The 57250-nt window shown below is 62.6% G+C and carries 51 protein-coding genes and 2 tRNA genes (1 of these 53 cut by a window edge); 19 read left to right on the forward strand and 34 right to left on the reverse strand.

Going from position 1 to position 57250, the window contains the following annotated elements; translation table 11 throughout:
* Window positions 1-421: 421 nt before the first annotated feature.
* Window positions 422-622 (reverse strand): hypothetical protein, encoded by a 201-nt coding sequence (locus ZBI01S_RS07345; RefSeq protein WP_159421450.1) that lies wholly within the window; start codon window positions 620-622, stop codon window positions 422-424.
* Window positions 623-636: 14 nt separating this feature from the next.
* Between ZBI01S_RS07345 and ZBI01S_RS07350 the strand changes: the two genes are divergently transcribed.
* Both ZBI01S_RS07350 and ZBI01S_RS07355 read left to right on the forward strand, forming a co-directional pair.
* Entirely contained in the window at window positions 637-846 is a 210-nt protein-coding gene (locus ZBI01S_RS07350; RefSeq protein WP_066058563.1) for a hypothetical protein, read from the forward strand.
* 150 nt (window positions 847-996) lie between these two features.
* Window positions 997-1794 carry a hypothetical protein gene (locus ZBI01S_RS07355; RefSeq protein WP_066058567.1) on the forward strand — a complete coding sequence of 266 codons (798 nt, stop codon included), beginning with the start codon at window positions 997-999 and terminating at the stop codon, window positions 1792-1794.
* A gap of 123 nt (window positions 1795-1917) precedes the next feature.
* On the opposite strand, the gene ZBI01S_RS07360 is transcribed toward ZBI01S_RS07355, so the two are convergent.
* From ZBI01S_RS07360 to ZBI01S_RS07390, 7 genes are all read right to left on the reverse strand, one after another.
* Complete coding sequence (locus ZBI01S_RS07360; protein ID WP_066058569.1) at window positions 1918-2586, reverse strand: vitamin K epoxide reductase family protein; 669 nt, start codon at window positions 2584-2586, stop codon at window positions 1918-1920.
* On the reverse strand, window positions 2586-3506 hold the full coding sequence (locus tag ZBI01S_RS07365) for a DsbA family protein (RefSeq protein ID WP_066058572.1): 921 nt from the start codon (window positions 3504-3506) through the stop codon (window positions 2586-2588). Before ZBI01S_RS07365 ends, ZBI01S_RS07360 begins: the two co-directional genes overlap by 1 nt.
* A 183-nt stretch (window positions 3507-3689) precedes the next feature.
* Window positions 3690-5000: an FAD-binding protein gene (locus tag ZBI01S_RS07370; protein ID WP_066058573.1), complete on the reverse strand. Its 1311-nt coding sequence runs from the start codon at window positions 4998-5000 to the stop codon at window positions 3690-3692.
* Window positions 5001-5271: 271 nt separating this feature from the next.
* Window positions 5272-5347, reverse strand: a tRNA-Lys gene (locus tag ZBI01S_RS07375).
* Between the two features lie 122 nt (window positions 5348-5469).
* Complete coding sequence (locus tag ZBI01S_RS07380) at window positions 5470-6240, reverse strand: amino acid ABC transporter ATP-binding protein (protein ID WP_066058575.1); 771 nt, start codon at window positions 6238-6240, stop codon at window positions 5470-5472.
* The gene (locus ZBI01S_RS07385) at window positions 6237-7247 is read right to left on the reverse strand and encodes an amino acid ABC transporter permease (RefSeq protein ID WP_083524614.1); all 1011 of its coding nucleotides are present in this window, start codon (window positions 7245-7247) and stop codon (window positions 6237-6239) included. Before ZBI01S_RS07385 ends, ZBI01S_RS07380 begins: the two co-directional genes overlap by 4 nt.
* Complete coding sequence (locus tag ZBI01S_RS07390; RefSeq protein WP_066058579.1) at window positions 7234-8157, reverse strand: ABC transporter substrate-binding protein; 924 nt, start codon at window positions 8155-8157, stop codon at window positions 7234-7236. The genes ZBI01S_RS07385 and ZBI01S_RS07390 overlap by 14 nt, the downstream gene beginning before the upstream one ends.
* Before the next feature lie 270 nt (window positions 8158-8427).
* On the opposite strand from ZBI01S_RS07390, the gene bcp reads away from it, so the two are divergent.
* Window positions 8428-8910, forward strand: coding sequence for a thioredoxin-dependent thiol peroxidase (gene bcp / locus ZBI01S_RS07395; protein ID WP_066058582.1), 483 nt, complete (start codon window positions 8428-8430; stop codon window positions 8908-8910).
* A 91-nt stretch (window positions 8911-9001) separates the two neighbouring features.
* Here the strand turns inward: bcp and ZBI01S_RS07400 are convergent, their stop codons facing one another.
* Window positions 9002-9343, reverse strand: a complete 342-nt coding sequence (locus ZBI01S_RS07400; protein ID WP_159421451.1) for a hypothetical protein — start codon at window positions 9341-9343, stop codon at window positions 9002-9004.
* 272 nt (window positions 9344-9615) lie between these two features.
* Here ZBI01S_RS07400 and ZBI01S_RS07405 point away from each other — a divergent pair, with 272 nt between their 5' ends.
* Complete coding sequence (locus ZBI01S_RS07405; protein WP_066058588.1) at window positions 9616-9864, forward strand: WhiB family transcriptional regulator; 249 nt, start codon at window positions 9616-9618, stop codon at window positions 9862-9864.
* Between the two features lie 217 nt (window positions 9865-10081).
* On the opposite strand, the gene ZBI01S_RS07410 is transcribed toward ZBI01S_RS07405, so the two are convergent.
* The 3 genes from ZBI01S_RS07410 to ZBI01S_RS07420 are packed head-to-tail and all read right to left on the reverse strand — an operon-like array spanning window position 10082 to window position 13755.
* Window positions 10082-11602 carry a sensor histidine kinase gene (locus ZBI01S_RS07410; RefSeq protein ID WP_066058591.1) on the reverse strand — a complete coding sequence of 507 codons (1521 nt, stop codon included), beginning with the start codon at window positions 11600-11602 and terminating at the stop codon, window positions 10082-10084.
* Window positions 11603-11611: 9 nt separating this feature from the next.
* A complete protein-coding gene (locus ZBI01S_RS07415) occupies window positions 11612-13156 on the reverse strand; it encodes a CpaE/TadZ family protein (RefSeq protein WP_066058595.1) in 1545 nt (514 codons plus the stop codon).
* Window positions 13153-13755, reverse strand: coding sequence for a hypothetical protein (locus ZBI01S_RS07420; RefSeq protein ID WP_159421452.1), 603 nt, complete (start codon window positions 13753-13755; stop codon window positions 13153-13155). Before ZBI01S_RS07420 ends, ZBI01S_RS07415 begins: the two co-directional genes overlap by 4 nt.
* 224 nt (window positions 13756-13979) lie before the next feature.
* Here ZBI01S_RS07420 and ZBI01S_RS07425 point away from each other — a divergent pair, with 224 nt between their 5' ends.
* Window positions 13980-14234: a helix-turn-helix domain-containing protein gene (locus ZBI01S_RS07425; RefSeq protein WP_066058600.1), complete on the forward strand. Its 255-nt coding sequence runs from the start codon at window positions 13980-13982 to the stop codon at window positions 14232-14234.
* An 86-nt stretch (window positions 14235-14320) separates the two neighbouring features.
* On the opposite strand, the gene ZBI01S_RS07430 is transcribed toward ZBI01S_RS07425, so the two are convergent.
* On the reverse strand, window positions 14321-14965 hold the full coding sequence (locus ZBI01S_RS07430) for a hypothetical protein (protein WP_066058603.1): 645 nt from the start codon (window positions 14963-14965) through the stop codon (window positions 14321-14323).
* Between the two features lie 196 nt (window positions 14966-15161).
* Between ZBI01S_RS07430 and ZBI01S_RS07435 the strand changes: the two genes are divergently transcribed.
* Window positions 15162-15641 carry an Rv3235 family protein gene (locus ZBI01S_RS07435; RefSeq protein WP_066058605.1) on the forward strand — a complete coding sequence of 160 codons (480 nt, stop codon included), beginning with the start codon at window positions 15162-15164 and terminating at the stop codon, window positions 15639-15641.
* Window positions 15642-15660: 19 nt separating this feature from the next.
* Here ZBI01S_RS07435 and ZBI01S_RS07440 read toward each other — a convergent pair whose 3' ends face one another.
* The 3 genes from ZBI01S_RS07440 to ZBI01S_RS07450 form a co-directional block, all read right to left on the reverse strand.
* Window positions 15661-16404, reverse strand: a complete 744-nt coding sequence (locus tag ZBI01S_RS07440; RefSeq protein WP_110477069.1) for a tyrosine-protein phosphatase — start codon at window positions 16402-16404, stop codon at window positions 15661-15663.
* 68 nt (window positions 16405-16472) lie between these two features.
* Complete coding sequence (secA, locus tag ZBI01S_RS07445) at window positions 16473-19463, reverse strand: preprotein translocase subunit SecA (protein ID WP_066058612.1); 2991 nt, start codon at window positions 19461-19463, stop codon at window positions 16473-16475.
* A gap of 182 nt (window positions 19464-19645) precedes the next feature.
* On the reverse strand, window positions 19646-20299 hold the full coding sequence (locus tag ZBI01S_RS07450; RefSeq protein WP_066058615.1) for a TetR/AcrR family transcriptional regulator: 654 nt from the start codon (window positions 20297-20299) through the stop codon (window positions 19646-19648).
* 123 nt (window positions 20300-20422) lie between these two features.
* Here ZBI01S_RS07450 and ZBI01S_RS07455 point away from each other — a divergent pair, with 123 nt between their 5' ends.
* Window positions 20423-21376, forward strand: coding sequence for an NAD-dependent epimerase/dehydratase family protein (locus ZBI01S_RS07455; RefSeq protein WP_066058617.1), 954 nt, complete (start codon window positions 20423-20425; stop codon window positions 21374-21376).
* Between the two features lie 98 nt (window positions 21377-21474).
* Here the strand turns inward: ZBI01S_RS07455 and hpf are convergent, their stop codons facing one another.
* The 5 genes from hpf to mtrA all read right to left on the reverse strand — a co-directional run bounded on the left by hpf (window position 21475) and on the right by mtrA (window position 27443).
* Window positions 21475-22128, reverse strand: coding sequence for a ribosome hibernation-promoting factor, HPF/YfiA family (gene hpf, locus ZBI01S_RS07460; RefSeq protein WP_066058621.1), 654 nt, complete (start codon window positions 22126-22128; stop codon window positions 21475-21477).
* Between the two features lie 136 nt (window positions 22129-22264).
* A complete protein-coding gene (locus ZBI01S_RS07465) occupies window positions 22265-23023 on the reverse strand; it encodes a ComF family protein (RefSeq protein WP_083524615.1) in 759 nt (252 codons plus the stop codon).
* 114 nt (window positions 23024-23137) lie between these two features.
* The gene (locus ZBI01S_RS07470; RefSeq protein ID WP_066058627.1) at window positions 23138-24835 is read right to left on the reverse strand and encodes an LpqB family beta-propeller domain-containing protein; all 1698 of its coding nucleotides are present in this window, start codon (window positions 24833-24835) and stop codon (window positions 23138-23140) included.
* Window positions 24832-26742: an MtrAB system histidine kinase MtrB gene (gene mtrB / locus ZBI01S_RS07475; protein ID WP_083524616.1), complete on the reverse strand. Its 1911-nt coding sequence runs from the start codon at window positions 26740-26742 to the stop codon at window positions 24832-24834. The genes ZBI01S_RS07470 and mtrB overlap by 4 nt, the downstream gene beginning before the upstream one ends.
* Before the next feature lie 23 nt (window positions 26743-26765).
* Window positions 26766-27443, reverse strand: coding sequence for an MtrAB system response regulator MtrA (gene mtrA, locus ZBI01S_RS07480; RefSeq protein WP_110477065.1), 678 nt, complete (start codon window positions 27441-27443; stop codon window positions 26766-26768).
* 158 nt (window positions 27444-27601) lie between these two features.
* On the opposite strand from mtrA, the gene ZBI01S_RS07485 reads away from it, so the two are divergent.
* The 6 genes from ZBI01S_RS07485 (at window position 27602) to ZBI01S_RS07515 (ending at window position 34052) form a co-directional block, all read left to right on the forward strand.
* Window positions 27602-29152 carry a DUF7847 domain-containing protein gene (locus ZBI01S_RS07485; RefSeq protein ID WP_066058629.1) on the forward strand — a complete coding sequence of 517 codons (1551 nt, stop codon included), beginning with the start codon at window positions 27602-27604 and terminating at the stop codon, window positions 29150-29152.
* A 99-nt stretch (window positions 29153-29251) separates the two neighbouring features.
* Window positions 29252-29956, forward strand: a complete 705-nt coding sequence (locus ZBI01S_RS07490) for a DUF4129 domain-containing protein (protein WP_066058633.1) — start codon at window positions 29252-29254, stop codon at window positions 29954-29956.
* On the forward strand, window positions 29953-31302 hold the full coding sequence (locus tag ZBI01S_RS07500) for a DUF4350 domain-containing protein (protein WP_110477066.1): 1350 nt from the start codon (window positions 29953-29955) through the stop codon (window positions 31300-31302). Before ZBI01S_RS07490 ends, ZBI01S_RS07500 begins: the two co-directional genes overlap by 4 nt.
* Before the next feature lie 77 nt (window positions 31303-31379).
* Window positions 31380-32333, forward strand: a complete 954-nt coding sequence (locus ZBI01S_RS07505; RefSeq protein WP_066058643.1) for an AAA family ATPase — start codon at window positions 31380-31382, stop codon at window positions 32331-32333.
* Window positions 32334-33641, forward strand: a complete 1308-nt coding sequence (locus ZBI01S_RS07510) for a DUF58 domain-containing protein (protein ID WP_066058647.1) — start codon at window positions 32334-32336, stop codon at window positions 33639-33641.
* 99 nt (window positions 33642-33740) lie between these two features.
* Entirely contained in the window at window positions 33741-34052 is a 312-nt protein-coding gene (locus tag ZBI01S_RS07515; RefSeq protein WP_159421453.1) for a hypothetical protein, read from the forward strand.
* Here the strand turns inward: ZBI01S_RS07515 and ZBI01S_RS07520 are convergent.
* The 4 genes from ZBI01S_RS07520 to ZBI01S_RS07535 all read right to left on the reverse strand — a co-directional run bounded on the left by ZBI01S_RS07520 (window position 34049) and on the right by ZBI01S_RS07535 (window position 37890).
* Window positions 34049-35320 carry a Dyp-type peroxidase gene (locus ZBI01S_RS07520; protein WP_245610576.1) on the reverse strand — a complete coding sequence of 424 codons (1272 nt, stop codon included), beginning with the start codon at window positions 35318-35320 and terminating at the stop codon, window positions 34049-34051. The genes ZBI01S_RS07515 and ZBI01S_RS07520 overlap by 4 nt on opposite strands.
* A gap of 20 nt (window positions 35321-35340) precedes the next feature.
* Window positions 35341-35919 carry a copper chaperone PCu(A)C gene (locus ZBI01S_RS07525; RefSeq protein ID WP_066058654.1) on the reverse strand — a complete coding sequence of 193 codons (579 nt, stop codon included), beginning with the start codon at window positions 35917-35919 and terminating at the stop codon, window positions 35341-35343.
* Between the two features lie 239 nt (window positions 35920-36158).
* The gene (locus ZBI01S_RS07530; protein WP_066058656.1) at window positions 36159-36803 is read right to left on the reverse strand and encodes a hypothetical protein; all 645 of its coding nucleotides are present in this window, start codon (window positions 36801-36803) and stop codon (window positions 36159-36161) included.
* A gap of 91 nt (window positions 36804-36894) precedes the next feature.
* A complete protein-coding gene (locus tag ZBI01S_RS07535) occupies window positions 36895-37890 on the reverse strand; it encodes a stage II sporulation protein M (RefSeq protein WP_066058658.1) in 996 nt (331 codons plus the stop codon).
* Window positions 37891-37906: 16 nt separating this feature from the next.
* On the opposite strand from ZBI01S_RS07535, the gene ZBI01S_RS07540 reads away from it, so the two are divergent.
* Together ZBI01S_RS07540 and ZBI01S_RS07545 are read left to right on the forward strand one after the other, a co-directional pair.
* Entirely contained in the window at window positions 37907-38773 is an 867-nt protein-coding gene (locus ZBI01S_RS07540) for an RDD family protein (protein ID WP_066058661.1), read from the forward strand.
* A 193-nt stretch (window positions 38774-38966) separates the two neighbouring features.
* A complete protein-coding gene (locus ZBI01S_RS07545) occupies window positions 38967-39851 on the forward strand; it encodes a hypothetical protein (protein WP_066058664.1) in 885 nt (294 codons plus the stop codon).
* A 169-nt stretch (window positions 39852-40020) separates the two neighbouring features.
* Here the strand turns inward: ZBI01S_RS07545 and ZBI01S_RS07550 are convergent, their stop codons facing one another.
* Window positions 40021-41493 carry an NAD-dependent succinate-semialdehyde dehydrogenase gene (locus ZBI01S_RS07550; protein WP_066058666.1) on the reverse strand — a complete coding sequence of 491 codons (1473 nt, stop codon included), beginning with the start codon at window positions 41491-41493 and terminating at the stop codon, window positions 40021-40023.
* Between the two features lie 331 nt (window positions 41494-41824).
* Here ZBI01S_RS07550 and ZBI01S_RS07555 point away from each other — a divergent pair, with 331 nt between their 5' ends.
* Together ZBI01S_RS07555 and ZBI01S_RS07560 are read left to right on the forward strand one after the other, a co-directional pair.
* A complete protein-coding gene (locus ZBI01S_RS07555) occupies window positions 41825-42421 on the forward strand; it encodes a septum formation family protein (protein WP_066058668.1) in 597 nt (198 codons plus the stop codon).
* A gap of 117 nt (window positions 42422-42538) precedes the next feature.
* Window positions 42539-43219 carry a Pr6Pr family membrane protein gene (locus tag ZBI01S_RS07560; RefSeq protein WP_066058670.1) on the forward strand — a complete coding sequence of 227 codons (681 nt, stop codon included), beginning with the start codon at window positions 42539-42541 and terminating at the stop codon, window positions 43217-43219.
* Here ZBI01S_RS07560 and ZBI01S_RS07565 read toward each other — a convergent pair.
* Window positions 43216-45051, reverse strand: coding sequence for an ABC transporter ATP-binding protein (locus ZBI01S_RS07565; RefSeq protein WP_066058672.1), 1836 nt, complete (start codon window positions 45049-45051; stop codon window positions 43216-43218). The two genes, ZBI01S_RS07560 and ZBI01S_RS07565, sit on opposite strands and share 4 nt — an antisense overlap.
* Complete coding sequence (locus ZBI01S_RS07570; protein ID WP_159421454.1) at window positions 45048-46952, reverse strand: ATP-binding cassette domain-containing protein; 1905 nt, start codon at window positions 46950-46952, stop codon at window positions 45048-45050. The genes ZBI01S_RS07565 and ZBI01S_RS07570 overlap by 4 nt, the downstream gene beginning before the upstream one ends.
* Window positions 46953-47182: 230 nt before the next feature.
* Here ZBI01S_RS07570 and ZBI01S_RS07575 point away from each other — a divergent pair, with 230 nt between their 5' ends.
* Window positions 47183-47998 (forward strand): aldolase/citrate lyase family protein, encoded by an 816-nt coding sequence (locus tag ZBI01S_RS07575; RefSeq protein WP_066058727.1) that lies wholly within the window; start codon window positions 47183-47185, stop codon window positions 47996-47998.
* An 80-nt stretch (window positions 47999-48078) separates the two neighbouring features.
* Here the strand turns inward: ZBI01S_RS07575 and ZBI01S_RS07580 are convergent, their stop codons facing one another.
* From ZBI01S_RS07580 to ZBI01S_RS07590, 3 genes are all read right to left on the reverse strand, one after another.
* The gene (locus tag ZBI01S_RS07580; protein ID WP_066058678.1) at window positions 48079-49581 is read right to left on the reverse strand and encodes a hypothetical protein; all 1503 of its coding nucleotides are present in this window, start codon (window positions 49579-49581) and stop codon (window positions 48079-48081) included.
* A gap of 195 nt (window positions 49582-49776) precedes the next feature.
* On the reverse strand, window positions 49777-51126 hold the full coding sequence (locus tag ZBI01S_RS09960; protein ID WP_066058680.1) for a hypothetical protein: 1350 nt from the start codon (window positions 51124-51126) through the stop codon (window positions 49777-49779).
* Between the two features lie 384 nt (window positions 51127-51510).
* A tRNA-Ser gene (locus ZBI01S_RS07590) sits at window positions 51511-51601 on the reverse strand.
* A gap of 175 nt (window positions 51602-51776) precedes the next feature.
* Between ZBI01S_RS07590 and radA the strand changes: the two genes are divergently transcribed.
* Window positions 51777-53102, forward strand: coding sequence for a DNA repair protein RadA (gene radA, locus ZBI01S_RS07595; protein WP_066058682.1), 1326 nt, complete (start codon window positions 51777-51779; stop codon window positions 53100-53102).
* Between the two features lie 91 nt (window positions 53103-53193).
* Here the strand turns inward: radA and ZBI01S_RS07600 are convergent, their stop codons facing one another.
* The 3 genes from ZBI01S_RS07600 to ZBI01S_RS07610 all read right to left on the reverse strand — a co-directional run.
* A complete protein-coding gene (locus tag ZBI01S_RS07600) occupies window positions 53194-53862 on the reverse strand; it encodes a hypothetical protein (protein WP_066058684.1) in 669 nt (222 codons plus the stop codon).
* A 291-nt stretch (window positions 53863-54153) separates the two neighbouring features.
* Window positions 54154-56766 (reverse strand): 5'-nucleotidase C-terminal domain-containing protein, encoded by a 2613-nt coding sequence (locus tag ZBI01S_RS07605; protein WP_159421455.1) that lies wholly within the window; start codon window positions 56764-56766, stop codon window positions 54154-54156.
* A gap of 259 nt (window positions 56767-57025) precedes the next feature.
* On the reverse strand, window positions 57026-57250 hold the final stretch of the coding sequence (locus ZBI01S_RS07610; protein ID WP_159421456.1) for an ExeM/NucH family extracellular endonuclease. Its footprint extends 3831 nt past the window's final position; the window shows 225 of its 4056 coding nt (coding positions 3832-4056); the start codon falls outside the window, past its right edge; it ends in the stop codon at window positions 57026-57028.

Raw genomic sequence — 57250 nt, forward strand, 5'->3', positions numbered from 1 at the left:
GCGCCCGACTTCTTCACGTTTCCGTGTCTCACTCGGAGCAACTTTTCTATCTTGCACCAAGTTCCTCGTGTTCGCAACCTGGCGTTTAGATTCGCGTTGAGCTGCGTTCACTTCGACTGCCTGAGCTCTTGGAGCATCTGGCCGGTCTTGGCGCTTGCTGCCCCGTCCGGAGCAACCTGATTAGATTACGACGATTCAGGAATCGATGTCAACTCGATCGCGGCAAACCGCTCGATTTTCGAGAATCCACACACGTGACTTCCCCGTAATTACGCGGGAGTTGGCAATTTTCGAGCAAGTTCCGAAAACCGTGCATCCCGGGCGTGCCGCGCGTGCAGATCTGCATGCAGCACCGCATCCGACGTGCAGAACTGCACGCACCCGCATCCCGAACCGCCGCATCCGGCACACAAATTCGACGCTAGGCACCGCCAGCGACGGTCATCATCCGGATGAGATTTGCCACATCTTTCGCATCGAACGGCACCAAGAACGGCATCGATGGGTGCCACTCCCCAAACCGCTTAACCACATTGGCGGCAGCAACATCAGTTTCGGCATCGGCCACCGATAGCCCATACGCAGGTGCGGCAACTACGCTCAAGAGGAACTGTTGCATCACAACAAGGAGACAACATGCGTAAGTACCTGCTGAACCCGGGCATCCTGACGTCGATCGCCGGCATCCTTCCCGTGATTCGCAACTCGACCACAAGCCATTCAAAGTTCCGCACCATCGCGGCCTGGGCCGCGTGGGCCGGCACGCTCACCGCAGCGATCGCATCCGTACGCGAAGCCAGCGAAGAACACGAAGCCGAGCTGCGACAGCAGCAATCGCGCCGCTAACGGATCCCACCCGGCACAATCTGCCGCTCACGAACGACACCCCGGCCATTAAGGGGTGTCGTTCGCCATTTATTGAGCCAACTTTCGTAGGCTTCGACTGCGCGTACCAGGTATTGGTGCACACGAAACGACGGTTATGGAGTGACAGGCATGTTTGGATGGTTCCGAAAGCGAAACAAACACGAGCAGCAGGCTGATATCGCTCCGCAGGTTTCCGAGATGACCACGGCAACGGCGGATGCGGGCCCCGCAAGCTCGGTACCTGCCGCGCAGGTGCCCGCGGCAGCTGCAGCACCCGCAGCTCAGACCGCAATGCCGGTATCGGGCTACGACTCCCCTACCGGTCCAGCCGTCGAAGCACCAACTGACCCGGTTCAGCTCATTGCACCCACCGCACCGGAGATGCCAGCGCTGCCAGCCGTCGCACCGCTTGCAACTGAACCCGCCGCATCCGAGTCGATGGATGAGGCCGAAACGAGCATCGAACTTGCCGACGCTACACCGGAGTTCACCGCCCCCAACGTTGCCGGTAAGTCGACCGACCATGCACTTATGCCGGCGCCATCGGCTCGCCCGGCCATGCCATTGAGCGCACACCCGAACTTCATCGGTTTTGATCTGGCACCGGTTGCCACCGATCCCCCGAAGATGCTGCAGCCCAAGGCCGCACTCACTGCCGAGGCACAGCACGAGCTCTACCGACTCTTCGACGACATGTTTGGTCCGACCGGTCGCTACCGACTGGAATGGCGCACGAACCGCGAAATGGGCGACGACGCCATGTTTGCCGAAATGATGACGCAGGACATGGTCCGCCGCGTTCAGAACGCCGTGGCTGATGTCTCCGAGCTTGAGCGCCCAGCGCCACTGCGAGCCATCACCTCGCGCGAGCACAACGAGCAGGTCAAGCGCGACAACGACCGCGAAACTTCCGCCGACGCCGCCTAAGCGTCGCCCGGCGACAATAACCCGTAACAACAACTGTGGGCCCGAGAAATCGGGCCCACAGTTGTTTTCGAAGTGTTTCGGTGGGTAGCGAATCTCGCCACCGGTACCTAGCGGCTGCGTGAGTTACAGCATCGACAACCGGATCGCATCCCACATGCCGGCGAGCACCAGACCAGTAACGGCGATGTACCAAACCGCAATGATGACCCAGGCCCACGACGCGATCGCGATGCCAGCGCGGGTAGCGGCGGCGCCAAAACGACCGCGCGCAAGGTTCGCGCAGGTAACCAACACCACCAGTGGGATCGTCGCCAGCCAGATGATGCTGCACCAGATGCACAGCGCCTGCAGCTGGAAACCAATAAACCATTGGAAGTACGTGATCATGCAGGCGGCAACAATGAGGCCAAACTGAAGTCCAAGATAAAACCAGCGTGGCAGCCGCACCTCGCCAACCTCGAGAGCACCCGCAACGAGCACGAGGGTGAAGCTGATCAGCCCGACGATGACGTTCGGGAAGCCGAAGAGCGACCCTGCCGATGAGTTCATCGCGGGGGTACAGGTCACGAGAACGCTAATGTCGCAAACGAGCGATGCGTTCGGATTCTCGAGGTAGTGGAACGACTCGAGCGTGAGCATGAAGCTCGCGAGCAGGCCGATCGCACCGCAGATGAGCATGACCCATCCGGTCGTGCGCGGACGCACCGCGGCGGGCAGCTCGCCGGATGCGGCCGATGTCTCGACCGCATCCCCGATGGCCTCGTTCGCCACCGGTTGACGTTCAGCGTCCACTAGTTCGTAGCCTTTTCCGACTTCGCTGGTGCGTCGCTCTTGGCGTCGTCGGTCTTCTTGTCGTCCGACTTGGCGTCGTCGTTCTTTGCGCCACCGGATGCGCCGGGCATCGACTGGTCTTCCTTGCTCGGGTCTGGCAGCTCCTCGCCGTTCAGCACCTTCTCGAGCGTCGCGGCGTCGTATGGCAGGTTGTCGTGACGCTTACCGTCAACAACAATCGACGGAGTTCCCGGGATACCCGCAGCACGAGCGCGCTCGGTCGCATCCGAAATGAACCAGGTGTATTCGCCCTTCTTGATGGACTCGAGCACGGCTTCATCGCTCACGCCGGCGCCCTTCATGACGTCGACATAGTTGTGCATCTGGTAACCCATCTGCGTCTCAGCGGGAACGGCGAAGAGCGCGTCAACGTAGGTGTAGAACTGCGTTGGGTCAGCTGACACCGCCGAGTACAGCGATGCGCCCGCGTACTGTCCGTACTGCGCGACGAAGCGGATGATGTGGTAGTTGACCTTGGCGTCACCCGAAGCGATCAGTTCTTTGTAGTGCGGATCCATGGCCTCGTGGTACTGCAGGCAGTGAGGGCACGAGAAGTCGAAGTAGTAATCGATCGTGTGCTTCGCATCCGCCTTACCGACGGTTACACCGCTCTCGCCGACCGAGATTGGCACCTGGGTGGTCTTACCGTCGGCAGTCTCCACGGCGACTTCGGCAGATGCTTCTGGCGTGACCTGGTTCCCGAACCAGCGCGGACCCATGATAACGAGCGTCGCGATGAGCCCAACGACAACCAGCGCTCCGACAACAATGCCGACCTGGGCAAACAGCCGCGAGCGTCGTTTGCGCGCTTCTTCTTGTTTGCGTAGCTGGTTCGCTTCTTCACGAAGACGACGGATGCGGTCGCGGTCTTTGCTTGCCATTAGTGGTGTAGATCCATTCTCTCAAGATTGCCCGGCTGCGCAGTGCGCTACCGGGTTGTCGCGAACTCATGCGGGCACAGTGCCCGCCACGTTAGTTCACCCGGATGCATGCCAGTCGAATTCGAGGCCGACCGGTTGTGCTTCGGGCATTGGAGGCGTGCGACGCAACAGTTTCCTAAGAAACTAGTGCAGCGAAAGCCGGGAAGCTACATCACTGTGCAACTTTCCGTGTGGGTCGAGGTCGTGCACGATGTGTGTGAAGTCACTGAATCGAGGCATGACGTCGGCCGCTTCGGCCCCGTTGAAGGTGTTCCAGGTGCCCCAGTTCGGCAGGCCGCCGTGGCGGATGAACAGACCCTCAGCTTCGCGGAATGCGGCTTCGCTACGTGCGCCGCTCGATTCCAGGGCCAGGGTGACGACCGGTGATCCGTAGGCGGCCGAGCACCAGGCATTGTCGCCGCCGACCATGCTCAGGCGCACGCGGCTACCGCCAAAGTTTCGGCTGACGCGGGCAAGCTCACCGAGGTCAGCGATGACATCGACGATGCGGGCCTGTGGGAACTGGTACTCGATGCAGGAGTCCACATCGGCGCGACCGGCCACATCGCGACCGTCGCGCAGTCCGGTGGTTTCGGTGCGGTCAAGGGCGCCCGAAACGCGGTCAACGATCGGCGTAACCTTTGGCAGGAGCCGATCGAATGCGCGCTTGATCTTCGCCACGATGCCGTTGCCCGAAGTCGAGCTGGGGGCACCGCTAATGCTGAACGCTCGCGCCGGGATCGAAGCCGGCGAGGCGTCTTCGAGCCAACCGACGTGCACCTTGGCGTGGCCAGACGTGGGCTTCCATTCGGCGCGGTAGAAGTCGACCTTGCTACGGGCTTCGTCGAGTTCGCGCACCATCGAGTCAAGATCGCGAGTCATGCGTTCGGTACGCAGACCCTGGTATTCGCGGATGCGGACGGTTACGTGCGAAATGATGCCCAGCGCACCGAGGCTCATCTGCACCGCTGGCCAGTACTGGGCGTTCTTGCGGGCCGAGATTGCCATGAAGTCACCGTCAACGGTGACGAGACCGATTTCGGCAACGCTGCCCGAGAAGTTGCTGTCCTTTGGGCTGTACCCACGCGCGCCTACCGCCACTGCCCCACCGAGAGTGGCGTGTGGATCTGCCGGTGCGCCAACCATCGAGTAGCCGTGCGCCTCCAGTTCGGCAGCGGCTTCGTCGACGGTGGTGCCAGCGAGGAAGGTGGCGGTCCCAGAGTCCGCGTCGATCAGTGCGATTCCGCGGAGCCCCGAGACGTCGATCGTCACGAAGCTACCCGCCGGAGTGTGTCGACGACCGGACCCGACCACGCGCAATTCTGCACCGCTATTTGCGTGTTTGCGGACCGCATCCTGCAACTGCGCCAGCGTGAGGGGGCGTTCTGTTCCGTGGTGCGCGACCTCCTTGCGCTGACGCACCTGCACCGCCGTGGTCGTTGTCGTGTTCGACATCTGCTTCTGCCTTCCCTACACCCAATGCAACTCGCATCCCAGTTGGATGATTCACCCGCGTGAATCCCGAGTCCAGTGGTGCGCCAGTAATGAGCACACCGCTGTGCCTATTGTTGCCGATTTGCACGGACTTCGCCTGAGCGGATCGTTATCGAAACGAATGAATGCCTATCGATACGACACCCGTTTGCGTTTCGAATTCCGATGCCGGTCCGATCGACGCAGCCGCACAAACGAAAACACCCGAGTCGGTGATCCGACTCGGGTGTGCTGGTGCGCCCCCCGGGACTTGAACCCGGAACCCACTGATTAAGAGTCAGTTGCTCTGCCGATTGAGCTAGAGGCGCTTGCCGCTTGGCGACCGACCAAGACTAACAAAGTCATTGGCCGGCCGCAAGCCGCAACGGAATTTTTGCTTCTCCGTCAGATTTTTCGCAGGTCACCCCGCAAAAAATATTTTCGGATGCGGTTACAGCACGCGCGCGAGGAATGAACGAGTTCGCTCATGCTGCGGATTGCTGATGATTTCCTTCGGGTCACCCTCTTCAACCACGACACCGCGGTCCATAAAGACGAGGTGGTCACCCACATCGCGAGCGAAGGCCATTTCGTGCGTCACCACGACCATAGTCATGCCATCGTCGGCGAGCTGCTTCATCACGTTCAACACTTCGTTCACGAGCTCTGGGTCAAGCGCCGAAGTTGGCTCATCGAACAGCATGAGCTTGGGCTTCATCGCGAGCGCACGAGCGATCGCTACACGCTGCTGCTGACCACCCGAGAGGTGCCCCGGGTACGACTTCGCCTTGTGGGCGAGGCCAACCTGGTCGAGCAGCTGCATGGCCGTTTCGACCGCAGCCTTCTTCTTGATCTTCTTGACGCGCATTGGTGCCTCGATGATGTTCTCGAGCACCGTCATGTGCGGGAAGAGGTTGAAGCGCTGGAACACCATGCCGATATCGGCACGCTGTGCGGCAACTTCATTCGGGTTGAGCTCGTAGAGCTTGTCACCCTTCTGTCGGTACCCGATGAGCTCATCTTCGACCCACAGTCGACCACCGTCGATGGTCTCGAGGTGGTTGATGCAGCGCAGCAGCGTTGACTTACCCGAACCCGATGGCCCGATCAGGCAGAGCACCTGACCGCGCTCTACGGTGAGCGAAATGTCCTTCAGAACGTTATTCGAGCCAAAGCTCTTCACGATGTGCTCAGCACGCACCATTGGCAGCGATTCGTTCATGCTCCGTCTCCCTTCGGTGCCGCGCTGTTCATTTCAGCCGAGTTGTTGGCATCCTGAACCGTGATCGCACCGGTCATCATTTCTTCAGCAGTGCGGTTGTCGTGCTTGCCCTTAGTCGACTTTTGCTCCTTCTCTGGAGCAACACCGCGACCGAAGTAGGACTCGATGTAGTGCTGACCAACCATGAGCAGGCTCGTGACCGCCAGGTACCAGATGCTCGCCACAATCAGCAGCGGAACCGGTTCGTACAGGGCAGTCGCGATTTCGCGCTGGCGCATGTAGAGGTCAAGCGTGTAACCGAGTGCCGTAACCAGCGAGGTGGTCTTGAGCATCGAGATCAGCTCGTTGCCGGTAGGCGGAATGATGACGCGCATCGACTGCGGCACGATGATGCGGAACATGGTGTCGTTCCAGCTCATACCGAGTGCCTTAGCGGCCTCATCCTGACCCTTATCGACCGACAAGATACCGCCACGCACGATCTCGGCCATGTAGGCGGCCTCGTTGCAGGCCAGACCCACTACTGCGAGCCAGAACAGGTCGATTCCCGAGAACAGGTCACCCTGATAGAAGGTGATATCCGTGAACGGGATGCCGATCGATACCGACTTGTAGATGGTCGAGAGCAGGCCCCAGAACACGAGCTGCACGTAGACCGGAGTGCCACGGAAGAGCCACAGGTACAGCCAGGCAACACCCTTGAGTACGGGGTTGTCGCTCAGGCGCATGACCGCGAAGATCAGCCCCATGATGACCGCGAGGATCATCGACAGGATCGTCATCGCGAGCGTGACACCTACCGCTTGACCGATGCGGCTGTCGAACAGATACTGCCCAACGATCGGCCAGTTGAATGCCTCGCGCGTTGCGGTGTCATACACAAACAGTGCAAAGAGGACAACCAGAACGCCGGCAAACACGTTACGCCACGGGTGGCGCAGCGGCACCGCAACGATTGGTTCCGTGCTCTGCTGCTCGGAAGCGTTCGTCGGGTTACTTGACGCCATTGATCTCCGCCTTCTCTACGGCACCGGCTTCAACGCCCCACTTTTCAAGGATCTGCTGGTAGGTACCGTCATCGATGAGCTCCTGCATCGCGACCTGAACGGCTTTAGTGAGTTCACCATCCTTCTTCATCGCGAGACCGTACGGTGCTGCGTCGAAGATGTCACCGGTGAGCTCAACCTTGCCCTCGGCCTGCTGGACCGAGTTCTGCGCGATCGGTGAGTCAGCGAGCATGTAGGGAACGTTGCCCATCACGACATCGTTCGTAGCCTCATCCTGACCGCCCTTCTTGAGGATCTGGATGGCTGGCTTGCCAGCTTCTTCACACTTCTTGCTCTCGGCAGTCAGGTAGTCGTCCGAGGTAGTCGTTGCCTGCGCACCGATCTTGAGACCGCAGAGGCTGTCTGGCAGCTCGGCTTCGTCGGCACCGCGGACGAACTGCAGACCTGCGCTGTAGAAGTCAACGAAGTCAACCGACTGCTGACGCTCAACCGTGTCCGAGAAGCTCGACGAACCCATGTCGAGCGTGCCACCGTCAACGCGAGGGATGATCTGGTCGAAGCCACTCTTCTGCCACTCAACCTTGAGGCCAAGCTTGGCAGCGACAGCTTCAACGAGTTCGACTTCCCAACCGATGGGCGTACCGTCGGGACCGGCGTACTGGTTCGGCGCGTACGTGGCATCAGTGCCAACGCGCAGTACACCCGAGCTCGCGATGTCCTCAGGAACGAGCTTTGCTGCCGCATCCGACTTCGACACCTCGATTGGGGCGCCGCTCGCGCTCGCGCCAGCAGGCCCGCTGCCTTCGGTGTTCGTGACACAGCCACTCAGCGCCAGCGATGCCGCCAGTGCGAGTGCGCCGAACCACATCGGGCGTGACTTCTTGATTGGGGTTACTACCGAGTGCGTCATTGCAGCTCTCTTTCGTCAGCTGAGCTACGTTGCTCAGAACTTTCTACGAAATTAACGGGTGTGAATACCCATCACGGGAGAGCATAACGTTCATTTAGCTTCAGGCAATACTCAGGCAAGAAATTTTTGAATCATTTTCACTTTCCAGCCCCTTGAAACATTTCAATCCGTAGCAATCCGCCCAAACGAATGCCCAGGGCAAATGACAGCAGCCGCAGACCACGCCGACGCAAAGCATCCGCAAAGCCGCGTTCGGGCACACTGGAAGGCATGACTGACGCAACGAATGCACGCCTGACCGCCGGCGACACGGCCCCCGAATTCTCGCTCCTGAACCAGGACGGCGAACGCGTTTCGCTCGCCGACCTGCGCGGGCAGAAAATCGTGCTCTACACCTACCCCAAGGCGTTCACCCCTGGATGCACCACAGAAGCGTGTGATTTTCGGGATGCGGATGCGCGTCTGGTTGCCGCCGGCTACACCGTGCTCGCGCTCTCGGCCGATGCACCAGAGAAGCTCGCATCGTTCAAGGCCGATTACGAGCTGCCCTTCACCTTGCTGAGCGACCCGGACCACGAAGTGCAGGCAGCATACGGTGCCTACGGCGAGAAGAAAAATTACGGACGCATTGTCGTCGGTTCGATCCGGTCAACGTTCCTGATCGACGAGCAGGGCAAGATCATCGAAGCGCTCTACAACGTCAAGGCCACCGGTCACGTCGATCGCGTTCTGCGCAAGCTCGAATCCGCATAGCGGTCGACATTGAGTCGTCGCCCGCGCCGGGCCTGCCAATGGCTGCCGGCCGGGTCGGCGACCGACCCGACAATCAAGTTGCCGCTAGTGATTAGCGGTCGCCGTGCTCGAGTTCTCGGTCGCGGCGAAGCGCCAACCCAACCGGTGCCGAGAACGACAGCAATAGGCCGATCAACGACAGCGCTGCCAACACCCAACCGATCCATGCTGCGATGTCACCCTGGAGGATGACAACGGATGCTGCCACCTGCAGCACCTGCCAGACCGTAACCGGCCCGCGGACCCACGACTGCATCCGCCAGACACCAACGGTCAGCGTGATCAACGCCACCGCAGCAAGCACTGCCATGACCAGCAGCGCGATTGACGAAGCCAGAGAAAGCGCTGGTTGGGTCAACAATTCGTAGATGAGCAGACCACTAACGGCGCACATTGTGAGCGCCTCGATTCCGACGACAGCCGCGAGCGCGGTCAAATACGGATGGCGCGGCCCACGTGACACTTCTGCACCATCACCGTGGTCGTCTTGCACATGCAACTTGATAAATCCCTTGATTGGCCTGAACCTGCGTGGCAAGATGTTACTTCAGATCGCGACGCAGACCGCTGAATTCACTTTCGTGCAACATCGCTCGCGTCCGATACCCCAGCTCACAACGAGCGACGTTTTCGCGCCGCAGTGCGCGTAGCAAGGAGCACCATTACATGGACTGGCGTGATAGCGCGGCCTGCCTCAACGCTGACCCGGAACTGTTCTTTCCCGTTGGTAACACTGGACCAGCCGTAGAACAGATCGATGCAGCAAAGTCGGTGTGTGCGCATTGCCCGGTAACCGAGCAGTGCCTGCAATACGCGCTCGACACGAACCAGGACTCGGGTGTTTGGGGCGGTCTGTCTGAAGACGAACGCCGCGCACTCAAGCGCCGCGCCGCCCGCGCTCGCCGCGCCGGCTGACTCTTGCCGCGCCTGCGGTTACGGCCCAAAATCACGCTGATTTTCAGGGCAAAACCGCCCTCGCTGTTACACCCAACTACGGCGCTCATTGGCGACTGTTAGCTGCTGTAACCGTTGCTCCCGTTCGGGCGGCGTTGTGCTACCTGCACTCGATCGATGACAGCCCGTTGTCGTGTATGTGATTACCGTGCAGCGGTGATTGCCTTGCAGGCTCGCGCTAGCCGTTAACACCCCAGCGTTTCGGGATGCTGATTTCGACCGTGGTACCGGTTCCCACAATAGAATTCCACGCGATCTGGCCGCCGAGCTCACCCTCGACCAGCGTGCGCACGATCTGCGTTCCGAGACCCGATGCATCCGGTGCCCCGGTGAAGCCGCAGCCATTGTCGCGCACGTGAATGTCGAGGAACTCTTCGTTCGGTTCGATTTCAACGCTGATTTCGCCGGGTTCTTCGGCGGATACGCCGTCGGCGAATCCATGTTCAACCGCGTTGGTGATGAGTTCGGTGAGCGCGAGCGCCAGCGGCGTGGCATATTCGCTCGGCACCGCACCGAAGGAACCGCGCAGCACGGGGCGCACTTGCCCGGCACCTTCGCCCGTTGCGACTTCGGTCGCCAGCCGCATGACGCGGGTAAAGACTTCGTCGAAGTTCACCGATTGCGAAAAGCCGCCAGAGAGCGTGTCGTGCACGACGGCAATTGACGACACACGCCGCATCGCGTGCAGCAGTGATTCGCGTGCTTCGTCGCTGCGGGCACGGCGAGCCTGGATGCGCAGCAACGCGGCCACAGTCTGCAGGTTGTTCTTGACGCGGTGGTGAATTTCGCGGATGGTGGCGTCTTTGGTGATGAGTTCTTGCTGCTGGTGCCGCACATCGGTGGTGTCGCGGCAGAGCACTACGGCGCCGATGCGCTCTCCCCCGCGATAGAGCGGCAGTGATCGCATGGTGACGGTCACGCCCTTGGCGTTGACGTCGCTGACGCAGGGTGCTTGGCCGGCAACCACGAGTGGCAGTGCTTCGTCGACCGAGACATTGCGCTTGTCGTCGAGCAGCATCGAGGCGACCTCGGCGAAGACTTCACCTTCGAGTTCGCCGCCGAAGCCGAGCTTGTTCATTGCCGACAGCGCGTTCGGGCTGGCAAACGTCACCACGCCGTCAACATTGAGTCGAATCATGCCGTCGGATGCCCGTGGGGCGCCTCGGCGCGAGAAATCTGGGGCGGCGATGTCGGGGAAGTCGCCGGCTTGGATCATGTCAAACATGTCGTCGGCACACTCGCGGAATGTCACTTCTTGACGGGTGAGCTGCCGGGTTCGCGCCACGTTGGTGTGGCGGCTGATGATCGCGATGGGGCTAGCCGACCGCACCAGGCGATCGCCTTCCGCTCGCTTCGAGAACACCGGTGTGGTCGTGAGCTGCGCCGGAATCTCATCGAACCAGTCTGGTGTCGAGGAGATGCGCGTGATGCCTTCTTCGTAGCAGGCACGAACATCGTGTTCCCACTGTTCGCGGACGCGCTGACCGATGAGGTCGCGGTAAAACAGCGTTGGTGCGCTGGCAGGACGGACTTGGCTTATCGCCACGAAGTTTCCCTCGTGGTCACGCACCCACATTACGAGGTCGGCGAGCGCCATATCGGCCAACAATTGCGAGTCGGCAAGCAGCAACATCAACCATTCGCGGTCCACATCGTCGAGTTCGCTGTGCTGGCGGATGAGTTGCGAGAGTCGAGACACCGTTAAAGGTTACGCGACCTCGGCTGCAGAACCCCGCAGTTCCTGCCGCATTCGGGCAGAGAGCGCCACATACTGTTTCGCGAGCGCCGATCTCGGTGATACTTCGGTGACCGCAGCACCCATCGTGATCGCTCGATCGCAGGCCTTCGCGTCATCGGGCAGTAGGGTTACGCGTTCGATGCCGCCAAAGCGACGCAGCACCTCCCGAACTTGCGTACCGGTGTCAGCCCCGTGCATCCCCCGCCGCACCCGGTTCATCACCACATCAATTCGGTCTGGTGATGCGGCCAAGTCGACCAGCGCCAAGCGCCCGCGCAGAAATCGTTGCAGTCCCACGGGTGTAGCTTCGCCTATGGCGAGGATGCGATCGGCACGCTCCAACACCGTCAGGGTTACCGCGTTTCGTCGCGGTGCAGCAACGTCGCTCAAGAGCTCTTCATCGTGTTCGAGGTTGAACCCGACATCAACGACGATGACGTCCACCCATTCGCGCAATTGGTCGAGCACCCCGCGGATGCGCTCGCGCGTGAGTTCTGGCCACCGGGCCGGGTTATTGATGCCAGTGAGCACGCGCAATCGGCTTGTACTGCAACGCACTTCGGCGCTGAGCCGATCGAGTTCGCTTGCGGTGAGTGACTGGGCACCGGCGAGCCGGCAGGCAGCGGCGATCCCCGGAGCTTCATCGGTGATGCCCAGAAGCTGGCCGATTGCGCCGCCATAAATATCGGCGTCGACGAGCACGGTTCGATAGCCGCACTTCGCGAGTTCGGTGGCGATCGCGATGGCACAGGTGGTGCGCCCGGGCGCACCATGTGGGCCCCAAACGGCAATGATCTGACCGAGTGGTGCGGGCGATGTGTTCGGCACTGGTCCACCAAGCTGATGTGTTCCGATAGGACCCGCGCTGTGTGGCGGCATAGGAGCGGCAGCGTTCAGTTGCGGCGATGGCTGCGGTTGCCCGTTCGGTCGAGGCCGTCGACGCTCACGGTGCTTGCGCATCTCGCGGCTGGCTGCGCGGCGGCGCGTGCCGCCACGGCCGCGGTGCTGCTGATCGTCGCCGTCCTGCCCTGGAGGTAGCGACGCCCCTGCCTGATACGGCTGACTGGGTTGGGACATCGGGATGAGCGATCCAGGTGTGCCTGGTGCGGCCCCCGGAAACATCGCCGCGGATTCCGACCCGGGCAGAGCCGGGGGCTGCGTACCGGAACGATACGCCCCTTGTTGTTGCAACAGTGCTTCAATCGGCGCCCAACCGTCACGCGCATCCACCCGATCCATGATCCCGAGCTCGATCGCCTGGCGCCGCTCCAACGAATCGGTATAAACCGCAATCGTTCGGGCTCCAGCGCGATCACAGGCGGAAAGGCTCTGCGCAGTGAGGGTCTCGGGCCCGGACTGTGCGACAACGATGTCTGGGGTGGACCGCAATACGTGTTCCGCGAGTGCCGCCGCGCCCGTAACTCGATCGAGAATCGTGTGCCCGTGGCGAATAATGTCTTCGAGCATATCGGCTTCGATCTCGAAGTCGACGGCGAGCAGGATGCGTTTGGTCATGGCGTCGTCGTCCCCGCGTTCGCCGGAACATCGGGTTGAGATGCGCCTACCTGTTCGGCAGGTGGAGCCGGTGGATTCGGCGTTTCACTCACCGGTGCGTGCACCGGCACCAATTGGATCTTGGAATCGTTCGCCATAGCAGCCAGCACCGTAGCTACTTCCGTATCGGGAACGAGCACTTCGATTTCGAGGTCGTTGCGAATGACGAAGTCCTCTTGTTCTACGGTTCGCACGACCGTAGCGTTGGCCACGATAATCTCGGGTGCCGCAAACGTGCCCGGCCGCTCCCCCGGGGTCGCCGCCCAGACTTGCACCTCACTGCCGGTAGTGATCGTGGCTGAGACACTGCCGTCGATTCGCAGCACAACCGCAGCCATCGAATCGTCTTGTTCACCCAACGCCGACAGCGGCACGAGTTCTCCGGCACCAATCGGTCGGGTCGCGATGAGGTCGCTACGGTCACGGTGTGCGTCCGGACGAAGGTATTGCGTTTGCCCACCCGAAAGGTTCATTTCCACTTCACGCAATTGCGTCGGTGCAATGCGCTCCCCCGGTGCCACTGCGCCATCGGTGACGTAGACCCGGACCGTTGTGGTCACGGACTGCACCACCGCCATGACTCCAATGACGGAGGCCGCAACCAATAGCATCCCAATAAGGAGCCGGGGATCAACTCGCAATCGACTCTGCACCACTCGCCTGCTTTCGTTCGGGCACGATCGGTTCGTGCGCAACGGGCAGTATCTTGCGGGATGCGGTCAACTTTCCGACAAAGTTATCCACAGGCTAGGTCTGCGCGGGGTGCCGCTGGAATAATTGGGGCATGCCCGAATCACGTTTCCTCACGCTCGCCGACGTTGCGGAAGTGCTCAACGTCGAGCTGGACACCGTGCGCCAGCTCGTTGCGTCGAATGAGCTGCGGGCCATTCAAATCGGCACCGGTGGTGCCTGGCGCGTAGAACAGACCGAGCTGCAGCAGTTCGTAAATGACCAGTACGAGCGACGCCGCCGCGAATCCATGTTCGATCAAGCAGATTTCGCAGACATCCCCGAAATTACCGGCTCATTCGGCAGTTAACGCGCACCGGCCACACCGCTGCACGCATCCGAGCGACTCCTCCCGCGGCCGCACCCAGGTGCATCCACCTCATAATTCGGTGCGGCTCAGCTTGCGTTCGTTCGCACCAAGAACATTTGCGCAAACGGGATGACCCGATACACCCGCACATTCTCGGCACGGCGCACACTCGCCAAGTCATGAATCGCAACATCAACGTGGTCGCGACCAACGCGGTCGATCGTGCCGAAACACTGCCCCATCGCGGTGAGGAACTCACAGGGCACGCGCCGGCGGGCAAGGTCACGCAGCGGAATCGCGAAGCCGAGCCTCCCGGCAAGTGAGGCCGGATGCTCGGAGGCCGGGGTCAGCGAACGCGCGACCTGTGATTCCGTAAGCAAGAGCGAGCTGATTCCCGCAATGGGCACGATGATCGTGGCCTCTGGCTGTCGCGAGTGTGTCGACGCCGAGCTCGACGGCATACCTGCGCCGGAGGTCGACAGCGCTGGCCGAGCCGAAAACCAATCGGCGCCAAACTCAATCGGCAGGACTTCGAGGCGGTCGCCCGAATCCACGAGCAGGGTGACGGATTCGCCCGGTTCAAGCGTGCGTTCCAACGCCGTAATGCGTTCGCGCAGCGTCAGACGCGCAAGCCGCAGGCGTTCGTCTTCGATCGCCGACCGTCGCTGTTCCGCTTCGAGCTCCGCATCGAATTGGCCAGCGAGGTCGTCGAACAGTTCGTCCCAGCGCATTGAATGAGTGTGACCCAACAATGCAACAACGATGCCGACTTATCCACAAGCCGATCTGCACACCGTTGCCAACGCCGAAATACCCCTGGAATTCGAGAACTTATCCACAATTCAACATTCGTTTCCCAAACTGTCGCGCATCTCTGGCATCAATATTCCCGTTCATGCATCGTTCGCTCATCGTTGAGGAGACGCCATGTCCGCCCTTGCTCGCACCGCCGCATCCGGAATCGCCCAGACAACGACGCTGTCACAGGTCAAACTCAACACCCCGACTTCCCCAAACCTCTCGCTCGGCGAAGGGTATTTCACTGCCCAGCGCGCCCTCCCCGCAAACCTGCCAAATCCGGAACCACTCGTCAGCAACCTGGCTCGCGGCGTATTTGAGGCCCTTGCCGGCACGCGAGAAGTCGAACAGATTGCTCGTTGGGTTTCGCCCGACGTATTCAGCCACCTACTCCGCCGCACCCAACACGCGGCACGTGCACGGCGGGAACGGCAGCAACCGGTGCGCCGACCCACGATCTACGTGCGCCGCGCCCTCTGGCAGTCACCGCGCGACGGCATCGTTGAGGCCACGGTCATCGTCGACCTCGGTGTACGGGCACGCGCCGTTGCGATTCGACTTGAGGTCTACCGCAACCGGTGGCGCGCTGAACGCATCAACATTCTCTAACACCACAGCACCGCAACGATTAGTGGCTCGCGAGCAGCCACGACCGGGCGTAGTCCAGGTCGGCCGCACGCACACCGTGATCGCCGAGCACCCGGTGCACATCGATTTCGGTCAAGAATTCCGCGAGCGCCGCGCGACGATCCGCACACACCTGCGCGAGTTCCGCATCCGGTAGCCAACGCTCGTAGGGATGCGGTGTCTTACGCACGAGCTGATGGGCACTGATGGCGCGCATCGCGAGCTCGTCTTCATAGGTGATGTCGTCAATATCTGCGCCGAGCCCACGCAAGAGCAGCGAGGTCACGAGCCCCGTGCGGTCGCGCCCGGCAGAGCAGCAGACGAGCGTGCCGGGGCCCGCCGCAATCACCCGCGAGACGGCCCGGACAACTCGCGGCGCAAAAAGTGCCATGAAGTCTGGGTAGCCCGACGGGTGATTGAGATACGGCACGAACCGCGCGCGAAACTCAGCGTTGTCGGGGTCTTCCACCGGCTGAAAGTCGTATTCGATGTTGCCGCGCTCGGGCAGACCGTCATCGGTCGGTAGCGGTTTTGGCTCGCGGGGATCCCGGAAATCCAGAATGCGCTTGACGCCCGCTGCCGCCGCCAAACTAAAGGCTTCAGGCTGCCATGCCTGGGTCTGTCCCGAACGGAAGAGCACACCTGGCCGAATCACCCCGTCGGCAATGCGCACGCCACCAAGGTCTCGGGCATTGAACGCGCCCGGCCAATTGCAACTGCGGTCCGATCGTTCGGCAGACGTCATCGGTGTCACCTTTCTTGGCAGGTACGCCGATGGGCGCAACACCTGTCGTGCTGCGCCCATCGTGTGCATTACTTGTTGCTGTCGTCCTTCGAGACGGCCTGCCCAAATGCGCCCCGAGCCTGCTTTGCCTTGGCAGCGCGCTGCTCCTTGGCAACTTCGGCGACCGAGCGGCCAGCAGTACCGGCAGCCTTGGCCGGGTTACCCGAACGCGCCTTCTGCTTCTTCGGCGCCGCCTTCGCCTTTGCGCGGGTGGCCTTCGTTGCCGATTCACCGGCAGCGGTCTCCTTGAGCTCGGATGCGGCTTCTGGCTGCTTCGAAGCAGCCTCGCGCAGTGCCGAAGCGGTGCCTGCCGCCATCTCCTTGCGCATCGCGGCGCGGGTGGCGCCCTCGTTCACGCGACCGGATGCATCCCGCACCGTGACGTTGCCCGATTCGTCGGCTGCCGAGAAGCGCAACTTCTGGCGTGGTGCTTCTTGTTCGAGGCCCTTGGCACGTACGCGCACACGCTTTTGCGCATTGCCCTCAGCGTCTTCGACCTCTTCGACCTGTACGTCGAGGTTCATCAAGAACTGCACCGACTCTTCGCGTACGGCGGCGAGCATCTCCTTGTACATTTCGAAGCCCTCGCGCTGGTATTCGACCAGCGGGTCACGCTGCGAAAGCGCACGCAGGCCGATGCCGTCCTTGAGGGTGTCCATGTCCTGCAGGTGGTCTTTCCACTTGCGGTCGATGACCTGCAGCAGTACGCGGCGTTCGAGCTCGCGCATGGCGTCTTCACCGAGGATTTCTTCACGCTGCGCATAGGCGAGCTTGGCGTCGGCACGCACCTCATCGATGACGTCTTCGCTGGTGACACGGTTAATGCCACCGTGCTCTTCGATGATTTCGTCGACGGTGATCGTCATCGGGTAGAGCTGCTTGAGCTCGTCTTCGAGGATCGAAACGTTCCAGTCGTCCGGGTTGCCGGATGCGTGCTCGTGCACGATATCGTTGATCGCGCCTTCGAGGAAGGCATCGACCTTATCGCCGATGTCATCGCCTTCAAGGATGGTGCGGCGGTCGCCGTAGATTGACCCGCGCTGCTCGTTGAGCACGTTGTCGTACTTGAGCACGTTCTTGCGGATCTCCGCGTTTCGTGACTCGACCTGGGTCTGCGCCGACTGAATCGCGCGCGACACGATGCGCGATTCGAGCGCGAGGTCGTCTGGCGTGGAGTCGTTGTTCATGATCGCGCGGGCAGCACCGGTGTTAAACAGGCGCATGAGGTCGTCGGTCATCGAGAGGTAGAACCGGCTCTCACCGGGGTCACCCTGACGGCCCGAACGACCGCGCAGCTGGTTGTCGATACGGCGCGATTCGTGGCGCTCGGTACCGAGCACGTACAGACCACCGAGCTCGGCGACCTCTTCGGCTTCGGCTTCGACCTGTTCCTTAACCCGCTCGAGCACCTCTGGCCACTTGGCCTCGTACTCTTCGCTGTGTTCTTCCGGGTCAAGTCCGAGCGCGGTCATCTCTGCGACGGCAAGGAACTCGGCGTTACCACCGAGCATGATGTCCGTACCACGACCGGCCATGTTCGTCGCCACCGTGATGGCGCCCTTGCGTCCGGCCTGTGCCACGATCGCGGCTTCACGCGCGTGGTTCTTGGCGTTGAGGACTTCGTGCTCGATGCCGCGCTTGGCGAGCAGCTTCGAGAGGTATTCGCTCTTCTCGACCGACGTCGTACCGACCAGCACTGGCTGACCGGTTTCGGCACGCTCGGCGAGATCTTCGACCACCATGGCGAACTTGGCCCGTTCGTTCTTGTAGACGAGGTCGGCACGGTCGATGCGCTGCATCGGCTTGTTGGTTGGGATCGGGATAACACCGAGGTGGTAGGTCGACTGGAACTCGGCTGCTTCGGTTTCGGCGGTACCGGTCATGCCCGAGAGCTTTTCGTACATGAGGAAGTAGTTCTGCAGCGTCACGGTGGCGAGCGTCTGGTTCTCGGCCTTGATCTCGACGCCTTCCTTGGCCTCGATTGCCTGGTGCAGGCCCTCGTTGTAGCGACGGCCCTTGAGGATACGGCCGGTGTGCTCGTCAACGATCATGACTTCGCCGTCCTGCACCACGTACTCGCGGTTACGGTGGAACAGCGCCTTCGCCTTGATCGAGTTGTTGAGGAACGAAATGAGCGGCGTGTTTGCCTGCTCGTACAGGTTCTCGATACCGAGTGCATCCTCGACTCGATCGATACCTGCTTCGAGAACACCGATCGTGCGCTTCTTTTCGTCGACTTCGTAGTCGCGGTCTTCCTTAAGGCGCTTGGCGATCTTGGCAAACTCGACATACCAGCGGTTTGCCTCACCCGACGACGGACCCGAAATGATCAGTGGCGTACGCGCCTCGTCGATCAGAATCGAGTCGACCTCGTCGACAATGGCGAAGTAGTGACCGCGCTGCACGCAAGCATCAACCGTGGTGGCCATGTTGTCACGCAGGTAGTCGAAGCCGAACTCGTTGTTCGTGCCGTAGGTGATGTCGCAGGCGTATTGTTCGCGTCGCTGGTCGGGGGTGAGTCCCGAGAGGATGCAACCGGTCGTCATGCCGAGCGCGCGGAAGACGCGCCCCATGAGCTCAGACTGGTAACTCGCAAGGAAGTCGTTCACGGTAATGACATGCACGCCCTTACCCGGAATCGCGTTCAGGTAAGCAGCCAGCGTGGCAACCAGCGTCTTACCTTCACCGGTCTTCATTTCGGCAATGTTGCCACCGTGAAGGGCCGCACCACCCATGAGCTGCACGTCGTAGTGACGCTGACCGAGCGTGCGGGTGGCCGCTTCACGAACCGCAGCAAACACCAGCGGCAGCAGTTCGTCGAGAATGGCCTGGTCTTTCTTACCCGCCTTGACTCCGTCTTCGTACTGCTCACGGAACTCGGCAGTCATGCCACGCAGCTCTTCGTCACTGAGGTCGCTGAACTCATCTTCAAGCTTGTTCACCTGGCTAGCCAGGCGCTCCAACCGCTTGAGCTGACGCCCTTCGCCGAAGCGAAGCAACTTGTCGAGAACCGAAGCCATACATACTCCTGAGGTGTGGCGGAAAGATCGTGACCGCGCTCACGCGCGAAACTCGCCCAATGCTACTCGCCTCGCCTTAACGCTGCAGGCTTGAGCACAAGATTCCGACTCCGGCTGGCGCGGGTGACGCGGATGCGGTGACGCGAGCACCCAGCGCACGTCACTGTTCGACTCGTGGTCGCTTAAAGCCCGAGCCGCTCGGCATAGGCATCGGCCACGGTGCGCAGATACGCTTCGCCGCCGCGGATGCTGCCGACGTAGTGCCCGTGGAGCTCGAAGCTAATGGTGCCGATGAGCTCCGTCCAAGCGCGAATAGTGAGCCAGATCACGCCTGGCGCCGGCACCTCGCCATCATCGTGTGCCGCGTACCAAGCCTGGATCTCGGCCAGATCGGTCGCCACCGCTGACGGTACCGAATCGGCAAGCGGATGCTCGATCGCGCCGCTCCCTTGCGCAGCAAGCCGCAACAGGCGTACGGGAACTTGCATCGCCACATCCACCGTCTGCTGCGGGGCTTCGTAACCGATCACCGGCGTGCCGTAGATGAGGTCAAACTCATGCGGGTGTTCGAGCGCCCACTTGCGGGCAGCCTGCCACATCGCGTGCCACTGCGCGCGCGGCTCGGTAGCGGCAGCATCCAGCCGGGTCGCCTGGTCGAGTGCGGCATACGCGCTCACGATCAGCTCGGTGAGTAGCGCGTCACGGTCAGTCACGTGTCGGTAGAGGGCACCGACACTCACGCCGAGATCGCGGGCAATGGCGCGCATTGACAGCGCACCTGGGCCGACCTCACACATGTGCTGCTGCGCGACTCGCACGATATCTTCCCGCTGCATCCGTGCCACCTTTCGTCGATCATCGGATGACTTGACAACTGTGAACACTGTTCACCATACTCGATTGCGCACTGTGAACACTGTTCACAACTGCTTGGTCCCCCCCTCCCAACAAGGAACAACATGCCCCACACTCTCGTCCTCGGCGCCGGTCCACTTGGCCGCGCCACGATCGATGCCTGCAAACTCGACGGTCACGACATCACGCTAGCCACCCGTAGCGGCACGACGATCGACGGCACGACCTCGATAGTGCTCGACATCACCGCCGCCGATGCCACCAACATGCTGCGAACCACCCACGAAGATCACCCCATTGACGCCATCGTCGTGGCGTGCAATTTCCCCTACGGCAAATGGGAAGCCCCCTGGGCCGCCACCACCACCAACCTGATCGCCGCCGCCACCGAACTCGACACCACAATCGTGCTCGCCGGCAACCTCTACGGCTACGGGCCGAGCACGTCATCACTGAGCGAATCGCATCCGCTCAACGCCAAATTTGCGAGCGGGCGCACTCGCGCGAAGGTTTGGCAGCGGATGCACGAAGCTACGCAAGCGGGGCAGATTCGCGCCGTCGAGGTGCGCGGCAGCGACTACATCGGACCAACCGCGGGCGGGGCAGCCCACGCGGGCGACCGCCTGATTGACCCGATCTTGCAGGGGAAGGCTGCTTACCCACTGGGCAACCCCGACCTGCCGCACTCCTGGACCGCGGTGGCCGACTTCGGCGCGCTCCTCGCGCGGGCAACGAGCGACTCGCGGATGCACGGTGCCGCGTGGCATGTCCCCTCCGCTCCCGCGGCCAGCATTCGGGAACTCGCCGAGCAGGTTGCCACCATTGCCGAAGCCCCGAAACCAACACTTCATGCCATCCCATACTGGCCGATGCGCGCCGCTGCGTTTGCCTCGCCCATGATGCGTGGCCTGAGCGAAGTCGGATACCAATTCACGCAGCCGTTCGTGATGGCCGATCAACACACTCGCGACGAACTCGGCGTGACCCACACACCGCTTATCGACACGCTGACCGCGACAGTTGCCGCGCGTCGCGCGCAGCTACAAGCACAGCAGTAGACGCCTGCAGCCTCTGGGCAGCCCGGCACGCAACCAGGCACACTGCCCAACATGCAATTCGCCCCACACCGATTGGTGCGGGGCGAATTGGTTATGACTTAGGCGTCAGCGGCACGCTCATCGAGCAGGATGACACCGTAGTCCCAACCCTTGCGACGGTAGACCACCGCTGGGCGGCGCTGTTCCGGCTCGAGGTATAGGAAGAAGTCGTGTCCGAGCAGTTCCATGTGGTCGACCGCTTCTTCGGACGACATCACCTTCGGTGCGAACATCTTTTCGCGGATGACCACTGGGTTGTAGCCCTCGGCTTCGTCACCTTCGGCAACCTCAACTGCAGGTTCTGCCTTGCCGGCGACAACGTCGATCACGCCGGTGTCAGCTGGCACGATGTCCAGGCCCGCGAAGTCGGTAGCCGAGGCTTCTGCCAGGCTCTTGCCACCGGTCCGGTGAGCTCGCTTGTCCTTGGCCCGACGCATCCGCTCTACGAGCTTGTCGAGTGCGATGTCAAACGCAGCGAACTTGTCGCCGCCGTCAGCTTCGGCACGAACCGTTGGGAACGGTCCGAATACGGTGATCTCTACCTTGCCCTTGTCGAGCATGTTGCCCGCGCGGTCGGTACGTTGCTTAACCCGGATTTCAACCGTCTGCGCACGACCCGAAAGTTGCTGCACCTTCGCAATAACTTTTTCTTCGGCGTACTGGCGGAAACGCTCCGGTACTTCGATGTTGCGGCCGGTGATGGTGATGTCCATCTCACCCTCCTTTTTGGGAACTCGGGTGCCGGCAATCCCGTGTGGGTTTGCGTCCTCGGGCGCCCGAGCCGTTTGTCATCTTGTCCTTAAATTGTAGCCCTCGTTACATGCGCTTTCCCTGGAATTTAGGCGCTCGTTACGTTCTTGATAGCTGTGATGTGGTAGGTGCCGAATGCGCGGATGAAAACCGTTTGGCAACGCGCGCAATCACCACGGCAGCGCAGACTTCGGCACCGGCTGATCGCAACGCACGCTCGGCTTCGACGAGTGACGCACCGGTCGTACTCACATCGTCGACCAGCACGCAGCGCATCCCCGCGAGCGGCCGCATCGCCACCATGGCGCCGGCCACATTGCGTGCTCGTTCTGCCCTGCCAAGCCCCGATTGATCGCGCACCCGCCGCCGGTACCCAAGCACCGACACCAACGGTGCATCCGGCACCGCCCGCTGCACCAACAATTCGACGTGCTGAAACCCTCGCTTCGCCACCGCCCGCCGCTGACTCGGCACGGGTACCAGCACGCAATCGCGTACTCCGGCGCGGTGCAGCGCCAGCAGACCGACGCGCAGCAGCGGTACCAGCGCGGGAACCGCATCCACTCGCCCAGCATCTTTCACCGCGGTGATACAGCGCTGCACAACCGAGTGATAGTCGGTTGCGCTCACCACGACGAGTCCCGACGCCAGCGCTTCGCGATGCACGAATACGCGCTGCCGCAGCGCTGCGGCACAGATCGCGCACAGGCCGCGACAGATCTCGTCTCGCACACCGCACGCCGCACATCCGGTTGGGAACCACAGCTGCAGCAATTGCCGCCAAGCTGCCAGAACCCGATGCCGACCGACGTGACCGCGTGCATCCGCACCGCTATCGTCTGCGCCGCCTGCTGTCATGCCGCCAGTGTGCCGCAGGCACGCTCGCCACGCGCGCGGTTATCCACAGCGTCCACAAATCGCTGCTAGGCCCGCGGTCAACCGGATGCGGTGGGTAGCGGAATTTGCGCCGTGCTACACCTGCGCGTACAGGAAGGTGATCGACGTTTCGGATGCCTGCCAGCGCGAACCGCGCGGAGCATAAACCGTGCCGTGTCGATCCACGATTCGCATGCCCGAAAGCGAGTTCGCACCGGCGATCTGCGCCGCCGACGGAATCGTACCCATCGATGTGAGTTCGCCACCGACCTGGTAGACGCGCACCGAGGTGGAACCGTCCTGCTTGTTCACAAGCATGCCGACGCTGTTCGGGTCGATCCAGGCGAGGTCGCTGGCCTTGTCATTCGCACCGGGCATGGCCACGATCAGCGGCGCACCGAGCTCCACCGGGGCGCCCTTGTCACGGATGATCGGCATGACCGCAAGCTGCACGCCTTCGTCATCGTTGTAGAGCACCGCAAGGCGAGTGCCATCGCGCGAGACCTGGTGCGAAATGAATGCCGGGTCAATCTGCGGTGGCAGCGGAATCTCCCGCAGCTCACCATCGCCGATGTGCGAGACGTACAGTCCGGTCTCAACGGTGGACTGCGTCCACACCCAGTCCCAGTTGTCGAGCGCCGGCTCGATTTGGCCAGGACGCGCGTCGATCAACACGGGCTCGTCGTCGGTAAACCGCATGGCGTGGGCACCGTTGGCGTTGAGCAGGGTAAGCGTTTGACGCGACGCCGAGAGCGCCCCACGAATCGGCTTGAGTTCATTCACGACTTCGGACACGTGTTCGGCGCCGTTTGGCACGCTGACCGCACTGTTGTTTAGGAACCCGATGTCATTGCCAGACTGCACCAGCGGCATTGAACTGACGTCGGCGGTCGTGACGACCGCATCGCGATTCGGCAGCGACACATCGATGCGCGCACCGTTGACGCGAATTTCTACCGATGAAATCCCGGGAACGGTCAGCAGGCTTTCTTCGAGCTGCAACCGCACCAGGGAAAGATCGGTAGCGGATGCCGACGACAGTTCACCCGAAAAGTCCACCACGGCAACGCCATCAGCAATGACCACGTCGTTTCGCAGCTTCACGCCCTCGGGGAACGCCGACACGACCGCGCTTCCGGGCCGCATCCACTCTGCCGGGCCATTAATGAGTTCCTGCACGACGCGCGTCGGCAACTTGGTGCCATTCGGCAGCCAGCGAAGATCCGGCGACGTGTAGCGCTTGTCATTGTCGAAGTACGTCAGCATTTGCTGGGCGTAGAGGTCGTTGAACGGCTGCTGCTGCAACACCACACCCGGAGGTGCCTTAGCGATGCGCCACTGCCCGTCGACCTGTTCGAGCGTGAACGACAGGCTCTCGTTCGAGGTCGAAAGCGTTTCGGAATACAAGCCGTGATCGTCAACCTGGCCGCGTAGCGGCACCGAAACCTCGATGCCGTTCGCACCGGCCGACTTCATCGATGCCTGACCGTTGGTAATGAGTACGCGAGCGTCCGGGTCCCAGTCTTCTTTGGCGGCTGGCGTCAAGTATTCGCGCGCGGCCTGGAACCCGTCTCGAGTACCGGTACCCGCGTCCAGGAACCCCTGCACGATTTCTTCGCGCGTCGCTCCGGCGCTCGGCCCCGATGGGAAGTACCGGACACCCTGGTTGGACTCGTCCGGTTGCGAACGGCCTTCTTCGATCGGGCCAGATGTCGGGATCGAGGCACATGCCGAAAGCCCCACCATCAGCGAGGCGGTAGCGAGGGTTGCGAGGATGCGGCGGATGCGAGTCATTCGTCCGTGTCCTTCGGTGCGTCGGAAGTGTCTTGCGTCGTTATCGTGTCGGATGCGTCGGCAGCCGTCTCGGCGTCGGTGTCGGCATCCACCGCCGCGAGCTGAATGATCTGCGGCTGCGTGCTCAGATTGGTGCCGCCGAGCTGATCATCGGCGTAGTCACCGACGAACGTCTCGGAGCCTGCGTCCTCGGGCAGCAGCGGCAGTGGCGACGACACGATTGGCTCGCCCACGCGAACCGGCAGCGTCAAGCGGAAGTTCGTACCGAGCCCGAGAGCCGACCACACTTCGAGCTTGCCGTCGTGTAGGCGAGCGTCTTCGTGCGAGATTGCAAGGCCCAGACCCGAGCCACCCATCGTGCGCTTACGCGAGGGGTCAGCTCGCCAGAACCGTTCGAAGACGAGCTTCTGGTGGTCTTCGTTCATACCGATGCCGTAGTCACGCACGCTGAGCGCAACCGCGGTCGCGTTCGCATCCACGGTAACGACGATCGGTTGCCCCTCACCGTGTTCGATGGCGTTCGCGATGAGGTTACGTACGATGCGGCGGATGCGGCGGTCATCGAATTCGGCGCGCACTTCGCGCTCAGGTACCCGCAGCAGCAAGGCTTCGGAGTGATCCATAGCGACGGGGAGCATGGCACCGACGACGTCTTCGGCAATGTCCTTGAGGTCGTTTGAGCGGCGCAGCAACTCGACCGCACCGGCGTCGTAGCGAGAGATTTCGAGCAGGTCGTTCAGCAGCAATTCGAAGCGCTCGACCTGGTCGTGCAGCAGCTCTGCCGAGCGCGCGAGCGTCGGATCGAACTCGTTCTTGCGGGCATACACGATGCCGCCAGCCAGGCGAATCGTGGTGAGCGGCGTGCGCAGTTCGTGCGAAACGTCGGAGACGAATCGTTGCTGCACCTTGGAGAGGTGTTCGAGCTGCTCGATCTGTTCCTGCAGGTTGTCAGCCATGTGGTTGAACGAGCGCGAAAGCGTACCGATATCGTCCTCACCGCGCTCCGGGATGCGTTCTTCGAGGTGCCCCGCAGCGAGCTTGCGACTCGTTTGCGCGGCCAAGCGAATCGGCTGAATGACCGCACGCATGATGGCTCCGGTAATAAGCGCTACGAGCAAGACGAGAATCGCCATCGAGATCACCAGCGTGCGCTGGATGAAGTCGAGGGTGTCTTGGGATTCCTCGAGCGAGTACACGAGGTAGAACTCGTAGTACCCGGATCCTGGTACGGACACGGTCGAACCGATGACGACGCCCGGTACGATGCGTTCCAGATCCCCCGCGAGTGCCACTGACTGGTAGTGCACCGGCCCGGTCTGTGCGCGCACGGCTTCACGCAGTTTTTCGCTCACCAAACCGAGTGGCACTGTCTCGGAGGCCATGTCTTGCAGGCCCACGTTGTTGTTCTGCGACGGCGGACTGTAGAACGCGAAGCCGATCGAGTTCGGGGTTTGCGATTGCGCCGCAGTGATCGCCTCTTGGCGCAGCGATGAGGCACCCTGGTCGCCGGAGTCGCCGCCCAGGTCAAGCTTGCTTTGCGCGGCGGCAACTGCTCGTTCGGCTTCTACTTGCAGGTCGTCGATGCGGGATGTGTACAGGTCGCGCGCGATGGTGTTTCCCATGACCAGCGCGACGGCGATCACGGTGGCGCTGGTGAGCAGCACGGCAATGAGGGTGGTACGGAACGGCAGCGATGTGGCCCAGAGGAACTTTAGATTCTCGAAGAGCCCGGCCGGTCGCCACCAGCTGCCGGGCAGGTCGCGATCGGGAAATTCGTCGGTTGACCGTGAAAGTTTGATCGGGATGCGCTCGTCGGGCGCGGCGAGCACCAGCGCGGTACTCGTCGACGAACCGCCACCCGCAGCAAAATCAGCTTCGGGTGAAGCGGTGGAGGCATCCTGTGGCATTGACGTCGCGGAGGGCCGTGTCGCTAGGAGTTACCGGCTCGATAGCCCACACCACGAACGGTCTGCACGATCTTCGGCTGGTCGGGGTCGACCTCGACCTTGGCACGCAGACGCTGCACGTGGACGTTGACCAGACGGGTATCGGCCTTGAAACGGTAGCCCCACACCTGTTCGAGGAGTTCCTCGCGGGTGAACACACGGTTGGGCTTCGACGCCAGCGTGTGCAGTAGGTCGAATTCGAGCGGCGTGAGGTTGATCGGCGTACCGGCGCGAAGCACTTCGTGGGCAGCCACGTTGATGGTGATGTCCCCCACGCGGAGTTCTTCGCTGTGGTCGGCCGAGCTGCCGCGCAGTCGCGTCTTAATGCGGGCGACGAGTTCCTTCGGGTCGAACGGCTTGACGATGTAGTCGTCGGCGCCGGCTTCGAGCCCTCGAACAACGTCGGCGGTGTCGGACTTAGCGGTGAGCATGATGATTGGTACGCCCGAGGTCTCGCGGATCGCTTCGCAGATTTCGATACCGCTCATGCCGGGAAGCATAACGTCGAGCAGCACGAGGTGCGGATCAACCTCGTGGAACTTCTCGACCGCCTTAGCGCCGTCGGAGCAGAACGATGGGGTGTATCCCTCAGCACCAATCACGATGCCGATCATCTCGGCAAGTGCCGTGTCGTCATCAACCACGAAAATGCGCTCTACCACGAATGACCTTCCCTCAGACGCGAACACGAGGCCAAGCTTGCACCTCGATAATTCCTGATCGAGCCTACCCTGCCGCAGGTGAGTTTCCTGCGGATACCCCATCCCTCTATGGTCGCAAATCTGGCAATGATCGCACCTGCCTGTGCGACGATGAAAACGTGAATAACGACGCAGGACACACCTCGGCACCCCAGCCACACGCGGGCGATGGCCAGAACAGCAACGGCACCGCCCCATCCGCCCCTCGCACCTACGGTGAGGCGATGGATGCACGCCAACAGCAAGATGGCGGTTGGTCGGCGGCAACACCGGGCGCGAATGGCGCCTCGGATGCGTCGGCGTACGGCCCGAATGCGGGCCAGCACAATCCGTACGGTCAGCCCGGTCCTTATAGCCAGCAGGCCTCCTATGGCCAGGCCTCCCACGGCCAAGCACCCTATGGCCAGGCCCCCTACGGCCAGCAAGCTCCGTATGGGCAAGCCCCCTACGAACAGGCGCCGTACGACCAAAACGGCTACCAGTACCCAGCGGGGCAATACCCGGGTGGCGCCGCATCCTGGAACACCGGAGCGCCAGCCGCACCGGGTGCCCAGGCATGGCGCCCAGCAGGCCCAGCCGGACTCTTCCCGCTGCGCCCACTGTCGTTCGGCGACGTCTTCGGCGCCACGTTCCGCCTGCTGCGCTTCAGCCCAGCGGCAAGCTTCGGCGGCGCATTCCTGCTGCAGTTCCTCGTGTCGCTGCTCGCCGGGTTGGCGCCCCTCATCACAATCTTGAGCAATATCGAGCTCCTTAACAACGCCTCATCAACGGAGTGGACCTCGGATCACACCCGGTTCCTGACGTGGTTGTTGATCTCGTTGATTCCGTCGATCCTGATCACGGTCTTCGTGAACTCTGCCGTGCAAGCGCTGATCGCTATCGTCACGGCCAAGGCAGCCATCGGCCAGAAGATCACCCTCGGCGAGGCGCTGCGCAAGGCGTGGCAGCGCGTCCTGCCGCTGACCGGTTACCTCTTGCTGGCCAGCCTAATCATGCTCCTCGTGTTCGCCATCACCATCGGGCCCGGTGCGGCCTGGCTCACGGTTGCCATGGTCAACACCTCCACCCAATTCGCCGGCCCCGTCCTGACGCTAATTCTCGGCTTCCTCTTGTTCGCGGTGGCGGCGGTATTCGTCAACACCAAGCTCATGTTCGGGGTCTCCGCAGTCACGCTTGAGCACCTCGGCCCGGTGGCGGCTATGAAGCGCAGCTGGACGCTGATCACCGGCCTCTTCTGGCGCTCGTTCGGCACGAACCTGGTGGTCTCCATGACGGTCTCGTTCGCGACGAGTATCGCCAGCCAGTTCATCGGGTTCTTCATCACCATCTTGATGGGGCTGCTGGCACCAATCGGAGCGCCAGCCTCCGCTTCTTCGAGCGAAGTCAATGGCGGGATGATTTCAATCGGGATCGTGATGATGGTCGTCATCTCGGCGATGGCCACGGTGATGAGCGCGGTCACGTCGGTGCTCATCGGCGGCAACTGCGTGGTCCTCTACGCGGATGCTCGCATGCGCAAGGAAGGCCTCAACATCGCCCTGCAATCGGCAACCGACGATCTCGCCGCCGGCCGCGAACCCGAACAGGACCCGTGGCGGTCAGCACCGGTCTCGCCAACGCAACCCAACGCATCCGGCATGCCCACGCCGACCCAAACGCCAACCTGGTAGTCCAGCCTGTCAGGCAGTGTCGGGGCCTGGTAACCCGGGAACCGTACGCTCGTAGGTCACGGATACCCGCATCCTGCCGAGTGGAAACGACACGACGACATGTTTGTTCTGGCTGAGCCGCCCCTAACCCCGGACGAAGACACCGCCCGGGATTGGGTGCAGCGATATCTCGATGACCCCGAGATCGTGTCAGCCAAGCCATCGCCGTTTGAGCGGTTCATGGAGTCGGTTTGGGAGTGGGTTTCTGATCTGTTTACGCTGCCCGATGGCAGCGGGTTCGGGATCAATCCGGTCGCGTTGGTGTGGATCGTGGCGATCATCGCGCTGGTTGCGTTGGTGGTGTTGCTGGGTCGCCCACGCGCAGTCGCCAAGCGTGCGGCCCGAGCCGGGCAGTCGGTCTTTCTTGATGATGATGCGCGCACGCTGCACCAATTGCGGGATGCGGCCGATCATGCGGCCGCATCCGGAAACTACAGCCTCGCCATCGTCGAGCAATACCGGGCGATGTGCCGGGGACTGCATGACCGCACCCTCATTACCCTGCGCCCTGGCGACACCGCCCAAGCGGCGGCCCGCGCTGCTGCGACCAGCTTTCCAAGTCACCAGCAGCAGTTGCAGCGTGCAGCGATGTCGTTTGACCGGGTGCGGTATCTGAACCGCCGCGGAACTGCCGCCGAGCACGCGTTCATTCGCAACCTCGACCACGAGCTCGACCGCACCCGCCCGGCCTCGCTGCCGGATGCATCCGGTTTCGCGGCCACGCCCGCAGCTGTGTCGTCTACTCCCCCGGGAGGTGCGCGATGACGACAACGACGACCGAAACGACGTCCCCGGCACCTACGCCGAGCAATACGCTGACGCCGCGCCAGCACTGGCACCGCATTCGCCCCTGGTGTTTTTCGGCGCTGTTTATCGTCGCCACTCTGCTTGTCGGTGCGGCGATCACGGCCTCAACCGTCAGCAGATCTGGGCACCTGTTGAATCCGCAATCGCCCGCACCTAACGGCGCGAAGGCCCTCGCCGAAGCATTGCAGGATCACGGCGTGCACCTGACCCAGCGCGATTCCCTCGACGATGTCTTGGCAGATATCGAGGCGAACCCCAACCGCACCGTGCTGCTGCACGACCGGGCCGCACTGCTCGACAGTGACCGCATCGAACAACTGCTCGATGCCGGTGCGAACCGCGTTGTTGCGATCAACCCCGTTGGCGATCGATTCGAGCCGATCACTGAATATGCCTGGTACTCCGGCAGCATCGCGCCCGAGGGCGACACCCTCGAAAACGATCCGTATGCCGCCGAACACGACTATCCCGCAGGCGAACAGTGCCCATTGGCGTCGAAGGCGCCAGCGCTTGGGCCCGGTCACGCCTCGGTGTTCACGGTCGGAGAGAATGATCCCGATGCGGTTGGTTGCTACGAAACCGGCAGTGGCAGCCTGATCGTGGTGGCACAGCACAAGACGACCGAGCTGATCATGGTGGGCGCCTACGAGCAATTCACCAACGACCGCATTGCCGTCGAATCGAACGCGGCCGCGGCAATCAACATCCTCGGCGCCAACGAAGAGCTCATCTGGTACGTGCCCGGAGCGCCCGATGTGCAGGTGGCAGCGACACCAACGTTCGACGACTACGTACCCAAGTGGATCACGCCCGTCATGCTGCTGGCCTGCTGCAGTGCGCTCGCCCTGATGTTCTGGCGCGGCCGCCGCCTCGGCCCGCTCGTAGCTGAGCGTCTGCCGGTCACCGTTCCGGCCAGTGAGACGGTCGAAGGCCGGGCACGGCTCTACGCCAAGAACCGCTCGCAACTCCACGCGCTCGATGCCATCCGCATCGGCACGCTCGGTCGGCTTGCAGGGCTGCTCGGACTCGAACGAAACGCATCCGCTGCCGTGATCGCGGATGCGGTGACCCGTGTCGCGCAGGTTCCTCGCGACCACGCCTATCGCGTTCTCGTTCACGCCGAACCGACCAGCGACGCCGAATTGGTTGACCTTGCCAATGCGTGCGCCGAGATCGAACGCCGCACGCGCACCGCACTCGGGTACACCGAAACCGGGCGGCGCATCCAAACCCCTGACGACCCGACCGCGGAGACGCCAACCTTCGCCGTTCGTGATGCGGACCCCGGCGACAACCAACTGTGACCGCACCCCGTGACCTCACCCCGTGACATCATGCCCAGCACAGCCCACCGCCCAGCACACCCCACCAGGAGATCCCGATGAGTGACCAAATTCGCACCGCGCTTGGCCGCGTTCGCACCGAGGTGAGTAAGGCCGTCGTCGGCCAAGATGCCGCCGTCGAAGGCCTGGTGATCGCGCTGCTCAGCGACGGCCACGTACTGCTCGAAGGTGTGCCGGGCACGGCGAAGACCCTGCTGGTGCGCACCCTCAGCCAGGTGCTCGCGCTCGATACCAAGCGCATCCAGTTCACCCCAGACCTCATGCCCGGTGACGTCACCGGCTCGCTGGTGTACGACAATCAGCGCGGCGCATTCGAGTTCCGTGAGGGTCCGGTGTTCACCAATCTCCTGCTCGCCGACGAGATCAACCGCACGCCACCCAAGACGCAGTCGTCGCTGCTCGAAGCGATGGAAGAGCGCCAGGTTTCGGCCGACGGCGTCACCCGCCCACTCCCCGACCCGTTCATGGTCGCGGCCACGATGAACCCGATCGAGTACGAGGGCACCTACACCCTGCCCGAGGCCCAGCTCGACCGCTTCATGTTGAAACTCATCCTCGATCTGCCACCGCGCGATGCCGAACTCGAAGTGCTCCGCCGCCACGCCAACGGTTTCAATCCGCGCGACCTCGCGGCTGCAAACGTACAGCAGGCCATCAGCATCGACGAGCTTCGACAGGCACGTCGTGACGCCCAGGCGGTGCGCGTCAACGAGGCCGTGCTCGCCTACCTGGTTGACCTCGCTCGCGCCACCCGCCAGTCGCCATCGGTGCGCATGGGAATCTCGCCCCGCGGTGCCACGGCGCTCTTGCGTGCGGCAAAGGCGAGCGCCTACCTCTACGGCTATGACGCCGTCACTCCCGATCACGTGCAGCGTATGTGCCTGTCGGCGTGGCGTCACCGCATTGTGCTGCAGCCCGAGGCTGAGCTCGAGGGTGTTTCGGCGGATGCGGTGCTGCAGTCGATCATGCAGCAGGTGCAGGTGCCGATCTAGATGGCGATCAGCGGCCTCGCGGTCGCGCTGCTTGTCCTCGGCGCGCTACCGATTCTGGCGTTTGGCACCACCGTGTCAAGCGCGTTTGCCGTGCTCGGAATCGTGCTCGCGGCATGGCTCACGCTGTGCCTGGTGGACTGGGCGCTGGCCGCGCCACCGCGGAACATTCGCGTGGAACGAGAGCTACCCCACCGCATCCGGCTGGGTGAAACCGCAACATCGCGCCTGCTACTCACCAACCTGAACCGCACGGCGCTGCGCCTGCACGTACGCGATTGCTGGGAGCCTTCGGCTGGCGGGCCGACCGCCCACGACCGAGTGACGATTCCTGGTGGTGAGCGCCGAGCGCTCACGCACACGCTCACGCCGTGGCGTCGCGGCGACCGGCGCACGACCGATGTTGCCGTGCGCTCGTGGGGACCGCTGCGCCTCGTCGCCCGTCAGGTGTTGCTGCAAGATACCGGCACGCTGCGGGTGCTGCCACCATTCAATGCCCGCAAGCACCTGCCCTCACGGGTCATGCGCTTGCGCGAGATGGATGGGCAAACGACGCTGCAGGTGCGCGGTCAAGGAACCGAATTTGATTCGCTGCGCGACTACGTGCGCGGTGACGATGTGCGCTCGATCGACTGGCGTGCCACGGCTCGCCGACAAGACCTGGTCGTGCGCACCTGGCGACCTGAACGCGACCGCCGGGTGATCATCCTGCTCGATACCGGTCGCGCCGCGGCCGCACGCGTCGCCGACGAAACACGCTTGGATACGGCGATCGAGTCAGCCTTGCTGCTGGCGGCGCTCGCATCGCGCGCCGGTGACCGTGTTGATCTGATCGCGTACGACCAGCGCATCCGGGCACGCGTACGCGGTGCCGGCGACGCCACCGTGCTCACCCAGATCGTCGAGTCGATGGCGAATGTTGAGCCCGAGCTCTACAGCACCAACTGGCTCGAAGTCCCCCGTCTCGTACGCAACATCACGACGCAGCGCTCGCTCGTGGTCGTGCTGACCACTGCCGACAGCAACGGTAACGCCCGCGAGTTGCTCGAAATGATGCCGCAGTTGACGCAGCGTCACGTCGTTGTTGTGGCATCGGTAGCTGATCCCGAAACGGACGCGGCCCGGCACGTATTGCGTGATGGCGAGGCTGTGTATCGAGCTGCTGCGGCAGAACGCGCACACCTCGAGGCGGCAAACATTACTCGCGCGCTCGCACAGACGGGTGCGGATCAGCTCATTGCCCCGCCATTAGATCTGCCGCCACGCTTGGCTGACCATTACCTGTTGCTTAAACGCGCAGGCCGATTGTGATGAAGCTACGGTTAATAGCAAGCGACCACCGCGTGGAATCGATCGCGCAGCACGCGATGTGATGGGTGGTCGTGCGCTGCGGGTGAAGGGACAGTACGCATGAAGCGATTGCACATGATTACGGGAGCCGGGGCGCTCATGGCGGTGGCAGCCGCCGGAACCATCATCTATCTGAGTGGTCAGGATACGCCAGTGGTGGGCAATGAGATTGTGACGCCCACGGCGCCCGCTCCGGAAGAATCCACCACCCCCGAAACAGTTGTCCCGGTAACCGTACCGCCGGCACCGGATGCGGAGCTCACTCCCGCACCGCCGACTGATCCCGGTTACTACGACGGGAGCAGCGACAGTGGCGAGAGTGGCACCGGTGCCGATGAGGACGGCACGTCCGAAGACCACAGCGACGGCTAGGCGAACAGCCCCTCGCCGACGAATCCATTCGCATCCGGCTTTGGCGGAATAGCAAACACTGCCGAACCAATCGGGGTAATCCACGTGTTCAGCAGGTCACCTTCGTCCATACGACGTTGCAGCGGCACGAACTGCGTCGTGACATTGGCCTGCAGCGACGTAAAGATCTGACCAGAGTCGCTTACGACTGCACCCGCACCCGAACCGCCCGCTACGGGCATCTCATAGTTGTAGGGGCGGCGCACAATGCGCTCGTGTGGGTTGTCGGATCGCATACGTCGCAGATGGCTTGCGGGGTTAATGACGGTGAACCCCTGCGCCGTAACCGCCTTGAAATCCGGCTCATCGTACTCTTTCGAGCCGGTCAGCGGAGCACCCGTATCGAGGCGTCGTCCTACCGAGGCCTCACGGCCTGGGCGGTCAACTTCGTCCCAGGTCTCCAGATCCATGTGGATCCGGCGAATCACCAGTGTCGTTCCGCCGTTGAGCCATTCCGTTTCGCCTGACTCACTGCGGATGGTGACGACCCGGTCAAAGTCGTCGGTGCCCGGGGTCGCGTTGACCGTGCCGTCAACCTGACCGAACAGGTTGCGGTCGGTCTGCCCCGCAGCCAGCGAACCGCGCGATTGGCGAAAGCCGTGCTGCTGCCAGCGCACTGTGCCGAACGAGCGCGCATCCTTCATCAGGGTGCGGGATGCGTGTGCCAGCGTCAGCGGGTCGTCACTAGCGACGAGCATGAGCAGTTCGCCCTCAGACCATTCGGGCTGGAGTCGGTCGACTGAGAACTTCGGAATCTGTGTCAACCATTCCGGTCGACGCTTGGGGTTGATGCGGTCAATGAACCCCGGTGAGAACCCGAACGTGATCTGCAGGCCCGCAGGCGTTTCGGCCAGTTCCGGTTCTTGGTCGCCCACTGGCGCGGTACCCGCCATCAGTCGGCGTGCGTCCTCGCTCAGAATCCGCAAGAGCGCAATGATGCGAGCGTTGTCGAGGTCGGCAGTGAGGTCCATCGCGATGTAGTTCGCAAACGCGGGAATGTGGCTACCGACACCCGCTTGATGGTGCGCGTGTTGTTGGTTGCGTTCAGTTCCGAACGCAACCGGTTGCGCGGCGGCCGGTCGGCCGATGAGGCTGGCGCCTGCCGCCGCTGCAGCGGCACCGACTCCGATGCCCGCTGCAGCGACGACGACGTCACGTCGGCGAATTCCGGCAGCCGTTGGGGCAGCTGCCGAGGGTTCGGCAGCTGGTGTTGACTGGTTGGTATCCACCTGTTTCATGGTGTTGCTCGCTAGTTCTTGTCGGTCGCCATGTTGCCGTGGTCCATGCCGCCGTGACCGGTGCCGTCCTCTGGCGAGTAGGTTTCCTTACCACCGGTGTATTCGCGAGCAGTAGCGGTGAACTCGATGTTCTCGCCGCCCTCAACTTCGAGCGTGATCTTCACCTCGTCGCCCGGAAGCACCTTGTCGTTGAGCTTCATGAGCATGATGTGGTCGTCACCCGGCTTGTAGACGAGCGATTCGCCCGGCTTGATGGCCGGCGGCGTCATCGCCTGCATCATGCTCGAGCCGTCCGACTGAATGATCGTCTCGTGGAACTCCGACATGCCCGCGATTTCGGCCTTAACGCCGGTGAACTTGATCTCCTTGTCACCGGTGTTCTTGATGGTGCCGAAGACACCGGTCATGTCCTTTTCGGTGGCCTTGATCCACATGTCCGTGAACTCGAGGCCCTGCTGGGTCTGAACGGCCATGTTCTCGGTTGGCTGCGGCGTGCTCTTTGGGTCGTTACCCGCAGCACAGCCGGTGAGACCGGCAACCGCGAGCGAAAGACCAGCAGCGGCAGCAATGAAAGTACGGAAAGTACGCATAAGAAGTTGTCCTCAATGAGAAGTTAAACGAGTGATTCGTTGATGTGCTCGCGATGCGTCGTGCATCGCGGTTTGCGAAGGTCTCGATTCCCGCTCAGTGCAATGCAAGCGACGATATCGAGGGGTGTGCGTTCCCATAGCGAAACGCGAGGCAACGCGACGGATGCGGCAAGTACGGAGATCCGCGCCGTCAGAAATTCGCAGATCGCGTGCTCGCAGCGCCTGAGCGCTGGCGCAGACTACGCGGCAACAACGGGTGGTGCTCGTCCTTGGACCGCTTCAATAAATACCGTGCGAACGGGAACCCACAGATCAAATACTGCCGTCCACAGCGTTGCCGGGAAGTTTGCAATAGGTCGCTTGAGCGCGAGGAACAGGCGAACGGCGGCGAGGACGGGAGCCTGGGCCCACGCACAAACCGCATTCAGCAGTGCGTGACCGTACCAGAGCATCCCCACCGTCACGACACTCGCGACCGCGTGCGATGCGGTCATCAGCGAGCCATCACCGGCCGCGTGCTGGTGTGCCGCGTGCGGTGCGGCTTGCTGCAGCTGCTGTCGAATGAGTTCCGGGTCGTGCAGGTGACCGCGGTGCGCTGCCGGGCCCGACATCGAGTCGGCAATCGCAAAGAGACCGTGGAAGCACAACTGTGAACCGATCACCGCGAGCGCCGAACGCATCCGTGACCAGCGTGTACCCACAAGTGGGGTGCAGATGGCCGCGGCAAATACGAGCGCGACCACCAGTGCGACCGGCTGCACGATGGCGCCGTGCGCAATGCCGTGCATCGCCGCCGCTGGCAGGGTGACAACGAGCGCAATCAACCAGCCCCGGAGCAGCATGTGCACACCCCGGTTGGTGGATTGGTCGACGGTCTCGCGCATAACCCCATCAGTTTACGCCAGCTCACAGCCGACGTTGAGCCGCGCGGTTCTGCCCGACGTCGGCGAAGCTCGTTTCGGTGGATGCGGTGCCCTAGCCCGCGTACAAGTTGCGGTACCCGGCGTCGTGCTCGGTCAGATCACCATCGTGCCCGGCCCGATAGGCGCGGCGGCCAAGCACCAGGCTGTACGCCAGGTAGCTCGCGAGCGCGATCGCACCGATACCGATCTTGATCGCCCACGGCCAGTCCTGCCGAGTGATGAACCCTTCGATGAGCCCCGAGAGGAATAGGAACACGGTCGTGCCAATAGCGACAATCACCAGCCGCCTGCCCGCGTACCCAATTGCATCCACCCGCGGCATATTGCCGGGCGCGATCATGGCCCAGAACAGTGCGAGACCGGTACCTGCCGCCACGAAGATCATGGTGAGTTCGAGCAAGCCGTGCGGTGCAATCCACAAGAAGAACGCGTCGAGGTGGCCGACATGGCCCAGCACAGCGGCCGAGGTACCGAGCGCCACGGCGTTCTGCATGAGTGCATACACCGGGAAGAGCCCGGTGATACCGAGGATGATCGCCTGCGCCGCAATGAACGCGTTGTTGGTGAATACCTTGGCGGCGAACGCCGATTCACTGTATTCGGAGTAGTAGTTCACGAAGTCGTCTTCGGCGTACTGTTCGAGCTGCGCCTGCGAGCCGTAAAACGACAGCAGTTCTGGGTTCTGCTGATGCAACAGGTAGACGAGCACGCCAACAAGGATCGTGAATACGGCGGCACCGAGCGTCCACCAGCGTACTGAGTACAGCGCGGCGGGAAGCTGTTCGATCACGAGTTCACGCAACAGCACGAGCGGGTTACGGCGAGTATGCGTGAGTTTGCGGCGCGCGTTGGCGACCTGCACCGAGAGCCACACGGCTTCGGCACTATCGCCGGTTGCGGTTCGTAGGGCTGAGAGGTCGGATGCGGCTGATTGATACCGCTCGATGAGCTCGTCGGCTTGCGCACCCGTCAACGAGCCGGATCGGGACAACTCCCCCATCCGGTTCCACTCGTCGCGTCGCAGCGCGGTAACAGCATCAATCTCCATGTGATGAAATGCTCTCATGCCAAGTTCAACGCGGTCCGGTGGGCCTTCATACCTCGATGACGACATCGTCATTGGCGAGGGCGTTGCGCTTGCGGTACCGGCAGCGAGCCTGATGGCGCGGGCCGGCTCGGCAGTCATCGACGCGATTTGTTACGTCGGTGGGCTGCTCGGTTCGATGATGTTGCTCGGCTGGGCCATCGCAAACTTTGCTGCCAAGGCGAACGTTCAGATCGAGGATGCGTGGTTCCCGGTACTGCTGATTTCGTGGGTCATGCTGTGGCTCGTGCTGCTGCCCATAGCGGTGGAGTTGCTGACCCAGGGGCGTTCGCTTGGCAAGCTCATCTTTGGGCTGCGCGTAGTGCGCAATGACGGCGGCGCCGTTGGGCTTCGCCACGTGGCGATTCGCCAGTTGGTGGGCCTCGGCGAAATCTATCTGACCAGTGGCGCCATTGCTGCCTGCGTCGGTATTTTCAACGGCAAAGCGCGACGCGTGGGCGATCTGCTCGCGGGCACCTATGCGCAAGTCGAACGGGTACCGCAACCGGTTCCGCTGCACCTGCCACTGCCACCGCAATTGCAGGCGTGGGCGCAGATTGCCGATGTTGCGCGCATCCCCGACGTCACCGCCCGACGCGTGCACGAGTACTTCATGCAGGCCCATCAGCTCACCCCGCAAGCTCGCGTTGCGGTTGCCGGTGATTTGGCCCGCCAGTGCCGGCCCTTTGTGCACCCGATTCCAGACGTGGATGCGGAAACGTTCCTGTTGGGCGTCAGCGTGGTACGCCGCGATCGCGAGTACGCAAGCGCGCGTCGCCGGGCTGACCGAATCACACGCATCGCCGGCAGCGCGCCGATGCCACACGGCCTGCCCAATCGCGGCTAGCGAGGTCGCGCGGTCCCGGTGATGATGCACGCGACTACTGCTTAGTCAGCGCTTGACGCTCTGGCGCTGTTGACGTGCGCGGGTGTGTCCTGGTGTTGGTCGAGATGTTCCGGATGCGGTGCCACTGGCTACTGCAGGCTGACGCGGGTGCGCCAACGTCGTTGTTACGCTCGACGCAAAGGAAGGGGCCGACATGAATCAACCGCCGCAACATCAGAACCCTCCACCGGGCTGGTACCCGGACCAACAGGGCAACCGTCGCTGGTGGGATGGTCGCCAGTGGGCGCCACCACCGGCTGCAGCGCCGCAGCCAGGGCAACAGCAGCCCACCCCGAATCAGCAGCCGCACCAGCCTGCTCCCAGGTTCAACCAAGCGGCACACAATGCCGGCCCATCTGCCCCATATTCGGGCCAGACGGCACCCGGTCAGACGGCACCCGGCCAGTCAGCGTCGCCAAGAAAGCCTGGCCGCACCGGACTCGTTACCGGAATCGCCGCTGCCGCAATTCTCCTGCTCGCCGGCGGCGTTGTCGGTGTGACGATGCTGCTCGGCAACAACCAGGGCAACGACGACACCGACGCGAACGGCGCCCCCACCGCATCCGCGAGCACCGAGGTCGACGATCCGACCGGAGCCGGGGATCCTGGAAACGGCCCGCAGACCATTACTGAAGAGCGCGATCAGTTCTTCAAGGACCAAAAGATCGAGCTCAACAATACGATTCACGAGGCGGCGACCCCCGAGCAGGAAGCCTTCATCGAAGACATTCGCAGCAAGCGCGAAGCCGCAGGCGACACGACGTGGTCGCCCGAGATCGAGACGGTCACCATTGCGCTGGCTTCCGACGCTTGCGAGACCTCAATTCTGAACTCGCACAATGTCGACACCGAGATCGTGCGCATCCATGCTGCAACGTCGCCACTGATTAAACAAATGGTCAAGGGCAAGACCGAGTCAGAACGCATCAGAATGACGCAGGGCGCCATGGAGATTGCCACCACCGGTGTCGGCTATATGTGCCCGGCCGATGAACCGGACTGGACCGCAGCTATGAAGGAGATCAACGGCGACTGGTAGGTAACACCACTATTTGTCGCCTTCCGCAAGCGAACGGGCGTCCCACTCGGGGCGCCCGTTCGTCATTGTCTGCCCGCGCCAAGTGCCAGCCTCGATAGCGTGCCGGAACCACAGGAAAGACAGAAGCGCGGACCCGCCGAAGCGAGCCCGCGCATCCTGAACCACAGAACTAGTTGCTGTACGGGTTCGGCATAGCCGAGTACTTCATGTTCATGTACTCGTGGATGCCCTCGAAGGAGCCTTCCTTACCCATACCCGACTGCTTAACGCCACCGAACGGTGCCGCAGCGTTCGAAGGCAGGCCGGTGTTGATCGACACCATGCCGCACTCGATCTGGTCGATCATGCGCTGCGAGCGGTTGAAGTCGTTGGTGTAGACGTACGACATCAGACCGAACTCGGTGCTGTTAGCCAGCTCGACAGCTTCGGCTTCGTCCGAGAAGGTGATGATCGGCAGAACCGGTCCGAAGATCTCTTCGCGGAAGATCTTCGACTCGGGCGCAATGTCGGTGAGCACGGTGGCCTCGTAGAAGAAGCCTTCGCCCTCGCCAGCCTTACCACCGACGATGACCTTGGCGCCGTGAGCAACGGCGTCGTCAACGAGCTCGCCAACCTTGGCAACAGCCTTGGCTTCGGCGAGTGGGCCGATGGTGACGCCCTCTTCGGTGCCGCGGCCCATCTTGAACGCGCTCACGCGCTCAGCAACACGCTTGGTGAACTCTTCAGCGATCGATTCCTGCACGATGATGCGGTTTGCTGCGGTGCATGCCTGACCGATGTTGCGGAACTTCGCGTCGATAACACCCTGGATTGCCTTGTCCATGTCGGCGTCTTCGAAGACGACGAACGGGGCGTTGCCGCCGAGCTCCATCGAGGTGCGCAGCACCTTTTCGGCTGCCCTCTTCATGAGGCCAACGCCAACGCCGGTCGAACCGGTGAACGAGATCTTGCGCAGGCGGTCGTCTTCCATGATGGTGTTCGAAACGCCGGCAGTGTCGCGCGTGGTGACAACGTTGACGACGCCCTTTGGCACACCGAGCTCTTCGAGGATCTTGACGAAGTACAGGGTGGTGAGCGGGGTCAGCGACGCGGGCTTAACGACAACCGTGTTACCAGCAGCCAGTGCCGGTGCGATCTTGCGGGTCGCCATGGCGAGCGGGAAGTTCCACGGGGTGATGAGGAAGCATGGGCCAACCGGGTGCTGCGAAACCAGCATGCGCTGGGTGCCTTCTGGGTTGATGCCGTAACGACCGGTGATACGGGCGGCTTCTTCAGAGAACCAGCGCAGGTATTCGGCGCCGTAGTTAACTTCGCCCTGAGCCTCATTCAGCGGCTTACCCATTTCGAGGGTCATCAGCAGTGCGAATTCGTCGCGGCGCTCGATGACGGCCTCGTAGGCCTTGCGGAGCAGCTCGCCACGCTCGCGCGGCGTCGTGCGGGCCCATTCATCCTTAACTGCAACAGCAGCGTCGAGGGCAGCAGTTGCCTGAGCCGGGGAAGCGTTAGCGATGCGCGCGAGTTCACCACCGGTTGACGGGTCCTGAACAACAAACGGCTCGTTCTCGCCGTCAACCCATTCGCCGTTGATGAACAGCTGCGTTGGGATCTTCGCGAGAAGGTCAGCCTCACTTGGGTAGGTCATCGGTGACTCCTTTAAATTCTGCGGTAGTCGATGCTGATCTGACGCCGCAAACGTAGGCGGCGATGCTTCCGACGCTACACCTCGGAAACCACCTCAAGCTTAGTCGCTATGCACGCAGCCAACCAGCCGTGTTGTGCGAGGCAACAACGTGCATCCGCACGCGGATGGACGCACGTTGTCAGAAATTCCAACCGAGCGGATGACGTCGCATGCGTTCGCAACTGACTACGATCGTTAACCAATGGCGAATTTTGTACCAACTGCGGCATGCCCCGCTTTGGCCCAGCCCGCCAGGCCATCCACTTCGGATTGAGAGCGTTAAGGAGTCGACATGGAATTCGCTGGAAAGAAGCGTGCAACTGCAATCATCGCAGCACTGGCCGCCGCGGGACTTTTCCTGACCGGGTGTGCCAACGGTAACGAACGCACCGATGATGACAAGCAGAGCCAGAACAAGAAGTCAACCAACGAAACGACTCAGGATGAGGGCGGTTTCGGTTTCGGCGACGACACCCCGGTAGATACCGGTGGCGACTCCCCGTTCGAAGAACCAGAAGACCAGAACGTCTTCGACATCAAGCTCGGCGACTGCATCACCGACGCTGCTGCTGAAGGCGAAGTCCAGAGCCTGCCGACCGTGGCCTGCTCACAACCACACTCGTACGAGGTCTTCCACGAGTTTGACCTGACCGGCGACAAGTTCCCGGGCGAAAGCGGCATGGAAGCCGACATCCTCGACCAGTGCTACGGCAAGCCGTTCGAAGACTTCATTGGCAAGAGCTACGACTCGAGCAGCCTCGACGTGCTCTACCTCTCACCGACCGCTACATCGTGGGCACAGGGTGACCGTCGCGTCAGCTGCCTCGTATTCGAGGGCGACGGCACCGGCAACAAGACCACGGGATCGCTGAAGGGCTCGAAGCTCTAAGTCACTGCATCAGGCGCATCGCTCCAGTGGCGGCCAACCGGGCGTCGACCAATATGGTCGGCGCCCGTTTTGCGTGCCGCGCCAGGTGTCACCCCGCAACATGAGAAACTGCCAGGCATGAGCTCGCTGCCCGCCGTCAACCGAAACCGTCGCACCAACGAGGCCCTGCATCCCGACCGCACCTGGGTGCGCATCGTACGATGCCTACTCGGCCTCGGCGCGCTTGCCGGTGTTGGTTGGAACATCTACCGCGCCGCGAACGGCATGACCGAATCGAGCGTGATCGAGTCGCTCTCACACTTCACGAACCAGGCGAACGTAGTGTTCGGCGTGGTCGCCGTGACGGGCGCCTTCGCTAAGCGTTCCTCGCTCCCCCGCTGGTGGGATGATCTGCGCGGTGCCGCCGCGTTTTACATGGTGATGACCGGGCTCATCTATGCGCTGCTGGTGGCCGAACCCGGCGAGCTTGGCCGCTGGGATCTCGACTGGGCCAACATCATGCTGCACCGGGTTACCCCGGTGGCGGGGCTGCTCGGTTGGCTACTGATTACCCATACGCGCAAGCAGGGCTGGGGTCGCCCACTCGCTTGGCTCGCGTTCCCGCTCGCCTACCTGGCCTATACGTGGATCCGCGGCGCCGCCGTCAACTGGTACCCCTACGGGTTCCTCGACCCGACCCGCGACGGTGGCTGGTCAGCGGTATTTGCCACCACATCGCAGGTATTTGTAGCGTTCCTCGCCGTTGCGGTCATTGTGCACGTGCTCGGGAACTTGCGCGCTTCACTCGCCCACCGCTAGGCAGCAAGCTGCTGGGTGAGCAGATCACGAAAGCGCCCAGGCACCTGCGCGAGTTCTTGCCACGTGCCCTGCTGCACGATGCATCCGGATTCGACCACGATGAGTTGGTCAAGGTGGCGCACGGTTTCGAGGCGGTGCGCGATCACGAGCGTGGTCACACCGAGGTCGGCGATTGCCGTAACGAGGGCTGATTGCGTCAGCGGGTCCTGGTGGCTCGTGGCTTCGTCGAGAATCAGGATGCGGTGGTGCAGTTCGGTGCCCGCGTCGGGTTGACTGCCGCCACATTCGCCGGTGTCCGCGCGCCCATGCAACCGAACCAGCGTGCGCGCAATCGCCAGCCGCTGCCGCTGACCACCGCTCAGCTTGGCACCGCGCCGGCCGACTTCGGTGGTAAGCGGAAGTTCAAACTGCGCGATGCTGCACGCATGCTCGAGTTCCGCATCACTCGCGTCGGGCGAGGCGAGGCGCAAGTTTTCGGCAACGGTGGCGTCGAGCACGAACGCGTCCTGGTCGGCAATGGCGACCAGTTGCTGCACCTGCGCTGAACCGAGCTCGCGCGCATCCACGCCGTGCAATCGCACCGTGCCGGCGCTGGGGTCGAGGTGTCGCTGTACCAGCCGCGCGATGGTCGATTTACCCGATCCGCTCACGCCGACAATGCCGAACGAGGTGCCGCTCGGCACCGTAAACGACACCTGCTCGAGCACCGGTGTGCGCTGATCGCCCTGGCGGTAGGTCGCGCTGACCGAGTCGAACTCGATCGCCGGCACGTCAGTGTCGTCGATGTCTTCGGGCTCGTGCGGTTCGGCAACGGCCCCCTCGTCGTTTGCCGCAACCGGCAGTGGCAACGATGCGGGTGCCTCAGGTTCGGTCACCGTGCGCGGTACGTTCGCCAGTTCTCGCACACGTGCCGTGGCCGCCAGGCCCGCCGGGAGCGACGATGCCAAGCGCACCACCGAATCAATGCTCGGTGCGGTACTCGCCACGAACGAAACGACCGCGAGCGCACCCGGAAGCTGTGCTGCATCCGTAAGCCCAGTCAGCGCCACGACCAGCATGAGCACAGTGCCACCCCAGACACGCAGATCGCTGCCGAGACCTCGCCAGGCCGCGTTACGTCCGCCAAGCAGTAGCTGCGCCCGCAGGCGTTTGTCGAGGTCACGCAACTCGTCGGCACGAAACTCGGTGGCGTCGTGCATCCGAAATTCATCGCGCAACCGCGCCGAGTCCGCCACGTGCGCCGCAATTCCTGCCCGCGCCGTAGCCGTCAGCTGAGCGCTCTCGCCGAGATGCACCGTGCCAAGCAGCAGCGCGAGCCCACCGGCAAGCACCGCAATCAGCACCAGCGCCAGCACCGATCCGCCGAGCCACCAGGCCGCAACCACGGCAACGATCGGCACGATTACGGCAGTGATGGCCGGGGCAATCGTGTGGGCAAAGAAGACTTCGATGCGGTCGACATCGCGCACGGCAATGGCGTGGATGCGGGCAGCGCCGAGCGCTTCGGTCGTCGCGGGAGCGCGTGGAATCAGGCGATCGAGCAACCAGATGCGCAGTTCACCGAGGAGCGAAAACGCGGCCAGATGCCCGGTGAGCTGTTCGAGATAGCGCAGCCCGGCTTTGCAGATGGCCGCGAGCGCGACGATACCGGTAACCGCAGCGACGAACCCGGCGCCCTGCGCCTGGCCGGTGGCGAGCATCCCGATTGCCCAGCACGGGAGCGCGAGCACGAGCATCCCGAGCAGTTGCCCAACGATTCGGGCCGTGACCGAAACCGCGAGGCGGGCGCTTGCGGGGGCCGCAAACCGCAGCAGCCAAATCACGTTGTTCATGCGGCGCCTCCGTCGGTCTGGTCCGATTGCAGGGCTTCGGTTGCTGCGAGTGCGCGCGCGTAGTATCCGGGCTGTTCGCGCAATTGCGCGGGTGTGCCGGATGCGGTGACCCGCCCGTTTTCGACGACAAGGATGCGGTCGGCGTCGAGCGTGGTGTCGATGCGGTGCGCGATTTCGATCACGGTCTTGCCGGCACCGAATTCGCGCAGTGTCGCGCGGATCTGCGCTTCGGTTTGCCGGTCAAGGTCGGCGGTTGCTTCGTCGAGGAGCAGCGTCGGGCGGTCACGCAGCAGCGTGCGAGCCAGCATGAGCCGGCGTCGCTGTCCGCCAGAGAGCGCACTGCCCCGGTCGCCAACCGGGTGTTCGAGCACATCGCCTTTGCCTGCGAACCGATAGTGGGCGCGGTTTAGGGCACGGCGCAGTTCGGGGTCGGTGGCGTTTGGTGCGGCAAATCGCAGGTTGTCGCCCACCGTGCCGCTGACGATGGCTGGTTGCTGGCCGAGCCACGTGCTTTGCGCTCGCCGTACGTCAGCATCAACACGTTCGCCGTTGAACCGGATGCGCCCGTCGGTTTCTTCGAGTCCGGCCAGGCAGCGCAGCAACGTTGATTTCCCAGCTCCTGAGGGCCCGACAATGACCGTACGTTTTCCCGCGGGAATGACTGCGTTGAGCTGGCTCAGGATACGGTCGCGGCCGTGTCGATAGTCGAGCCCGTGAACGCTGATGTGCGGGGCCGGCGCCTCACCGGACACGATGGGTGCCGACAGTTGTGCGTCCTCGCGAGCCGCCGCATCCGTATCGCCCGCACGCTGCAGCATGCGATCGAGCTGATCCCGACGGGCACGGCCGGCAAGGCCGACGTAGAAGGAACGGCCGACTCGGTCAATCGGTTCTTGCAGCAGCACCGTCAGCAGCGTCGCAGCGATGGCCTGGCCGGCGGTGATCTGCCCTGCCACGAGTAGTCCAAGCGCGATAGCGATCGCGGCCGCGCCCATCAGGATGCCAAAGATCGCGTCATTGACCACAATCATGCGCTGATTTTGGATGAGCAGGCGCCCCAATTGCCGCATCGCTTCACGCGCGGCGGCCGCGAATCGGTCGCGGGCGCGCGGGGCCGCTCCCAGCACTTTGAGGGTGCCGATGCCCTCAATCATTTCGAGGTACTGCTCGGTCGCTTCCGCTTCGCGCCGCCGGTACTCCGCGTTCGACTGTCGCAATCGTTTGCCCACGAACACGATGCAGACGGGTACGAGCAGCACAAATCCAGCTAGCGCGAGAGCACTCCAGGGGTTAACGCCAATGGCCCAGGCGATGAGCACGACCACGGGTGCCGAAAAAGCGGCAAAGGTGGGTGCCAAGAATGTTGCGCGGTACGCCGCGGTTTTCTCAACCGCTGCGGTCGCTGCATCCACAATTCCGCCTTCGGTGATGGGCTTGGATGCGTGTGATGGGCGCCCGTGCGCGGCCGCGCCGGGATGTGCCGAGGCGGATGCGGGAGCGGTGGATACGGAGCGGGCTGCAGCAGGTACCGGTACCGCAGTCTCGGGAGCAGCACCGACCGGTTTCGCATCGAGCAGCGTTGCGGCCACCCCCATAAGTCGCTGGCGCCAGTCGGCTTCTTCACGCGCCTGGATGCGGGCGGGAAGCAGCTCTGCCACGCCGCCCACGATCGCACCGACGACGGCCAGCCCTGCCGCGAGCATCCATGCCGCAAATTGCGACAACTCACCAGCGGCGATGTCGGTGGTGGGGGCTTGCGCGAGCACGCCTTGCAGCGCCCGGTCAATGGCCAGCGCAGCTACACAAACCGACGCGGCAAGCAGCGCCGTTCGCAACCAGATCAGCAGCACGCAAGTCCACGCTCCAGCCGGCGCATCCTTCACTAATTCTCTGATCCACACCCCATAGAGTGTGCCGAACTTTCCGAGCGCGCTCAATTGCGCCTGCGCGCATCCACCAATTCGAACCGGTCGACGTTGCAGGGATGCGCCACTTGGTTGTTTGCCGGGTGGGCATAGAATCAACTATTCCGATTCATTTTGGTGCGACCGCCACGCCGCGAGTGCTGCGAGGCATCTGCACCGACCCCGGATGAATGCGGGAACCGAAGCGAAGAAGGACGATGACGCACATGCCACACACAGCAGCTCTCCCACCGACGTTCAAGCAGGTCATGGCCGCCACCGACCGAAGCCTGATCGGCATGTGGCTGTGCTCGGGGTCGCCGATGGTGACGGAGATTGCCGCGGGTTCGGGGCTTGACTGGCTGATGATCGATGGCGAACATGCGCCGCTCTCGCTCGAGACGGTACAGCGTCAGTTGCAGATTGCCGCTGCGTACCGAGTCACGCCGGTCGTGCGCGTACCCACGAACGACAAGGTGCTGATTAAGCAGTATCTCGACCTTGGCGCGCAGAATTTGATTGTGCCGATGGTGAACTCGGCCGCCGATGCCGAGGCCGCCGTGAGCGCGCTTCGCTACCCGCCACAGGGTGTGCGCGGTGTGGGTGCGGCGCTCAGTCGCGGTGCCCGGTGGAACCGCGTTGACAACTATCTGCACCGCGCGAACGATGAGCTGGTGTCGCTGCTGGTACAGATTGAGACTGCCGAAGCGGTAGCGAACGCTGCCGAGATTGCCGCGGTTGACGGTGTCGACGGCATGTTCATCGGCCCGAACGACCTCGCCGCCTCGATGGGACTGATTGGCCAGCCGAGCCACCCAGACGTCAAGCAGCAAATGCAGCAGGTCATCGATGTGGCCCGAGCACACAACATGCCGGTGGGGATCACCGAGTTCAACTTGAACGCGGCGCAAGAGTACGTGGATGCGGGGCTCAATTTCGTGCTCGCCGGTGCCGATGTTGCCCTGCTCGCGCGCAGCACCGAGGCGCTGGCCACGCGGTTCATCGCCGGTGGCGATACCCGTCCCGAGCGCGCCAGCTACTAGCAGGCGCCCGCACTGGGCGACGCCCGGGCCCCATTCGAACCGTTGAGGTGTAGCCGGTCACGCGTCCGGCGCCGCAGCGGCTATTGATACGAAACGAAGGATGGCCGCGGTTCGATCTTCGCGGTCTGTGCCGGTGTCAGCATGGGCTGGTCTTCGTCAATGAAGTTTTTCCAACCGAGGTACACGCCCTCGGGTAGGTCCTCGCGGATCGCATCCCAGGTGGCGGCTTTGTCGCCGGGCGTGCCGTGCCCGTCTACGTGAATCAGCAACGCGAGTTCGTCGTGCGAAGTGTCGAGTGTGTCACGTTCGGTGATCATGTCGTTTCGGAATTGGTGGAGCACCACGACTTTCTGCGGTAGCTCGTGTTCAGCAGTGAGCGCAGCCAACCAATCCAGGGTTCTGTTGACTTCCGCCGCGGTCACCGTGCCGATCTGCTCGAGGTGCCGCTGCCCAGGCTTGAGTCGCCATTCTGGATCGATAGCGAGTCCCACATGTGGCAGTTTCAGCAGTGCTTCGTACTGCTTAGCCTGGGTCAAGAAATCGTCGTTGCCGGGCTGCAGATCAAGCACCACGTAGATGCCTTCCTCCGCGGCACGTTCTACCCATGGACGAAGCGCATCGACGGAGAGCTCGTCGGAATAGTCGCCGTCACCTTTGGATGCCGACGCAACCGTGGTGATGATCTCGAACGTGGGCACCACCGTGTATTTCGCATCCACCAAACTGTCATATTGCGCCGCGCGAGCCTTGACCTGCTCGACCGCACCGTCGAGGTCCTGCTCCCCCATCACCCCCAGCGCGGGGGTACCGGGGGTGCCGTAATCGGCGATCAATAGACGATTTTGGAGCGCGAGCTGCCCGCCACCGGGGAGTTCTGGTTGCGTTGCCGCGGTACGGAACCGCTGCGGGAACTGTTCCTCGGCACCGTGCATGTCACCGATCGCGAGCACCGTCGATTCGGCATGGGCCTTCGCCGTTGCAACCGACTCACTCGTTGCGCGTGGGTCGCCGAGCGGCCCTACCATCTTGACCGACTCGCCACCTGCCGCCTGCACGTTGGCAGCTGCCACCGCGCGCACATCGCCATCACCGCCGGTGGAGACTTCGACGAGCACGGCGGGCTGGGCAGGTTCCTGCACCTTGATCGTCGGCAGCTTCGTGTCATCGACGTCGTTGGGGTCAACACTGACCGTCTCGACATCGCCGAGGTCGCCGAGTGCCTCACCCGGAAGTTCACCGTCGGGGTGGATCACGATGCGCACGCCGAGACGTTCGAGTTCGTGGCGCACGCCGTTGCCCGCAATGAGCATGGGCGCGCGAAGCCGTGCGGCGTCGTCGGCGAGTGACTCGGCATCGTTGTGGGCCGCAACAAACGCGATGTCGCTGCGTTCGAAAAGCTGTTTCGTCGAGGCGATGGATGCGGCGCTCGGGTCTGATTCGTCCAGCACCTTCACCTGCGCCTCGGGTTCCGCTGCTGTCTGCTGAAAGACCACTTCGGCTTCGCCAGCTCCACCGCTCGCACACGCGGTCAGCACCGATGCCGGCAGCAGCGCGCAAGCTACCAAGGAAAGCACGTTGCGCATCCCAACCCTCCTCGTTGTTGAGCAGCAATTCTCGTCGCAATAACGGTACGAGTTGTGCCTGTTCCCCGCATCCTTCGGCGCGTCGCACCCGTTGCTAGCGCCGCAAGTTGCCACGGCGAAGGGCCCCGCATCCATCAGCTGGATGCGGGGCCCTAGTCGTGTGCAGAAGGCACGTTCCGCGCGGTGTTGCGGGGACTAGCTGATCGTGCCTCGTGGGTAGCCGTAGTGCACCTCAGCGTTGACGGCCTCGGTTGTCGTGTCGGCGACTACCGATACCGGGCGGGACATCGACGGATCTTGTTCGCTCACGAAGATGTAGTCCTTGGTAGGCACGTCGACCTGGTTTTCTGGGCTGGCTGCCGAGAACGACACCTCAGTGTTCGGGAACGGAAAGACGTACTCGTCGTACGATCCATTACTCGGAAGTCGAACCGAAGGCATGAGATCAGTACCGATGTTGTTCTTCGACCATTCGGTCATGTCAATGGTGACGAGTGGCGGGTTCACGTCCATGTCGTATCCGGCGTCTAGCAAGGCCTGCTTGATTTCACGGCTCGAGGGACCGAACTCGTGAGTTGCCGGCACCTGGATCATCTCCACGGCGCCATCCATCGTCTCGATACGAAGGTCAATTGGACCAGCAGTACCGTCTGCGTTCGGTACGTAGAACCGGCTAGTCTCATCCGGACCCGACGGGTCAGCGTCGTAGTCCAGCCAGTAGGGGAAGCCTAGGTACAAGTTGATGGAGTTCTTCGTCGGGGCCTTGACGAAGCGGAAGTCAACCTTGTAGCCGTCGCCGACCGGAACATTGTCGAATCGGTAGGTACCGTCTGCCGGGTTCAACGGTTTCTGAGCGATCTCTACGCCGTTGGCGTCAAGCAGCACCACTTCAATCTCACCGGCAGCGAGTGCCTCGGCAAGACCTGGGGACTGCGGTACTCGAGGATCCTCGTTCGCGGAGCCCCAACCAAGCTCCGGCGCGCAGACCGGCTCCGGCAGGGCAGGCTCGGTAGCTGGTGGTTCAGGCTCGGTAACTGGTGGTTCAGGCTCGGTAGCTGGCGGGGACGGCTCGGTGGATTCTTCAGGTAGTGGCGTTGCATCAGCCTCCGACGCTTGTGGAAGCGGCCGTGGCCCAACGCACTCTTCGGTTCGCTTTCCTGGTGTCACATAGGCAACTCCGCTCTGCCCACCAAAGGTGCGACTATCACCCCAAACCGTACCCGCAATGGACCCAACCGCCGGCTTAGGCGTCTCTGTAGGAGTCGGGGTGGCGGTAGGTGTGTTCACGGGAGTGGTGGCATCAGTTGGCTGTGGTGTCTCAGTGACACAAATCCCATCGCGCGTTTCTTCGGCCGAAGCCGACGGCGCGTTAACGGGAGCGAACACGGCAGCACCCAGCGCCCCAATTGCGAGCACCGAGAGCGCACCACGGTAGTGCTTGCGCATGAGCAACCAACCACTCGCGCCAAGAATGACCGCAGCAAGCAGCAGCGTCACGATGAAGGATGCATCCGCACCCGTTTCGGCGAGACCGTTGGGTACCAAACAGTCGGGGTCTATGGGAGCACCTGCAAATACCAAAACAAACCTCAAATCGGTTAATCACTCAACGATTTGACCCTATGCACTTCACGGCAATTTTCATAGGTTTTTTTGAAAACGACATTCTTAGGACAGCTCGCCCGTAACGGTCCGTTCAAGATCTTGTTACCCCGCGAACCATGGTGGGCTCGAGGGGCAAACGGCTTAGCCGACTAGTTGGTGCGGCGACGGCGAATGCGCATCATGCCCACTGCCAGCATGCCAGCGCTCAGCCAGAGCATTGGCAGCAGGATGGCACCGGTTCGGCCCCACACGGCATCTACCGTGGGCGCAATCACACAAGTTCAGGAAATGAAGAACGCCCCGCACAAGGCGGGGCGTTTTCACTGGCGGTGACGGTGGGATTTGAACCCACGGTAGGGGGTTGCCCTACACGACATTTCGAGTGTCGCACCTTCGGCCGCTCGGACACGTCACCGTCGACCAACTTTACACATCACTGTTTGATTGCACAATTCGAGGCCAATCTTTCTTGCGACGACGGCCGCCGCGACCCGCAATCACGGGCGACACGCCGCATCCACACCGGCACCACCGAGGAGCGCACCGCAACCCGTTCATGCAATGTCGCAGGGCACACGTAGGCTTACGCCATGGCAAAAACCCGCGCGCGAAAACCCGACTTCGTCTGCACCGAATGCGGCCACGAAGTCGTCAAGTGGGTTGGTCGCTGCCCCGAATGCCAAACCTGGGGAACCATCACCGAACGCGGCACCCCGAGCGGCTTCGCGCCCCGCGCCACCGCGCTCGCCCCGAGCACCCCGGCACAGCCAATTACCGAAATCACTGCCCGCGGTGCATCCCACTACCCCACCGGCATCGGTGAACTCGACCGCGTACTCGGCGGCGGCATCGTGCCCGGCGCAGCAATCTTGCTTTCCGGTGAGCCCGGCGTCGGCAAGTCCACGCTGCTCATCGAAACCGCCTCACGCGTGGCCGCCACCGGCGCCACTGTGCTGTACGTCAGCGGCGAAGAGTCCGTGCACCAGGTGCGCATGCGCGCCGAACGAACGAACTCACTACAGCCCACGCTGTACCTCGCCAGCGAAACCGACCTCGGCACGGTGCTCGGTCACATCGAAGAAATCAATCCGGCGCTCCTGATCCTTGACTCGGTACAGACGGTCGCAGCCGCCGAAGTTGATGCACTCGCCGGCCAACCCAGCCAGGTGCGCGAAGTGTCATCAGCCGTCATCCGTGCCGCGAAACAGCGCAATATGCCCGCGATCCTGGTCGGCCACGTCACCAAAGACGGCAACGTAGCCGGCCCTCGACTACTCGAGCACCTGGTCGATGTTGTCGCCCATGTCGACGGCGACCGTCAAACCGCACTGCGCTTCGTACGCACCCTCAAAAACCGCTACGGTGCCACCGATGAAGTCGGCTGCTTCGAGATGCAGGGTGAAGGGATGCGCGAGGTGGCAGACCCCTCTGCGCTCTTTGTGAGCGAGCGCGAGACGCCCGTCGCCGGCTCAGCCATCACCATCGCGTTGGAGGGCCGTCGCGCGCTCCCTGTCGAGATTCAGGCGCTCGTCGTACCCACCGCAGCGCCGAATGCCCGCCGGGTCGTCAATGGCGTCGATCAGTCGCGGGTCGCGATGCTCCTGGCAGTGCTGGAACGCCGTTGCGGCATCGTCCTGGCCGACCACGACGTGTACGTCTCTACAGTTGGCGGCGTGAAGCTCGTTGAGCCCTCGGCCGACCTCGCGATCGCCGCTGCGCTCGCCTCGGCGAAGTCAAACAAGCCACTCGCCCCCAAGCACGCCATCGTCGGCGAAGTCAGCCTCGTCGGTGAAATCCGCCGGGTGGCTGCCGAACGGCAACGCTTCAACGAAGCAGCCCGCCTCGGGTTCACCAACCACATCGGCCCCGATGCGGGCACAGTACGGCAGGCGCTGGCACGCGCGACCGGCGCTTAGCCGAGCCCCGCACATCCGCATTGCCCTATGCCTAGGTGCCGCCAACTGCGCGGCACACGCATGACCACGCACGACCGCGCAGCCGAGCCGTCTAAGCGAGCGAAAAGTACGTCGGTTCCGACGGAATACCCGCAACCGAGACCGTCAGCGTGTAGTACGCTCCCCCGCCCACCGCTGCCGGGCGTTCGCCGCCACAGGTGTCCGGCGCCGAACGCTCACGCACCCATTCAATCGGTGGGCTCGTTACTTCTTTACCCGGTTCAAGCTGCACGACCTGTGGCTTGCCGTTTTTTTGGCAGTGCGTTGACACCCAAATGACGTCCTCGCCCGACTTGATCGTGTATTCCTGAGTCGCAGTGCCAACGTCAATGACGCACGGTTTGGCCGCACGGTTCGTCAGCTTCATCGAGAGCTGCGGCTTCTGATCTGGGCCGTACGTTTCCGCATCCACAATCGCCGTCACCTGCACCTCAGTGCCGGTGCACACCTGCGGCGTTTCTTCGACGCGCTCAGTGGGTGTTGGTTCAGGTGCTTCAGGTGCGGGTGTCGGTGCGGGTGGCGCGGTGTCGGGGGCGGATGCGGCCGGTCGTGTCTGCCCCGCTTCGGTGCCGGGCTGCTGCTGGTCGCCACCGCTAAGCAATCCGATGACCGCCGAGACTGCCCACCACAGCAGGGCGACGATGAGCACGAGCACAACCAGCGCTGCCAGGCGACGCCGACGGTAGACGGCGGGCGATAGCTTTTGTGGTGTGGCGTGCATAGGTCAATTCTAGGGATGCGGATGGCAAGTGTTCGAGCAATCGTGTCAAGTCTCAGACGTCCGGCAAGAATTGTTGCCCCACAGCGGGTTCGAGGACGTATTTGCGACAAGCCCCGCCACCGGCAACAAATCTTGCGCGTGGGGTAGACCAACAGCCACCCATTGAGCCGGCTTCCTTCTCGACGTTGCCTGGAACTGCACTGACACGGAAAACCAGGAACGGCCGGACCCGAAGGCCCGACCGCTCCAGATCAAGCTAGCGCTCGCGCGCTAACCGGATGCGCTAGTCAACTAGGCGTTGCGCTGGCGACGGAGCAGCAGAGCTGCGCCGAGTGCTGCCATCGCTGCCGCAACGATTGCTGCGCCGGTGATGAACTGGTCATCAGCACCAGTTTCTGCGAGCTTGTCAGCGTCGGTACCGGCAACCGGTACTGCCGATGCGCTCGGTGCTGGAGCGTCGGTTGCAGGGATGGTCTGGCCACCGTCTGCAGTTACCGTGAAGTCAACCGTCGCGGTCTTGTCACCCTGCGCCAGAACGATCTGGTAGTCGCCAACCGGGAATGGCAGGTTGTCGTTGACGAGGTTGCCGTCCTGGTCGTACTCAGCCCAGGTCAGGCTTCCGCTAACGAAACCGTCAGCGTCTACCTCGACGTCGAACTCGATGCGCTCACCAGCTGGGTTCACAAGGAACGCGGTGATCGGTTCACCAGGAGTCCAGCCGCCACCGAGGTAGTTGATGCCCTTGGTCGACTCGGTCTCGGTGTAGGTCTTCTTCTCGACCTCAACGAACGGCTCAGCTGGAGCCGGCTCCTCAGCAGGGCTGACGGTCATCGGTACGAGAACGTACGAGCCCGAGCCCGAGCTGGTCGAGGTAGCCGCACGTGCAGCAACATCCGCTGCGCCACCCTTGGGTTCACCGGTGAGCTTGAGCGTGTAGTCGCCAGCTGCCATGTCTGCAGGTACCGTGACAGTGATTTCGGTCGAGTTGTTTTCGCCGTTGGCGGTTACGCCGGTGATCTCTGCAATTCCAACGGTGGTTGCGGTGCCGTCAGCAGCAATGAGTTCTGCCTTGACCTGGCCGTCTGCGATGAAGTCCTTCGAACGAAGGTCAGTGCCCTTGACGGTGAAGGTCTTTTCGGTTCCGGCCTGAACGACTGGAGCGGCACCGTTGTCGAAGTAGCCTTCGAGTTCGAAACCGTTACGGGCGGTGTCGGCCTTGAGCTCCTGGTTTGGCAGCGACTTGACGTATGCAACGAATGCGTCGAGGTCAACCGAACCGGTGTCGTAAACCGATTCTGCCTTCTTCAATGAGTGGAAGTTGTCACCACCGGATGCAAGGAACGTCGGCATAACGACCTTGTAGGTTGCGGCGGGGTCGAGCGGCTTGTCGTCAATGTAGATCGAGGTGATGCGCGAGCCGCGCTCCTGTGTGGCGTCGTACGTGTAGTTCACGTTGCTCGACATGCCCAGCTGCAGGTATGGACGCGAAGGAACGTTGCCGTCCTTGTCCAGCTGCCACTGCTCTTCGAAGACCTGCTTGAGGTTTTCACCCGAGATCGACACGATCGCGAGGTTGTTGGTGAAAGGCAGAACGGTCTGGGCATCCTTGTAGGTAAGAACACCGTCACCCTTGATGTCTTCACGCAGACCACCCGGGTTCATGATCGAGAGATCAGCCTTGGTTTCTTCGGTGCCAACGTTGTTTGCCCACTGGTGCATCGAGTCGGCAACTACGCCACCGAGCGCCGATTCCTGTGCACGGTCGTCCTTAACCGGAGCGCCGTTTTGCCAGGTGTAGGCGCGGGTGATGTTGTCGTTCACAACACCGATCTGCGCTGCACCGAGAACATCAGCTTCAGCCTTGGCTGCTTCCTTGATACCTACGACTGCGTCGTAGGTAGCCTGCGATTCAGGGGTCAGGCCGTCGCGGGTGAATGCTGGCGTGCCAGCCTTCGGGTCCGAGTAGGTGTCGATGACCGACGAGTCGGCCTTGACGACCTTGCCCGATGCGTCGAGGGTCAGGACAACCTGGCCGATTGCGTCACCGTACTGCGCAGCCTGAATGACTGGTCGAGTGGTGTCGCCAACTGGCGCCTCGTAGTTGTACTTCTGGTGGGTGTGCGCGTGGTAGATCGCCGCAACCTTTGGCGAGGTACCGGTCACCATTTCGTTGAACGTGGCGTTCGCAGCGTTCTCGTCGTAGCTGCCCGAGGTCGGACCACCTTCGTGATACGAGGCGATGATGACGTCGGCTTCACCGTTGGCTTCGTTGCCGTCGGTGAGCTGGTCTGCGTACTGGTTAACGGCGTCAACCGGGTTACCGAAGGTCAGGCCTTCGATACCTGATGGGCTAACGCCCGATGGAGTCGACGAGGTTACGGCACCGACGATGGCAACGCGCTTGCCGCCAGCTTCGACGATCTGGTAGGCGTCGAGCAAAAGCGAGCCATCAGTCTTGGTGACGTTTGCCGCCAGCAGGTGGCCAAACTCGTTCTTGATAGCCAGAGCGTCTTCCTGCCCCTTGTCGAACTCGTGGTTGCCAGCGGTGTACGACTCAACACCGAGGGCCTTGAGCGCGTCCTTCGTTGGCTGGTCGCCGGCGATCGACGACTCGAACTCCGAAGCACCAACCTGGTCACCGCTACCGAGGATTACGGTGTTGTCGGCACCGTACGCATCCTGCGCACTCAGAACTGCAGCAGCGAATGCGTCGACCTTGGTGATGCGGCCGTGGAAGTCGTTGAAACCAACGAGGTTGATCTGGGTTTCGCCAGCGGTCGGCTGGATGATTGCACCGTCGGTGCGGGCTTCGGCGTTAGCCGGAGCGACGAATGCGGTAAGGGCGAGCGCCGAACCAATCACCGACGCGATGCCACCCTTCACCGCCTTAGAGAAATTAGCCACACGGACTCCTAGAACAAATTGGGCACGAACTCGGACAGCGTCACAGTCTCAAGTAACGAACAGGTAAACCCCAGACAGTTTTCAGTTACAAAATTCGTGGTTTTCCTGGGAATTTTCCTAGACCGGCGGCATCCGACCGGAAACGACAACGTGCCGAGGCAGTCATTCGACCAGCCTCGGCACGTTGTTCAGTGTCGGTTCAGGACCTCAGTGCGCGTCACCACTCGTGAGCGTGGCGCGCTGTCCCGAATGTGCGTGACTACGCGTCGCCGTGGCGACGTCGCAGCAGCACACCAGCCCCGGCGACACACAGCACCGCAGCGAATGCGGCGATGAGGGTTGCGTCCTCTGCACCAGTGGCGGCAAGACCATTGCCACCCTCAGGCGCCTTGTCACCAGCTGCTACCGGTGCGGTCGAGCTGCTCGAAGCCGGTGCTGGCGTTTCCGATGTCCCCTCGGTTACCACCGAGAACTTGGCTTCGGC

Source organism: [Zimmermannella] bifida NBRC 103089 (assembly GCF_001570925.1).
GTDB classification, from domain to species: Bacteria; Actinomycetota; Actinomycetes; order Actinomycetales; family Microbacteriaceae; genus Gulosibacter; species Gulosibacter bifidus.

What these genes read in the sequence shown, in the direction of transcription:
- ZBI01S_RS07405 (WP_066058588.1), top strand. Translation starts at nt 9,616, where the DNA reads ATGGACTGGCGTGATAGCGCGGCCTGCCTCAACGCTGACCCGGAACTG.
- bcp (WP_066058582.1), top strand. Translation starts at nt 8,428, where the DNA reads ATGACTGACGCAACGAATGCACGCCTGACCGCCGGCGACACGGCCCCC.
- ZBI01S_RS07535 (WP_066058658.1), bottom strand. Translation starts at nt 37,890, where the DNA reads ATGGAGATTGATGCTGTTACCGCGCTGCGACGCGACGAGTGGAACCGG.
- mtrB (WP_083524616.1), bottom strand. Translation starts at nt 26,742, where the DNA reads ATGCCACAGGATGCCTCCACCGCTTCACCCGAAGCTGATTTTGCTGCG.
- secA (WP_066058612.1), bottom strand. Translation starts at nt 19,463, where the DNA reads ATGGCTTCGGTTCTCGACAAGTTGCTTCGCTTCGGCGAAGGGCGTCAG.
- ZBI01S_RS07530 (WP_066058656.1), bottom strand. Translation starts at nt 36,803, where the DNA reads ATGCGCGAGACCGTCGACCAATCCACCAACCGGGGTGTGCACATGCTG.
- ZBI01S_RS07415 (WP_066058595.1), bottom strand. Translation starts at nt 13,156, where the DNA reads ATGACCAAACGCATCCTGCTCGCCGTCGACTTCGAGATCGAAGCCGAT.
- ZBI01S_RS07580 (WP_066058678.1), bottom strand. Translation starts at nt 49,581, where the DNA reads ATGCGCAACGTGCTTTCCTTGGTAGCTTGCGCGCTGCTGCCGGCATCG.
- ZBI01S_RS07565 (WP_066058672.1), bottom strand. Translation starts at nt 45,051, where the DNA reads ATGAACAACGTGATTTGGCTGCTGCGGTTTGCGGCCCCCGCAAGCGCC.
- ZBI01S_RS07400 (WP_159421451.1), bottom strand. Translation starts at nt 9,343, where the DNA reads ATGTGCGCCGTTAGTGGTCTGCTCATCTACGAATTGTTGACCCAACCA.
- radA (WP_066058682.1), top strand. Translation starts at nt 51,777, where the DNA reads ATGGCAAAAACCCGCGCGCGAAAACCCGACTTCGTCTGCACCGAATGC.
- ZBI01S_RS07365 (WP_066058572.1), bottom strand. Translation starts at nt 3,506, where the DNA reads ATGGCAAGCAAAGACCGCGACCGCATCCGTCGTCTTCGTGAAGAAGCG.
- ZBI01S_RS07390 (WP_066058579.1), bottom strand. Translation starts at nt 8,157, where the DNA reads ATGACGCACTCGGTAGTAACCCCAATCAAGAAGTCACGCCCGATGTGG.
- ZBI01S_RS07470 (WP_066058627.1), bottom strand. Translation starts at nt 24,835, where the DNA reads ATGACTCGCATCCGCCGCATCCTCGCAACCCTCGCTACCGCCTCGCTG.
- ZBI01S_RS07550 (WP_066058666.1), bottom strand. Translation starts at nt 41,493, where the DNA reads ATGACCTACCCAAGTGAGGCTGACCTTCTCGCGAAGATCCCAACGCAG.
- ZBI01S_RS07515 (WP_159421453.1), top strand. Translation starts at nt 33,741, where the DNA reads ATGAAGCGATTGCACATGATTACGGGAGCCGGGGCGCTCATGGCGGTG.
- ZBI01S_RS07440 (WP_110477069.1), bottom strand. Translation starts at nt 16,404, where the DNA reads ATGACGTCTGCCGAACGATCGGACCGCAGTTGCAATTGGCCGGGCGCG.
- ZBI01S_RS07540 (WP_066058661.1), top strand. Translation starts at nt 37,907, where the DNA reads ATGCCAAGTTCAACGCGGTCCGGTGGGCCTTCATACCTCGATGACGAC.
- ZBI01S_RS07380 (WP_066058575.1), bottom strand. Translation starts at nt 6,240, where the DNA reads ATGAACGAATCGCTGCCAATGGTGCGTGCTGAGCACATCGTGAAGAGC.
- hpf (WP_066058621.1), bottom strand. Translation starts at nt 22,128, where the DNA reads ATGGACATCACCATCACCGGCCGCAACATCGAAGTACCGGAGCGTTTC.
- ZBI01S_RS07600 (WP_066058684.1), bottom strand. Translation starts at nt 53,862, where the DNA reads ATGCACGCCACACCACAAAAGCTATCGCCCGCCGTCTACCGTCGGCGT.
- ZBI01S_RS07465 (WP_083524615.1), bottom strand. Translation starts at nt 23,023, where the DNA reads ATGACAGCAGGCGGCGCAGACGATAGCGGTGCGGATGCACGCGGTCAC.
- ZBI01S_RS07500 (WP_110477066.1), top strand. Translation starts at nt 29,953, where the DNA reads ATGACGACAACGACGACCGAAACGACGTCCCCGGCACCTACGCCGAGC.
- ZBI01S_RS07455 (WP_066058617.1), top strand. Translation starts at nt 20,423, where the DNA reads ATGCCCCACACTCTCGTCCTCGGCGCCGGTCCACTTGGCCGCGCCACG.
- ZBI01S_RS07435 (WP_066058605.1), top strand. Translation starts at nt 15,162, where the DNA reads ATGTCCGCCCTTGCTCGCACCGCCGCATCCGGAATCGCCCAGACAACG.
- ZBI01S_RS07510 (WP_066058647.1), top strand. Translation starts at nt 32,334, where the DNA reads ATGGCGATCAGCGGCCTCGCGGTCGCGCTGCTTGTCCTCGGCGCGCTA.
- ZBI01S_RS07370 (WP_066058573.1), bottom strand. Translation starts at nt 5,000, where the DNA reads ATGTCGAACACGACAACGACCACGGCGGTGCAGGTGCGTCAGCGCAAG.
- ZBI01S_RS07355 (WP_066058567.1), top strand. Translation starts at nt 997, where the DNA reads ATGTTTGGATGGTTCCGAAAGCGAAACAAACACGAGCAGCAGGCTGAT.
- ZBI01S_RS07450 (WP_066058615.1), bottom strand. Translation starts at nt 20,299, where the DNA reads ATGCAGCGGGAAGATATCGTGCGAGTCGCGCAGCAGCACATGTGTGAG.
- ZBI01S_RS07505 (WP_066058643.1), top strand. Translation starts at nt 31,380, where the DNA reads ATGAGTGACCAAATTCGCACCGCGCTTGGCCGCGTTCGCACCGAGGTG.
- ZBI01S_RS07575 (WP_066058727.1), top strand. Translation starts at nt 47,183, where the DNA reads ATGCCACACACAGCAGCTCTCCCACCGACGTTCAAGCAGGTCATGGCC.
- ZBI01S_RS07430 (WP_066058603.1), bottom strand. Translation starts at nt 14,965, where the DNA reads ATGCGCTGGGACGAACTGTTCGACGACCTCGCTGGCCAATTCGATGCG.
- ZBI01S_RS07490 (WP_066058633.1), top strand. Translation starts at nt 29,252, where the DNA reads ATGTTTGTTCTGGCTGAGCCGCCCCTAACCCCGGACGAAGACACCGCC.
- ZBI01S_RS07525 (WP_066058654.1), bottom strand. Translation starts at nt 35,919, where the DNA reads ATGCGTACTTTCCGTACTTTCATTGCTGCCGCTGCTGGTCTTTCGCTC.
- ZBI01S_RS07555 (WP_066058668.1), top strand. Translation starts at nt 41,825, where the DNA reads ATGGAATTCGCTGGAAAGAAGCGTGCAACTGCAATCATCGCAGCACTG.
- ZBI01S_RS07560 (WP_066058670.1), top strand. Translation starts at nt 42,539, where the DNA reads ATGAGCTCGCTGCCCGCCGTCAACCGAAACCGTCGCACCAACGAGGCC.
- ZBI01S_RS07545 (WP_066058664.1), top strand. Translation starts at nt 38,967, where the DNA reads ATGAATCAACCGCCGCAACATCAGAACCCTCCACCGGGCTGGTACCCG.
- ZBI01S_RS07350 (WP_066058563.1), top strand. Translation starts at nt 637, where the DNA reads ATGCGTAAGTACCTGCTGAACCCGGGCATCCTGACGTCGATCGCCGGC.
- ZBI01S_RS07425 (WP_066058600.1), top strand. Translation starts at nt 13,980, where the DNA reads ATGCCCGAATCACGTTTCCTCACGCTCGCCGACGTTGCGGAAGTGCTC.
- ZBI01S_RS07385 (WP_083524614.1), bottom strand. Translation starts at nt 7,247, where the DNA reads ATGGCGTCAAGTAACCCGACGAACGCTTCCGAGCAGCAGAGCACGGAA.